Below are 57,671 nucleotides of genomic sequence, written 5' to 3' on the forward strand. Positions count from 1 at the left end.
TCAGACATCATGTAATCACGAGTCAAAAGGAAAACAGAATCGTTTTCAACCTCAAATTCCTGTTCGATGTAAATATCTTTTACCCAGTTAATATTGGCACTTTTCGTAACACCCATATTAATTTTCTTGATCGCAAAAGTGGTATCATTAACCCAAAAGTCTCCCTTAAAAGTTAATTCATTTTTACGTCTTGGGTAAAAAACAATATTATAACACCATTTTTTATCTACAAAAGCACTGTCTTTCAATACATAGTTATAAACATCAATCCCAGTTCGCGAAAGCGGACTAGTAAAACTTTTATCAAAAAACTTAAGGTGATTATCGTAAATATTGTAATCTGAATAAAGATCTTTTACGAAAGATAAAATCTGTTGGTTTCCATTAAAACCAGACATTTTATTTCCTGTAATATTTTCTTTTACTTTCTTTAATTTATTGTCTCCGTAAACATCATAAACCGATTCGTTGATAAAAATCGGCAGATAGGTTTTCCCCGTAACATCAGAAGTATCAACATGATTAAAGATAAATTCCATACCTTTAAAAAGTTTGTTTTTCATGAACGCACTATCAATAGTATTCATATCAAACTCTACTTTTTCGTACTTCTGCATTTGATATTGATTGAATTGGTACAATCCGTTTTTACGTTTTCTTGCCCAAATTTTTCTCAAAATATCCAACGCTGGATTGTTCTTCTTAGAAGTTTTTCCTGTGTAAATTACAACTTCGTTTAGCGCTTCGGCTTCGCCTAAAACAATTTTAAAATTATAATTTACTGCTTTTTCTAAAGGAACTTCTTTATCTGAAAATCCTGCAGAAGTAACTATTAATGCTGTATAAGTATTAGGTGATTCTAAGTAAAAACGCCCATCTTCATTAGAAACGATTCCCGTATTAGAACCTTTAAAGACAACATTTGCAAAAGGTATTGGCTGATTAGACTTGTCCAAAACAATTCCACTCACTTTCGTTTGTGCAGTAGCAATAGTCGCAAATGCGAATACAAAAAATAGGCTGAGTAAAATTATTCTTTTCATTGTCTGGGCAAAAAAAAACTTCATCAATTAACTATGAATGATGAAGTTTTGTGAGTATTTTAAATGTGTATTATTTGTATAATACTTTTTTAACTGCTTTTACTACATCACCTGCATTTGGCAACCAGTCTTTTAATAATACTGGAGAGTAAGGTGCAGGAGTATCAGCAGTTGTAATACGTTGAATTGGCGCATCAAGGAAATCGAATGCTTGTTCCTGAACGATATAAGAGATTTCAGAAGAAAGGCTGGCAACTGGCCAAGCTTCCTCAAGAATTACTAAACGATTTGTCTTTTTAACCGATTTTAAGATTGCATCTTTATCCATTGGACGAACTGTTCTTAAATCGATAATCTCACAAGAGATTCCTTCTTTAGCTAATTCATCAGCAGCGATAAAAGCTTCTTTGATGATTTTTCCGAATGAAACGATAGTTACATCTGTTCCTTCACGTTTAACATCAGCAACACCAAGTGGAATAGTATATTCTCCGTCTGGCACTTCACCTTTGTCACCGTACATTTGCTCAGACTCCATGAAAATTACTGGATCGTTATCACGAATAGCAGATTTTAAAAGTCCTTTTGCATCGTAAGGAGTTGAAGGAACAACAACTTTTAAACCTGGAGTATTAGCAAACCAGTTTTCTAAAGCTTGTGAGTGAGTAGCTCCTAATTGACCAGCAGAAGCTGTTGGTCCGCGGAAAACGATAGGCACATTAAATTGTCCTCCTGTCATTTGACGCATTTTAGCAGCATTATTTATAATTTGATCAATACCAACTAAACAGAAGTTGAATGTCATATATTCTACAATAGGACGGTTTCCGTTCATTGCAGAACCTACTGCAATTCCTGAAAAACCAAGTTCAGCAATTGGAGTATCAATTACTCTTTTTTCACCAAACTCAGCAAGCATTCCTTTAGAAGCTTTGTAAGCTCCGTTGTATTCTGCAACCTCTTCTCCCATTAAATATATGGATTCATCGCGACGCATTTCTTCGCTCATCGCTTCACAAATGGCCTCTCTAAATTGTATTGTTCTCATATTTTATATTGTATGTTGAATTTTCTGAAGAGCAAAAATAAATATTTTAAATAACTTAAAAGCAAAAATTGAATTTAAAATCGCATGAACTTCTATCTGTTCTCAGGTTTTAACTTTTTAATCTTTATTGTGATATTAACGAAATCGTTATAACACACCTTAAAACCACATTTATTTTATAAAAATATTTTTTAGACAAACTTTAATCTATTTGTTTAATTCTTATTTCTTCTAAAATCCATTCATCAGAACGTAAAAATCCAAAAATTAGTATTTATAAGACAAAAATTAGTTTATTTACAATCATACAGATATTGTAAAATTCCTAACAATCAGACAAAAGGAGTGTTTATTTGTTTTAAAATCTCAATGAAAACCATTCAAAACCAAGCAATCTGCGAAATCGTAATAGTTTTAAAAAATATTATGCATGCATAGTATAATTATTCCAAATTAAATTCTAAATTTGTAAAAGCATATTATAAATTCAAAATATATACTTATGAAAATACTAGTTTGCATCAGCCATGTGCCTGATACTACTTCAAAAATTAACTTTACCAATGGTGATTCAGAATTTGACACTAATGGCGTACAATATGTAATTAACCCTAACGACGAATTTGGACTTACACGTGCAATCTGGTTCCAAGAACAACAAGGTGCAACTGTAACTGTAGTAAATGTCGGAGGTCCTGATACTGAACCAACTTTACGTAAAGCTTTAGCAATTGGTGCTAACGAAGCAATTCGTGTAAACGCAAATCCAACTGACGGATTTTTCGTTGCAAAACAATTGGCAGAAGTAATTAAAAATGGTGGTTACGATTTAGTAATTGCTGGAAAAGAATCTTTAGATTATAATGGCGGAATGGTTCCTGGAATGATTGCTGGTATTTTAGGTTCAAACTTCTTAAATTCTTGTACAGGTTTAACTGTTGAAGGAAACAACGTAAAAGGAATTCGTGAAATCGACGGTGGAAAAGAAACTGTAAGCACCACTCTTCCATTAATCATTGGAGCACAAAAAGGTCTTGTTGAAGAAAAAGATTTACGTATCCCAAACATGAGAGGTATTATGACTGCAAGAACTAAAGCGCTTACTATTCTTGAGCCAGTTGATGCAGCTGTAAACACTAAAGCAGTGAAATTTGAAAAACCAGCTCCAAAATCGGCAGTGAAATTAGTTTCTGCAGATAATTTAGATGAGTTAATCAATTTATTACACAACGAAGCGAAGGTTATTTAAGATTGTAGAGTTTAGATTTTAGATTGCTGATTGAACACAGCTCTAACATCTTTTCCTCATTCAAATCCAAAATCATTAATCTGAAATAAGAATCATTTTTAGATTTCAATTTTCAAAAATCTGAAATCTAAAATCTAAAATCTAAAATTATTATGTCAATATTAATATATGCAGAATCTGCAGAAGGAAAATTTAAAAAAGTTGCTTTCGAATTAGCTTCTTACGCTAAAAAAGTAGCAGAATCATTAGGAACAACTGTTACAGCTTTAACTGTAAACATCAGCGATGTTAGCGAATTAGGCAAATACGGAGTTGATAAAGTTCTTAAAGTAAGCAACGATAAATTAACTGGTTTTAATGCAAAAGCTTATGCTGATGTAATTAAACAAGCAGCTGAAAAGGAAGGAACAAAATTAGTTTTGCTTTCTTCTACAACAGATAGTATTTATCTTTCTCCACTAGTTGCGGTAGCTTTAAATGCTGGTTTCGCATCAAATGTTGTTGGATTACCAGTTAGCACTTCTCCATTCCAAGTAAAAAGAAATGCTTTCTCAAATAAAGCTTTTAACATTACAGAAATCAGTACAGATGTAAAAGTTCTTGGTTTAGCTAAAAACTCTTACGGACTTTTTGAAAGCGCAGGAGCTGCTGCAGCAGAAGATTTTAATCCAACAATTGGAGACAATGATTTTGGTGTAAAAGTAGAATCTGTAGAAAAAGTATCTGGAAAAGTTTCTATCGCTGACGCGGATATCGTAGTTTCTGGCGGACGCGGATTAAAAGGTCCTGAAAACTGGGGATTAGTTGAAGATCTTGCTGCTGTTCTTGGCGCTGCAACTGCTTGTTCTAAACCAGTTTCAGATTTAGGTTGGAGACCTCACAGTGAGCACGTTGGACAAACAGGAAAACCAGTTGCAACAAACTTATATATTGCGATCGGTATTTCTGGAGCTATTCAGCATATTGCAGGTATCAACTCATCTAAAGTAAAAGTGGTAATCAATAATGATCCTGAAGCTCCTTTCTTTAAAGTGGCTGATTACGGTGTAGTTGGAGATGCTTTCGAAATTATACCACAACTAACAGAGAAATTAAAAGCTTTCAAAGCTCAGCATTCTTAATTTAAAATTCTCTCTAAAAATATAGCTGCCTAAAAACAAGATAATCGTATCTTTGTTTTAAGGCAGCTTTTTTGTTCCATATTTTTTGATTAAAATTGCACCTTTATTTTCCAATCAAAAAAAGTATTAAAATGCGGTGCTAAGTGCCCGTTTTACAAAGATATATGAGTCTAGTAAAATTATCCATAAAAGGAATTTCATACAGTCAAACTCAAAATGGCGCTTATGCCTTAATTTTGAACGAAGTTGATGGCGAAAGAAAATTACCTATTGTAATTGGTGCTTTTGAAGCGCAGTCAATCGCTATTGCCTTAGAAAAAGAAATAAAACCGCCACGTCCTTTAACTCACGATTTATTCAAAAATTTCGCCGAAAGATTTGATATCGTGGTAAAACAAGTAATTATACACAAACTTGTTGACGGTGTTTTTTACTCTAGCTTAATTTGCGAAAGAGATAAAATCGAAGAAATTATCGATGCTAGAACTTCTGATGCAATTGCACTTGCATTGAGATTCAACGCTCCAATTTTTACCTATAAAAACATTTTGGACAAGGCTGGTATTTATTTAAAATCAAATACTGCAGAAACAGATTCTGGTGCTCAAGAAATTGATGACGTTCTTTCAAATCCAGAAACTTTTGGACATGAAGAAGAAAGCAATCAATCTGGAGACGTTTATGCAAAACATTCTTTACAAGAATTAAATGAACTTTTAGATCAAGCCGTTTCTCAGGAAGATTACGAAAAAGCTGCAAAAATTAGAGACGAAATCTCTAGAAGATAAATATATGTTTAATCGTTAAACCGTTTATTCGTTGAGTCGATTAAACGATTAAAACAATTAACCGAATAAACAATCATGAAACAATACTTAGATTTAGTAAAACACGTTTTAGAAAACGGCAATCAAAAAGGAGACCGAACTGGAACAGGAACAAAAAGTGTTTTTGGTTACCAAATGCGTTTTGATTTAAGTGAAGGTTTCCCAATGGTTACGACCAAAAAATTACATTTAAAATCGATTATTTACGAATTGCTTTGGTTTTTAAAAGGCGATACGAATATAAAATACCTTCAAGAAAACGGAGTAAAAATCTGGGATGAATGGGCTGATTCTAATGGCGATTTAGGGCCAGTTTATGGACATCAATGGCGCAATTGGAACAGTGAAGAAATTGATCAGATTTCTGAATTAATTAAAGAATTAAAGACAAACCCAAATAGCAGAAGAATGCTGGTTTCAGCATGGAACCCTTCGGTTTTGCCAGATACTAAAAAGTCTTTTGAAGAAAATGTTGCTAACAACAAAGCAGCATTACCTCCATGTCATGCCTTTTTTCAATTTTATGTAGCAAGTCCAGATCTTGAAAAAGGAGAAACTAAAGGAAAATTATCTTGCCAATTGTATCAGCGAAGTGCAGATATCTTCTTAGGAGTTCCTTTTAATATTGCTTCTTATGCATTGCTAACTATGATGATTGCACAAGTATGTGATTTAGAACCTGGCGATTTTATTCACACTTTTGGTGATGCCCACATTTACAACAATCATTTTGAGCAATTAGAATTACAACTTTCTAGAGAACCAAAACCATTACCAAAAATGATTTTAAATCCAGAGATTAAAAACATTTTTGATTTTGATTATGGTGATTTCACACTTGTTGACTATGATCCGCATCCTGCTATAAAAGGAAGTGTTGCAGTATAAAAACAAAAAATCCGCTTAATATGAAGCGGATTTTTTTATACAACTAAAACACTGTTTTCACTTCCAGCAAAATCATTCCATTTATAAGAATCAGCTTCCGGGTCATTTACATAAGCCCCATCTACTAGATACTTAAATTCGTATATAGCATCTTTAACCAAGTCATAAGTAGCTTTAAAAGTGCCATTTTTCAATTTACTCAAAGCACCTTCTTCGGCATTCCAATTATTGAAATCTCCAACAACAGAAGCAGAACTTGCATCTTTGGCATCTATCGAAAACGTAACTTTACAAACTGGTTTCGTTTTCACAAATTGTTTCTTTAAAGACATAACTATTTCGTTTTTAGATTTATACACCCTAAAATTAATTAAATTCAACGAAACACTCACTACTCCTCTAGCCGATTTATCATAATAACAAAAAGAGGATATAATTTTCGTTTAATCTGCAATTTAATGCGGTTAAAATTTTGTAATTCAAATTCTTACAATTTTTTAAAGCAAATATTCCACATCCAAAATATTGACTTTCAAAAATAAATTTTAACTTTATAATCTCATTTTTATCTTATGGAAAAAGAAGTACACGAACAATACGAATACGCAAGGCGCCGATTAAGACAAAAAAAGGTTTTATATTTTCATTTTGTTCTTTTCCTTTTAGGAAGTTTATTTTTATTTATTGCCAATAAATTTTTTGGCTTTGGAGAAGGTACAACTCAAAATTGGTGCATCTGGGGTATTACAATCTGGCTTTTCCTTTTTATTCTGCATTTTATAAAAGTGTATATTACTGACCGTTTTATGAATAAAAAATGGGAAAGAGAACAAATTGATAGATTAGTAGCTTTACAGCAAAAAAGAATCAGTCAGCTTGAATCTTCTATTAATGAAGAGAATGAAAATAAAATTTAGTTTAAGCATACCATGATTATAATGATAGCGGCAGCAGCCGAAAATAATGCGCTTGGAAAAAACAATGAATTAGTATGGCATTTGCCAAATGATTTCAAAAGATTTAAATCGCTTACTACAGGTCATCATATTATTATGGGCAGAAAAACTTTCGAAAGTTTTCCGAAACCATTACCTGATCGAGTTCATATTGTAATTTCACGCCAAGAAAATTACAAACCTGAAGGATGTATTGTAGTAGATAGCATTGAAAAAGCAATTGCTATTTGCCCGGAAAATGATGACAGCTATGTTATAGGAGGCGGAGAAATCTACAATCTTGCCCTTCCATTTACTGATATTATTGAATTAACAAAAGTTCACCACACTTTTGATGCAGATGCTTTCTTTCCAAAAATTAATAAAAGTGAATGGCTGTTAGTAGAATCTGAAGAAAATTATAAAGACGAAAAACATCTTTATGATTATACGTATGAAACTTACATTAGAAAATAAATAAAAAACATCCTCTTATTAGGGAGGATGTTTTTAAAACGATTGATTTTTTTTAGACCTGACTCGCTCAAGAAAAAGTGTTTGTTTAAAAATCACAAATGTTAAGAACACTTGTAAAACTGAATAACATTTAATGTTATTTGAGACCTAAATCTCAAAAACGCCTCTAATAACAAATACCACTAAGATATTAAAGGCAGAAAATTAAAATTTCCAAAAACAAATTTAATCCTAAGAACGTACTTTGCACTTTAAAATAGTATTTCCCCCCAAGAACAATACTTTACAAAACTCTTTCATGAACAAATGAATTACCAGCGCAAAAAAAGTAATCATTTGCTTAAGTCATTGGCACTACCAATCATTAAAACTTTAATCATTTTTACTTTAGCAAAGTTGCTCATAAAAGACACGACAGACAATACCAACTTTTAGTGATTTTTACAAAATACCTAGATTTAGGGATGCTTAAAATACCCTCTTTTTTAACTTTAAAATAAATCTTTTAAAACATTTATTTTACAAATTAAAAAACTCAATTACAGTTAAACTAGATTGTTTATATTTGCCTAAATAAAAAAAATGTCTGAAAAAGTAACTCCGTATAAAGACTCTACCTTAGGTAAAAAAGAGCAAGTAACCCAAATGTTTGACACCATTTCTGGGAATTACGATAATTTGAATCGTGTAATTTCATTTGGAATTGACGTTAAATGGCGTAAAAAAGTATTGAAAATTGTATCAGACAAAAAACCAAAAGTTATTCTTGATATTGCAACAGGAACTGGAGATTTAGCAATTTTACTTTCTCAAACCAATGCTGAAAAAATTATTGGATTGGATATTTCAGCAGGAATGCTAGAAGTTGGAAAAAAGAAAGTAGAAGAAAAAAAGCTTTCAAATGTTATTGAGTTAGTTTTAGGCGATTCTGAAAATATGCCTTTCGAAGACAATTATTTTGACGCTATCACAGTTGGATTTGGTGTTAGAAATTTTGAAAATCTTGAAAAAGGTTTTGCAGAAATCTTGAGAGTTTTAAAGCCAAATGGTGTTTTTGTTATCTTAGAAACTTCTGTTCCAGATAAATTCCCTTACAAACAAGGTTATAATTTCTACAGCAAAAATATACTTCCTTTAATTGGTAAATTATTTTCTAAAGATAATGACGCGTACGGCTATTTATCTGAATCAGCGGCCGCTTTTCCTTATGGAGAGGCTCTGAACAATATTTTGAGAAAAACTGGGTTTATAGATGTTGTGGCAATGCCTCAAACTTTTGGTGTCGCAACGATTTATTCTGCATCTAAAAAATAGTATGAAAAAAGCTGTAATCTTATTTTTATTAGTCTTAGCGGCAAAAGGGCACGCACAATTTGCTAAAAATATGTTTAGTAAAGATCCTATTATTAACCTTGAAAACTGGCAAAAGCAGCGTATTTACTTTGGCTATTATCTTGGCTTTAATAGTTTTGACTTTAAATTTGATTACAAAACTCCTGTACAGCAAGATATTCAGGTAAAAAAAACTACGGGTTTTAATGTAGGTGTCGTAGCCGATTTAAGACTGCAGGAATATATTAACCTTCGTTTTGAACCAGGATTGTATTATACTAAACGTGATCTTTATTTTCCTGGCGTAGGAAGTTCAGAAACCGACTATCTAAGAGAAGTAAACAGTACTTATATCCACTTCCCTTTATTATTGAAATTTTCTGCCTTACGTACAGGAAACATCCGCCCTTACTTGGTTGGCGGTATGTCTACTACTTTGAATTTATCGAGCAATGCAAAATCTCAAGACGATAACTGGCAGCAAAAATTCAGGGTAAAACAATGGACTGCAGCTTATGAAGTAGGTTTTGGAATTGATATCTTTACTGAATATTTTATTTTTTCTCCTTCTGTTAGAGGTATGTTTGGTATTACAGATGAATTAATTCGTGATAACGTAACGCCAGAACACCCTGTTAGTCCTTATACAGACAACATTGATTCAATGAAATCAAGAGCTATTTTAATAAATTTCACTTTTCATTAAAACAAAATCTCAACTATTTCGTTTAAATTCACTAAGAATAATTGCTGTTGCGGTAGCTACATTTAAACTTTCGGTTTTTTGAAGCTCTCCAAATCTAGGAATTGTAAGACGGCTGGTTACAGTTTTTTCAATCTCTTCTGAAATACCATTGGCTTCATTACCCATAATAATGATACCATCGTTTGGTAATTTGGATTGATAAATATTTTCCCCGTCCATAAAAGTTCCAAAAACTGGCAGTTTAGTTTGAGCAAGGAAAAGTTTTAAATCAACATAACTTACATTTACTCTGGTAATTGAACCCATTGTCGCTTGTACCACTTTCGGGTTGTAAATATCTACTGTTTCTTTAGAACAGATTACCTGCTTTATACCAAACCAATCGCATAGACGTAAAATAGTCCCTAGATTTCCTGGGTCTCTAATATCGTCTAAAGCTAAAATTAAACCCGAATCGATTATTTTCTTTTCGGCTGGAATTTTAAAAACTGCCAAACAAGAATTTGGAGTCGACAAAGCACTTATTTTTTTCAGTTCTTGTTCATTAATAAGAGTTCGTTTTGAAGCGTGAACCACCTCGAAATCATTTAATGTAGTGTATAAATGTTCTAATTCAAAATTGGATTGCAGCAATTCTTGAATTACTTTTACTCCTTCAGCAAAAAATAATTGATTAGCAAAACGCTGCTTTTTTTGATGTAAACTTGAGATAAGCTTTATTTGGTTTTTACTAACCATAAAATAATGTACTTTTGAATTAAATATTAAAAAACACTTGAAAAATAATTCCACAAAAATAATAGCATTTCTTCTAATAGCAATATTAATTTGCGCTTGTAATGCCGTAAAAAGAGTTCCCGATGGAAAAAGTCTTCTTGTAAAAAATAATATTTTAGTTAACGGAAAATCAACAAATGATGAAACAGCTTCTAATCAAATGTACCAAAAACCAAATGGTAAATTATTAGGTTACAAGCTTCGTTTAAATTTATACAATTTAGCCAATTTAAATCCGGATTCTACTTATCAGGCAAAATTCAAAAATAATCCTGGAAAGTATGAACGAATGTCTAAAATATTTTCTGCAAAACAAGTAGATCGCCTTGGACAGTCTTTTTACTATAAAGGAATTCACGAATTTTTGAAAAATACTGGTGAACCGCCCGTAATTATTGACACTTCAAAAACCAGAAAATCATTGTTACGCTTAAAATACTATTATTTTAATAATGGCTATTTTAATGTTCAAACCGATTATACTATTGATACGGTTGGAAAAAAGAGAGCTGCAATTAATTATAATATCACCACAGGGCCAGCTTATAAAATAGATACTATTAGAACTAAAATAATGACTCCTGCATTAGATTCATTATATAGAACTAACAGCGAACCTTCTTTATTAAAATCTGGAAATCAATACAAAACTACTGATTTTGAAGAGGAAAAAAACCGTATTACAACTTATTTTAGAAATCACGGTGCTTATTATTTTCAGCCTACTTATGTAACTTTTGACATTGATACCATTGGCAAAAAGGCGAAAGCAGATGTTACTTTGATTATAAACAATAATACAATACAAGAAAGAGATTCTAGTCGCACAGAACCTTTTAAATTATATACGATCAGCGATGTAAATATTTACACCGATTATTCTGCAGCAAATTCTAAGAAAAAACCAACTGATAGTGTTTCGTACAACAACTTTAATTTATACAGTTACAAAACACTAAAATACAAGCCACGCGCTATAACCGATGCTATTTTTATTACTAAGGGAGGCACTTATGCCGATTTTAGAACAACTCTTTCTTCAAGATATTTAAATAATTTAAGAATCTTCAACTATCCTTCTATACAATATGAAGTAGACAAAAGAGATTCTACAGCGCAATCACTTATTGCGAATGTTTATTTAACGCCAAGAAAAAAATACAGTTTTGGAGCTACGCTTGACTTGACACATTCTAATATTCAGGATTTCGGAATTGGTGCCAGTGTTTCTGAAACCATTCGAAATGTATTTAACCGTGCTGAAACTCTCGAAATTTCAGCTCGTTTAAACGTGGGTTCTTCTAGAGATATGGCAAATCCAAATAATAATTTTTTCAATGTTTCTGAATATGGTTTAGATTTAAAACTGAATTTCCCAAGAATCTTGCTGCCTTTTGGAACAGAGAAAATTATTCCAAAAAGTATGATTCCTTATACCTCAATAACTTCAGGTTTTTCTAAACAGCGAAATATTGGTTTGGATAAAGAAAACTTTACAGGAGGTATTTCATATAACTGGACTCCAAAACGCCATAATACAGCGAAACTAGAACTATTAAATGCGCAATTTGTTCGTAACTTAAATCCAGACAATTACTTTAATGTCTATACATCTTCTTATGATGATTTAAATGGAATTGCACAAAATTACAACCAAGTACCTACGAACGTTGATGAGCATGGAAACTTAATTGTACCAACAGGAACAACAGGATTTACTAATAATGTTTTAACAGGTCAAACGGCTTTAACGCCTACTGATACACAATATCAAGAAGTTGAAAGTATTGAAGAGAGAAGGGTTCGTCTGACTGAAAATGATTTCATTTTAGCAACCAGCTATTCTTTTACCAAAACAACTAAAAAAGATTTGGCCGATAATAACTTCTACCAATTTAGAACAAAAATAGAATCGGCAGGTACATTATTATCTGTAGTTTCGGAACTCGGAAATCTTCAAAAAAATTCTAAAGGAAATTACGAAATCTTCAACCTAGAATATTCAGAATATGTTAAAACTGAATTTGATTATATCAAACACTGGGATTTTGGGAAAGAAAAAGTTTTAGCGGTTAGAAGCTTCTTTGGAATTGCAATTCCGTTTGGAAATTCAAATTATATTCCGTTTTCACGAAGTTATTATGGAGGAGGTTCCAACGATAATCGTGCTTGGCAACCTTATGCTTTAGGACCTGGAAGCACAAATGCGGTAAACGACTTTAATGAGGCCAATATGAAAATTGCTGCGAGTGCAGAATTTCGTTTCAAAGTTTTTGGAGATGTAAAAGGAGCTTTCTTTGCAGATGCCGGAAATATCTGGAATGTACTCGATAATGTCATCGATCCGAAAGCAAGATTTGACAACTTAAACGATTTAGGAGAAATTGCTTTGGGTACAGGATTTGGTTTAAGATACGATTTAAGCTTTTTTGTTGTTCGTTTAGATTTAGGCTTTAAGACCTATAATCCAGCGCATGAGAAAGGTGATCGATGGTTTAAAGAATACAATTTTGGACACTCTGTTTTAAATTTTGGTATAAATTATCCATTCTAATGCTAATTAATTCTTATTTTTGCAACCTAAAAACTAAAAACAACTATAAAAAAAATTACAATGGCACACAATATCAAACCCGGAGTAGCTACAGGAGATCAAGTTCAAGAGATTTTTAACTATGCGAAAGAAAAAGGATTTGCATTACCTGCAGTAAACGTTACAGGATCTAGCACAATCAATGGAGTTCTAGAAACTGCAGCTAAATTAAATGCACCGGTTATCATTCAATTTTCTAACGGAGGAGCACAATTCAACGCTGGAAAAGGATTATCAAATGCAGGTGAAAAAGCAGCAATCGCAGGAGGAATCGCGGGAGCAAAACACATTCATACATTAGCAGAAGCTTACGGAGCAACCGTAATTTTACATACAGACCACTGTGCAAAAAAACTTTTGCCTTGGATTGATGGTTTATTAGATGCATCTGAGAAACACTTCGCAGAAACAGGAAAACCATTATTCAGTTCTCACATGATCGATTTGTCTGAGGAGCCAATCGAAGAAAACATCGAGATCTGTAAAGAATATTTAGCTAGAATGAGCAAAATGGGTATGACATTAGAAATCGAACTTGGTATTACAGGTGGTGAAGAAGATGGTGTTGACAACTCTGATGTTGATAGCTCAAAATTATACACTCAACCAGAAGAAGTAGCTTACGCTTACGAAGAATTATCTAAAGTGAGCCCTAAATTTACAATTGCAGCTGCTTTTGGAAACGTTCACGGTGTTTACAAACCAGGAAACGTAAAATTAACTCCAAAAATCTTAAAAAATTCTCAGGATTTCGTACAAAACAAATTCAACACAGGACACAATCCAGTTGATTTCGTTTTCCACGGAGGTTCAGGTTCTACACTTGAAGAAATTAGAGAAGGAATTAGCTACGGAGTTATCAAAATGAATATCGATACAGATTTACAATTTGCATACACTGAAGGAATCCGTGATTATATGGTTAAAAACCTTGACTATTTAAAATCACAAATTGGTAATCCAGAAGGTGCTGATGCTCCAAACAAAAAATATTACGATCCAAGAAGATGGGTTCGTGAAAGCGAAGTAACATTCAATGCAAGACTTGAACAAGCTTTTGCAGATTTAAATAACGTAAACACACTTTAAATTTTAGATTTTTGAATTTAGATTTCAGATTTCTAATGAAGCCTGAAATTTAAATTTTGAATTCAGATTGAAAAATCTAAAATTTAAAATCTACATTCTAAAATTAAAAAAATGGCTTGGTTTAAAAGACAAGAAAAAGGGATTACGACCGCGACAGAAGATAAGATGGACGTTCCGAAAGGATTGTGGTACAAATCTCCTACTGGAAAAATTATTGATGCTGACGAATTAGCGAGAAATTTATTCGTAAGCCCTGAAGATGATTTTCACGTTCGAATTGGAAGCGCAACCTATTTTGAAATTTTATTCGACAACAACGAATTTGTTGAGTTAGATAAAAACATGACATCTAAAGATCCTTTGCATTTTGTGGATACAAAAAAATATGCAGAAAGATTAAAAGATGTAATGGAAAAAACTCATCTTAAAGACGCTGTACGTACGGGAGTAGGAAAATCTAAAGGAAGAGAACTTGTAATTTGCTGTATGGATTTTGCATTCATCGGTGGATCTATGGGAGCTGTAGTAGGTGAAAAAATTGCGAGAGGTATTGATCACGCTATTAAAAACAAACTTCCATTTGTAATGATTTCTAAATCTGGTGGAGCTCGTATGATGGAAGCTGCTTATTCTTTAATGCAATTAGCAAAAACTTCTGTAAAATTAGCTCAATTAGCTGAAGCTAAATTACCTTACATCTCTCTTTGTACAGATCCAACAACTGGAGGAACAACAGCATCATACGCTATGTTAGGAGACATCAACATCTCTGAGCCAGGCGCTTTGATTGGTTTTGCTGGTCCGCGTGTTGTACGTGACACTACAGGAAAAGATTTACCAGAAGGTTTCCAAACTGCTGAGTTCTTATTAGAACACGGTTTCTTAGACTTTATCACGCCTAGAAAAGAATTGAAAGATAAGATCAACTTATACATCGATTTGATTCAAAATAATGATATTAGATAGTTTTAAAACTACTTAAAATAGAAATCCCAAGAAATTGCTTCTTGGGATTTTTTATTTTAAACCATATAAGTTTTATAAGTACAATTAACAACTTGTCTGAAAAATTGTATTTTTGTTTTTGCATAAATGACAATGGCGTATCATACTAATGCAAACCTGTTTTTTACAGAAATCTATTTTTTCTAAAGTAATATAAATATCTTTGAATTATGAGCACAGCAACAAAACAAAACCATATAGGACGAAAAATCAGTCGTATTCGTGAACTTAAAGATATGAAGCAGGAAGCTCTTGCGCAGGCTTTGGGTACAAATCAACAGTCGATTTCTGCTATGGAGAACAGTGAAACCATAGACGATGCAAAACTTGCAGAAGTAGCAAAAGCGCTTGGAGTAACTGTTGAAGCAATTAAAAACTTTACCGAAGAAAATATGATAAATTATTTTAATAGTTTTTATGACAATAGTTTTGCACATGGAACAATGAGTCCATATTATTGTACATTCAACCCAATAGACAAAGTAGTAGAACTTTTAGAACGTATGCTTCAGGCAGAAAAAGAAAAAGTTGAGTATTTAGAAAAACTATTAAAAGAAAAATAATCTTTCTAAAAACATACAAATTCAATACAAAATCTCAAGAAATTGCTTCTTGAGATTTTTTTATATCTTTATTTTAAATCTTATTCTTTATGGCTAGAATTTTTGTTGGTTTTATGATTTGTTTTCTCTTTTTGAATTGTAGCAAAAAAGAAAATCAAGCAATTAAACAAAATTTTGCTTATATTATCTCCAATGAAAACAAGGAGTATTTAAAGGAATTAAAAATAAAAAAAATCCCACCTCCACCTCCAGGGTTTTATGGACATAACCAAATCTTAATAGACAAAGACAATAATTTCTATTTCTATCACATAGAAACTATAGGTTGGCGCTGCGTTCAATCGCCGTCAGATACAATTCCGGATTTCATTAATATTGAACCTAACGATATTGTTCAAATACCAAGCTACAGCTTAATTGATTTTATCAAACAAAACGTTGCTAGCAGAGATGAACGACACACAATGCTTGTATTTGCATCTCAAAACGACACAATCAAGAATAAAGATTTCAAAAAGACTTTAGATTTCTTAAACAGCCCATCGGCAAGCAAAATAAAGTATTTCACCATAAGAAGATCAACACAAGAAGAAGACACAGTTTTAAATTATAAGAAAATCAACAAGCACTATAATTCAGATTATATTAAGTGGGATAATACAAAAATTAAATTTCTAGAATTTGACATCCCTAAAAAACAATAAAAGTATATTACCCTGCTTTTTTCAAATCCTTTTTCAGTTCTTTTTCTGCAATTACAAAAGCTCGCTTTTCACGCCAAACAGCATAACGTTCTCTAAAAATCACTTTTATACCGCTGTCTACGGCTCCATGCATAAATAAACTCCAAACACTGGCAATTTTTCTAGACCACGATTTGTCCCATGCCCGAAGTGTGAGCGAAAAAGAACCATCAATGTAACGCATCCAATGCCACATTCCTGTTGGCATAAATAACGTATCTCCGTGTTCCAGAAAAACTTCATACCCTTCTACTCCTTTTAGAGCAGGGAATTTTTCAAAATCGGGATTAGCAACATCATAATCTTCTAAGGCATAAGTGGTATTAGGAATACAATAGAGTCTTTTCTTCCATTTATTATCAAACAATATGATATGTTTTCTTCCTCCAAAATGAGTGTGAAAAAGATGCGGTAAATCGATATCATAATGCAAAAAAGTAATCGCCTTAGAACCTCCAAAAAACATGGCAGGCATACTTTCTATAAAACCTCCCATTAGTTCTTTTGGAACTTTTACATCATTAATAAGTTCTGGTCTATGTTTAAAAAGATTGAAGAAAAAAATACGCAATTGCGTGGGTTCTCTTTTTATGAGATCTAAATATTCGCCAAACTTCATGCTGGCGATTGAAGCATTAATTACTTTTGAAGGATCTGCTTTAGAATTATCAACCAATTTTACCTCAATATCTCCGGCAATTTCCTTAAAATATTCTGTCGACCATTTCTCTTTTGCGGGCCAATCATTTGTGAGTCCTTTTATAATTAAGGGCTTCTTTTTGTCTAAATAATTTCTTTTGAAATCTTCTCTAGAAATAGACTCAACTGTATCGACAGATCTAAGATTAAAGCTCATTGGATTAATGGTTTAGGTTCTTGGTCTATCAAAAATATCTAATTATTTTGAGCCATCAAAATTTACAGTAAAATAACACAAAAACAATATTACATTCCTGTGCGAATTGCTTCAACCGGATCTAAATTTGCTGCCGAAACCGCTGGCAGAATTCCAGAAATCAAGCCAATAAGAGCCGCTAAACCAGTTCCTAAAAGAATATTCCCTAAACTTAAAACAAATTCAAAATCGAGGGCTTTTGTTAAGATTACAGCGATTCCCCAAACCATTAGCAGGCCAATGATTCCGCCAATAACAGAAAGAATAATAGCTTCAAACAAAAATTGGAATAAAATAAATTTATTTTTTGCTCCCAATGATTTTTGAATTCCGATAAGATTGGTTCTTTCTTTAACTGAAACAAACATAATATTCGCAATTCCGAAACCTCCAACCAGAAGAGAAAATCCGCTGATGATCCAGCCTACAACATTCATTTGACCTAGAATTCCATCAATAAAATCAGTAAATCCAGAAAGTACATTTATGAAGAAATTATCCATATCGCCTGCTTTCATTCCGCGAATTGCTCGTAGTTTTTGCGCCACTTCTGCTTTATACGCATCCATATCAACGCCTTTTTGAGGTTTTAAAACAATTACTGGCGTCATGGCGTCGCTGTCTCCGTACATTCTTCTTAAAAAGTTAGCAGGAAGATAAACTGAGGTATCATTGCTATCTCCAAAAAAACCAGCTCCTTGTTTGGCAATTACACCAATAACCGTGAATCGTTGTCCGTATAAACGAATATTTTTTCCAATAGGATCGCTTGACCCAAAAAGTCCTTCAGCGATATCGTAACCAAGCACAATAACAGCAGTTCCCGAATTAGATTCAGATTCATTGTAAAATCTTCCTTTATCAAAACTCAATCCGTCTATATCGACCATTTCGCTTGACGACGGAATAATATTTACATCACTTACAGTTTTAGAATCGTATTTTAAACTTTCTCTGTTTACAAAAAGCTGATATGCTACTTGATCAGTATTATTCATTGAGTTTTTCAGACCAACATATTCATCATATTTTACATTTGGAAACTGTTCTCTCTTCCATTGCGGAATTTCAGACGGCCCAAAGCAATATTTCATTAAATAAATCGTATTTTTATCTAAACTGCTCAAATCTTTAGAAATTTTTCTATCTAAGGAGTCAACGGCAGCCAAAACAGCAATAATTGAAAAAATACCGATTGTAACACCTAAAAGTGACAATAAAGTACGCAATTTATTATTTCGCAAAGCATTGATGGCGAAGCTTAGACTTTCTTTTAATAATCTTAGATAAACGATCATATTTTTGTATTTTTCAATAAAGTAAAATTCAATAATTTAAATTCAATAACCTAATAAAAGTTAACTTACTCATCAGTAGATTTTTTTAGCATTTTGTTACACTAATTTTTTTTAATATAATGTATAAAAAAACTACTTTTGCAGTCTCAAAATCATAACTACACAATGAGCACAACAAAAAAAATACAATCGGCATTAATTTCTGTTTTTTCTAAAGATGGATTAGAACCAATTGTTAGAAAATTACACGAACAAAATGTAACACTTTATTCAACTGGAGGAACTGAAGATTTCATCAAAAACCTTGGTATTCCAGTAGTTCCTGTTGAAGATATCACTTCTTTCCCTGAAATTCTTGGCGGAAGAGTAAAAACTTTACACCCAAAAATCTTTGGAGGTATTTTAAATCGTCAAGATAACGAAAGTGATGTTCAGCAAATGAAGGAATTTGACATTCCTCAAATTGATTTGGTAATTGTTGATTTATATCCTTTTGAAAAAACAGTTGCTTCTGGAGCAAGTGAACAAGATATTATTGAAAAAATTGACATCGGCGGTATTTCATTAATCCGTGCTGGTGCAAAAAATTTCAAAGACACTGTAATTGTTGCATCTGTAAATGAATACAGCTTGCTTTTAGATTTGATTACAGAGCAAGATGGAGCAACAACTTTGGAAAACAGAAGATTGTTTGCTACTAAAGCATTCCACGTTTCATCTCACTACGATGGAGCTATTTTTAATTATTTCAACACAGACGAGACTATTTACAAAGAAAGCATTGCAAACGGTCAAGTTTTAAGATACGGTGAAAACCCTCACCAAAAAGGATTCTTCTTTGGAGATTTTGACGCAATGTTCAATAAACTTCACGGAAAAGAATTATCATACAACAATTTACTAGATGTTGATGCTGCAGTTAATTTAATTGCTGAGTTTAAAACTGACGGACCAACATTCGCAATTTTAAAACACAACAATGCTTGCGGATTGGCTTCAAGAAAAACAATTAGTGAAGCTTATTTAGCAGCTTTAGCTTGTGATCCTACTTCTGCTTTTGGAGGAGTGTTAATTTCTAACACAAAAATTGATTTAGAAACTGCACAGGAAATCAACAAATTATTCTGCGAAGTAGTTATCGCTCCAGCTTATGATGCTGAGGCAGTTACCGTTTTACAAGAGAAGAAAAACAGAATTATATTAGTTCAAAATGAAGTTGAATTGCCATCTCGTCAAGTAAGAACTTGTCTTAATGGTTTGTTAATTCAGGACAGAAATAATATTACGGATAATAAAGAGCATTTAAAAACCGTTACAATTACAGAACCTACTGCTCAAGAGATCGAAGATTTGATCTTTGCTTCTAAAATCTGCAAGAATACAAAATCAAACACTATTGTATTTGCTAAGAACGGAACATTGATTTCATCAGGTACAGGTCAGACTTCAAGAGTTGACGCTTTAATTCAAGCTGTTGACAAAGCAAAAGCTTTTGGATTTGATTTAAATGGAGCTTCGATGGCAAGTGATGCATTTTTCCCATTTCCGGATTGTGTAGAATTAGCTAAAAAAGCAGGAATAACTGCTGTAATTCAGCCAGGAGGTTCGATTAAAGACGAATTAAGCATAAATTATTGCAATGAAAATAATCTTGCAATGGTATTTACAGGAACTCGTCATTTTAAACATTAATTTGTTTAACTTTGTTCGATAAATAATTTATAACATTTTAAACCCCAAAAAAAACTTATGGGATTTTTTGATTTCATGACCGAGGATATTGCGATAGACCTTGGAACCGCAAACACTTTAATCATTCATAATGATAAAGTTGTCATTGATAGTCCATCTATCGTTGCACGTGATAGAGTATCAGGCAAAATCATTGCTGTTGGTAAGGAAGCCAATATGATGCAAGGTAAAACACATGAAAACATCAAAACTATAAGGCCTTTGAAAGACGGTGTAATCGCTGATTTTGATGCTTCGGAAAAAATGATCAATATGTTCATTAAAAGTATTCCTGCATTGAAAAAAAGAATGTTTACTCCTGCTTTACGTATGGTTGTATGTATTCCTTCTGGTATTACTGAAGTGGAGATGAGAGCGGTGAAGGAATCTTGTGAGAGAGTAAACGGAAAAGAAGTTTATTTGATTCATGAACCAATGGCGGCGGCAATTGGTATTGGTATTGACATTATGCAACCAAAAGGAAACATGATTGTGGATATCGGAGGTGGTACAACAGAAATTGCTGTAATCGCTTTAGGCGGAATTGTATGTGACAAATCTGTAAAAATTGCAGGTGACGTTTTCACAAATGATATCGTTTATTACATGCGTACACAGCACAACTTATTTGTTGGAGAAAGTACTGCTGAAAAAATTAAAATTCAAATTGGAGCGGCGATTGAAGATTTAGATGGTCCGCCAGAAGATATGTCAGTTCAAGGTAGAGATTTACTTACTGGTAAACCAAAGCAAGTAGATGTTTCTTACCGTGAAATTGCAAAAGCTTTAGACAAATCTATTCAGCGTATTGAGGATGCAGTAATGGAAACATTATCTCAAACTCCTCCTGAGTTAGCAGCAGATATCTACAACACTGGTATCTATTTAGCTGGTGGAGGATCTATGTTGAGAGGACTTGACAAACGTATTTCTCAAAAAACAGATTTACCTGTTTACATTGCGGAAGATCCATTAAGAGCTGTTGTTCGTGGTACAGGAATGGCACTTAAAAACATTGCAAAATTTAAAAGTATCTTAATCAAATAAGATTCAAAATAACAATCAATTTACTTTTATAAGGGTCGAATTTCTAATATTTGACCCTTGTAAAAACTGAAACCTTCAAGCATATCCTGAAACAAAATAACCAGACAAGAAATGCAGCAAATATTTAATTTCATTATAAGAAACAGTAATCGATTACTGTTTTTGCTGCTTTTAGGTATTTCGTTGACGCTCACAATTCAATCGCATTCCTATCATAGAAGCAGAGTAATCAGTTCAGCTAATTTTTTAAGCGGAGGTGTTTATGAAAGAATTAATCGTGTAAACGAATATTTGAATTTAAGAGCCGAAAATGACGAACTTGTATTAGAGAATGCAAGGTTAAAAAGCCTTCTATTTAACAAAGAAGACACTACCAAAGCACCACTGCCAGATAGCATTAAAGGTGTAAAACCTGCTGATATAATTGTATCTAAAGTAATTCATAATACATACAACACACACGAAAACTATATCACTTTGAACTCTGGAAACAATGAAGGAGTAAAACAAGATATGGGAGTAATTAACAGTTTAGGAATTATCGGAGTTGTTGACAATACCTCTGCAAATTACTCAACTGTAGTTAGTATTTTGAATATGAAGTCTCGTATTAATGCCAAAATAAAGAAATCAAATCACTTTGGTTCTTTAACTTGGGATGGAAAAAGTACTGGATTTGTACAATTAGAAGACGTTCCTAGACTAGCTTCTATCAGAAAAGGAGATACTATTGTTACTGGTGGACAATCTTCTATTTTCCCTGAAGGAATAAATATCGGAACCGTTGAAAATATATACAAGAAAAACAACACCAGTTTTTATGTCATAAGAGTGAAACTATTTAATGACATGACCAATCTGGGTCACGTTTATATTATCAAAAGTAAAGACAGAGAAGAAATTATTAATCTAGAAAACCAAAGCAAGGAAAAGAATGAGTAGCGCTGTTTTAGTAAATATTTTTAGATTTATTATGCTGCTGGCAATTCAGATTGTTATTTTCAATAATATGAATTTCCTAGGATACATAAGTCCTTTTCCATATATCCTGTACATTATTTTGTATCCGGTAAATAGTAACAAAGCTGGTTTAATAATTTCAAGCTTTTTGCTTGGACTTACTATGGATATGTTTTGTAATTCGGGTGGTATACACGCAACAGCTTGTGTGATCCTAGCATATTACAGACCTTATATTTTCAAATTTTCTTTTGGACTGAGTTACGAATATCAAACGATAAAACTAAACGAGTCTTTAACTCCAGAACGATTTTCATTTATATTGGTTTCCGTTTTAATGCACCACATTGTATTGTTTGTTCTTGAAGCATTTCAATTCAAATTTGTCTGGGACATTTTACTCCGAACCTTGTTTAGTTCTATCTTTACTATAATTACCTCAATAATAATAATTTATCTTATTAAGCCCAATAAACGATGAGAAAAGTCTTGCTGCCCACTATAATTATTATTGCAGCGTCTTTGCTAGTGATCAGGATCTTTTATCTGCAGATTATCGATGATTCATTCAAATTGAAGTCAGAAAACAATGCGATTAAGAAAGTTTATGACTATCCTGAAAGAGGCTACATCTATGATCGTAACGGAAAACTTCTTGTTGCTAATCAGGCTTCTTACGATATTATGGTTATTCCTAGAGAGGTAAAAGAAGATTTAAATATTGCAGAATTCTGTACACTTCTGAACATCACACAAGAAGAATATCATAAACGTATTGAAAAAGCAAAAGTATATAGCCCAAGGCTTCCTTCTGTTTTTTTATCTCAGTTAAATAAAAATGAGTTTGCTGCCTTTCAGGAAAAAATCAGAAAATACGATGGTTTCTATTTCCAGAAAAGATCTCTGCGTGATTACGAAGTAGATTACGGTGCAAATATATTTGGTTTTATTACTCAGGTAAATGAAAAACAAATTGCGAAGAATCCATACTACAATAGTGGAGATTTAATTGGAAAACAAGGTGTTGAGCAAAGTTATGAAGAAATTTTACGCGGAATAAAAGGGGTAAAATACATTCAAAAAGACAAATATAACCGAGAAATTGGCCCTTATAAAGAAGGAAAATACGATACCATTGCTGTAGCTGGAGAAGATATTAATTTAACTATTGATGCTGAGCTTCAAAAATATGGCGAGGAATTGATGATTAATAAAAGAGGTGGTATTGTGGCAATTGAACCTAAGTCAGGTGAAATTCTTGCTTTAGTTACTGCTCCTTCTTATGATCCAGGTATTTTGGTAGGACGCCAAAGATCTAAAAATTATACACTTTTATATAACGATTCGATTTCAAAACCTTTATATGACAGAGGACTTTTGGCAGAATACCCTCCAGGTTCTCCATTCAAAATCCTAACTGGTTTAGTTGCACTCCAAGAAGGCGTAATAAATGAACAGACTACTTTTATGTGCCATCACGGATTTAGTTATGGTGGAGGCCGATTCATGAAATGTCACGGTTTTGGTCCGCATCAGTTACATAACGGAATTTATAATTCTTGCAACACTTATTTTGGACAAGCCTATATGCTTACAATCAATAAGTATAAAGACCCTGGTCAGGCTGTTGATGTTTGGAGCAGCCACGTAAAAAGTTTCGGTTTAGGACAATTTATGGGATATGATTTACCTATTGGAAAACGAGGAAATATCCCAACTTCTAAAACCTATAAAAGAATTTACCCTAACGGAGGATGGAGAAGTTCAACTATTGTATCGAATGCAATTGGACAAGGAGAGGTTTTAATGACACCTATTCAATTGGCCAATATGATGGCGACTGTTGCAAATCAAGGTTATTATTATACTCCTCATATCATTAAAAAAATTGAGGGAGAAAAAATAGACGAAAAGTTTACGACAAAACACGTAACTACAATTGATCAAAAATATTATCCGCCTGTTATAAGCGGACTCTTTGATGTATATAACAAAGGTACAGCTTACGCTCTTAGAGTAGAAGGAATTGACATTTGCGGAAAAACTGGAACAGCTGAAAACTATGCCAAAATAAACGGTAAAAGAGAAAAGCTTAAAGACCACTCTATTTTTGTGGCTTTTGCACCAAAAGACAATCCAAAAATTGCTATTGCCGTTATGATTGAAAACGGAGGTTTTGGAGCAACAGTTGCGGGACCAATTGCCAGTTTGATGATTGAAAAATATCTAAGAAAGAAGATTACAAGAACAGATCTAGAAGTGAGAGTATTAAACAAAAGCTTACTTTCGGAATATGCTAAATTAGGAGGAATAAGCGAGGCTCTTAAAATCGAATCTGTTCCAAAAGACTCTGTTTTACAAGCTAAAATTGTAAAACCAAAAGCTCCTGTTACAGCAACAACAAAAACTGAAGTTAAAAAAACAGCGGTAGACACTACTAAAGAAAATTAAGAAAGATTATTTCAAATGAAAAATCAAAGTGTAAAAAATAATATCGATTGGATAAGTGTTTTTATCTACATTTCGCTGGTAACTTTAGGTTGGCTGAATATCTATTCGTCGTCTTTATTGTCAACTGATGGCACATATCAAAAACAGTTTATTTTTATTTGCTGTACAATTCCTTTGATATTTGTTGTGCTTTTTGTTGATGGTAAATTTTACGAAAAATATGCCAGTATCATCTTTGGAGTTTCCTTATTATCTCTTGCAGGATTATTTCTATTTGGAAAAACAATTGCTGGACAACGATGCTGGTATGCGATTGGAAGTTTTACTTTACAGCCTTCTGAGTTTGCAAAAGCTGCGACCTCATTAGCTTTAGCAAAATATTTAAGTGATACGCAAATCAATCTAAAAGAAACAAATAGGCAAATTCAGGCTTTGGCCATTATGCTGTTGCCTGTAATGTTGATTTTACCACAGCCAGACCCTGGAAGTGCTTTAATTTACAGTGTTTTCATCCTTGTTTTGTATAGAGAAGGTTTGCCTTCTTGGTACGTATGGACTGCTTTTATAACCATTGCCCTTTTCGTTCTAACATTAGTTTTAGAGCCGTATGTGGTTATAGGAATATCGTTTATTGTTCTGGCAATTATATATTTTAAAGGTAGGGTTGTTGATCGAAATATTATTCAGAGCGGTATTTTATTGCTCTTAATTGCGGGATTTGTTTTTTCTGTTGATTACGTTTTTGATAACGTTTTTAAACAGCACCACAGGGACCGTTTCAACATTTTATTAGGTAAAACTGTTGATATGAAAGGTATTGGATACAATACCAACCAATCTGAAATTGCAATTGGATCTGGAGGATGGATTGGAAAAGGTTTTCTTGAAGGAACACAAACTAAAGGAGGATTCGTTCCTGAACAGCATACCGATTATATCTTTACAACTGTTGGTGAAGAATGGGGATTTGCTGGTTCTTTAGTAGTGATTTTGCTTTTTGTAAGCTTACTGCTTAGAATTATTTATTTAGCCGAAAGGCAAAAAACAAAATTCAGCCGGGTTTATGGCTATTGTGTTGCAGGAATTCTCTTTATACACTTCTTTGTAAACATTGCAATGGTAATTGGAATTTTCCCAACAATTGGAGTACCTCTTCCATTCTTTTCATACGGAGGTTCCGGACTCTGGGGATTCACTATTTTATTGTTTATTTTCCTTAAAATGGACGCGAATAAAGTGAATGAATGGTAATATTTAATTGTTAATTGTTAATTGTTATCTGAAATTTTTCTAAGATTATTTCGTCACTCTCATATTTGACAACTTACATTTTTGAGTTTAGTTAAATACTACGAAACTTATTTCTACAAATTAAATTCTACTGAATATAAAATATAAAAAAATCCGAAGTTTAGGCTTCGGATTTTTTTTATGCTTTTATTAGATTATATCTGTTCGTTTGGTCTCTTTTTCAATAGTTTTAATAAAACTGGGAATGTTGAAATAACGATGATAATTATGATAATATATTCTATGTGTTTTTTCAAATCTATTCCTTGTTTTAAGAAGACGCCATATAAATAATGTCCTGCAAAAATTAAGATAAATGACCAAAGGAAAGAACTCAAGATATTATAAAACATAAATTTCTTTTTGTCCATTGAAACGATTCCTGCAACGATTGGAGCAAATGTTCTAAAAATAGGTAGGAAACGTGCATAAATGATTGCTTTACCTCCATACTTCTCAAAGAAATCTTTTGACTGAAGAAGATATTTTTTCTTAAACCAAAATGTATCTTCTTTTTTGAATAAATAATAACCACTTTTCGCACCAAACCAGTAACCCGTCATATTTCCTAAAACTCCCATTATAGCGACTGCAGTTGCAAGCAGAAATACGTTTAAGAAATCATTTGGAATAAATAAAACATTCTCTATTAAGTCACGGCTGTAAATCCCTGCCAAAAAAAGCAAACTGTCTCCAGGTAGAAAAAAACCTGCAAAAAGTCCTGTTTCAGCAAAAACTATAAACAGCACAATAAATAACCCAATCTGAAAACCTCCGACGCTTAAAGTAATATAAAATTCAGGGTTTAGTAACTGGGTCCATTCAAAATTATTCATAAAACGAGATTGGTTATCTTTATAGTTCGTGAAAGTAACAATAATTTACCTTAACCGCAATAAAATGCAGTATTTTAAACATAAATTAACTATTAAAAAAAGCCCAAACTAGTCGTTTGGGCCTTCCTATTATTCTTCTCTCACATATTTACAACAGCTGTGAAGGTTGTCATAATCTGCTGCTGCAGCTTTAACTTCCTTAGTATCATGACCTGCCTTTGCAATTGCTTTATTCAAATCTGAAGGAGAACATTTCTCTTCATTTAAAATCACAGAAAGTTGGTGTGAGCTAACATCCCAAGTTGCTGTTTTTACTCCTGGAACACCATAAGCTGCTTTTTCAATTCGTTTCTTGCATTGTTCACAGTTCCCATTTACTTCAGTTGTATATTTTAAGTTTTTATTTTTTTTGGTTTGAGCCTGAACTGAAAAACCTAAAAATATCATTATTGCGATTAAAACTATTTTATTCATTGTATTTAATTTATTGTTATTGAAATTCTTATTTAATTTTAAATCTTAAACCTGCATAATACATTTGCCCAAAAATTGGAGCGTATGCAATTGATGCATCAAAATTAGGTCCAAAAGGATCATTTGCTCCTAAAATTGCTTTTTGCTGTTTGTAGTTTCCAATGTTTTCTCCGCCTACGTATACTTCCAAAACTGAAGAAAAAACACGAGTTACTTGTGCATTCATTACAGCATAAGCTGGTGAAAAATCAGGAAACTGATCATCTGTAGGGTTTGTAGCTGTATATGGCAATTGTTGTTTCCCTGACCAATTATAGGTAAAATCAAACTTCCATTGCTTATCATCATTCATTGTTGTCTCATACTCTAAATTTCCCAAGAAACGATGTTTTGCCTGAAGCGGACGCTGGAATGTTCCTCTTAAATAATCAGTTTGAATATCATAATATTTGTAAGCTGTTCTCAAATTTAAGTTATGAACCAATTCATAATTAAATTCAACTTGAAGGCTGTTCGCAAATGAACTTCCTTTTAAATCATAAAATAAAACCTGTTGCGGACTCTGCATCACATCTACTACTGCCTGATTTTGAAAATCGGTGCGGTATAAATCGAAACCAGCATCGCCGTTTCTGTTGAATAGACGGAATTTCTGCGAAAAACTTACACCATAATTCCAAGCAATTTCTGGGTTTAATCCGTAGACTTTTCCATTAGAATCTAAAATTGAAAACGTTCTTGAACTAGCAAAAAGCTGCTGATTCTCTGCAAAAATATTAGCAGAACGTTTTCCTCTTCCAGCAGAAAAACGAATTACCCCATTTTTCCAAGGATTATATCGCATGTGTAATCTTGGCGTAACAAAGAATCCTAATCGGTTATGATTATCTATCCTTCCTCCTAAAATTAAACTGAAATTATCTGTATTGTCATAGGTATATTCAAAGAAAGCTCCAACTGAATTATCGATTCTGCTTACATCTGTTAGATTCACAAATTCCTGATATTGATCGTGAGTAAAATTCAAACCAGTTGTAAACTTGTTCATAGTATTATTAATGATCGAATTGAAAATCAAATTAGAATAAAAACTATTCTGCTTGATATCGTATTGATTCAAACCATAATAAGAATCTTGTTTGTGGCTATTAAAAGCATTTTGAAATCCGATACTTTGATATGGCATATCCTTGAACACATATCCAATTTTTGTTGAAACATCAAAGCGTTCTGTATTGATTTCTGAACCCCAATAGTTTGTCGTACCGCGATCACGATCTTTGTCGAAATCAACTTCTCCAGTTTGTTTCTTATCATTCATATATCTGAAATTGATAAAACTAACCAAACCGCTTTCTGGATTATAATATTGGTAACGATTTAAAACATTGATTTGTTTTCCTAACGGATTATCTAAAAATCCGTCATTGTTCATGTCGTTCTTTGCTACACGCGCATTTCCGTGAACAAATAAACTTGTAGCCCATTTATCTGATAATTTTTTATTGAAATGGGTATTTAATTCAAAACGAGAATCAGTTGAACCGTAAGCATTCAGAAAGAACGGAATATCGCTTAAAGGCTTTAAAAGTTCTGTATTAATTTGGCCCGAAATACTTTCGTAACCATTTATAACACTCCCCGCTCCTTTTGTAATTTGAACACTTTCAATCCAAGTTCCAGGAGTAAATGACAATCCATAAGCTTGTGAAGCTCCTCGTACAGAAGGAATATTCTCTTCTGTAATCATTAAATACGGACTAGTCAGTCCAAGCATTTTGATCTGTTTTGTTCCTGTTAAGGCATCAGAAAAATTGACATCGATTGATGGGTTTGTTTCAAAACTTTCGGCTAAATTACAACAAGCCGCTTTAAGCAATTCTTTGCTGGTAATAACAGAAGTATTGGCCGTTAACGTATAGGATTTTTTAATTCCTTTTTGCTTTTTAGTGATTTTTACTTCCTCTAAATCTTCTTGCGAAAACATAGAAACAGAAAGCAAAAACGCAGCAAAAAGCATTATATTTTTTTGCATAAAAAATGATTTTAATGTTGAATAGAATTACATTTTTGATGTTTGTTCAAAGCGAAAACAATCAAAATGTAAATACAAAGTCTTAATCAAGACTTGCATTGCATCTTAACATTAAAATCAGGAATAGAAGATATACTGATGATATAACTTAAATAAGGGGGGCGCATTCGCATCAGCATAATACGAAAGAACTTCTTTCTTTTTAAAATTTGGAAGTTCTAAAAAGACAAGAGGTTTGTAATCCTGTATAACTGCTGGGAAAGCAAATTGGAAAAAGAAGAATTTGATCGTTGCATCGTCTGATTTCTTTTCGAAATGAACAACTTTATCTTTGCAGCAAGAGTTCTTTTTCTCTTTAGAACCACAGCATTTTTTTTCAACGACAGGTTCTGCAGTAGTTTTTAAAGAAACCGAAGCAATTTTTCCGCCACAATAATGTACGTCAAAAGCAAACCCAATATTGGAAACCAATAGTAGGAGCGCTAAAAAGAGACCTGTACACTTTTTCAAATTCATATTGCAAAGCTATTCAAAAACCAGCGATAAAAAACTAAAACAAATGTTATTTTTTAGAATTTTGAAGCTGATAGTAAAATCCTGGAATAAATAATAGCACCAAAACAGGCTGAATTATAAATCTTCTAACGTAGAAAAGAAGCCAGCTTCCGTCTGGAAAAAATTCGAGAATTATAAAAAATGCTCCCAAAAGTATTACCAGAAAAAAGATATACATAAACAAGCTGACTTTCAAAATATCTCGATCTCGAAATAATGCATAAATCAACAAAAGAGATAAAGCTGAATTTAAAAAGTAACGAGAAAATAATCCGAAGAAAAGCTTGAGATTTTCAACTGGAGGATAAGGAATAGAAAGAAAATCGGCGCTAAAATAAGTCACAAAAGGATCATAAAACAACTTCCTTTCAAACATCCTGATTACAGCAAAACATATTACAACAATTACAGCTGTAAGGATTTTAAACTTATTATGTTTTAATTTATTTAGCATATTTTGAAAATCTATTGATCCAGAAAATCCATAAAATAAAAACATATCCGTAAATAATCAATGGAAACAAAACACCGTGAAGAAACTTATTCTTTTCTGGAAAATAATACATTAGCACAATCAAAAGTGCAATTCTAATAATATTAAGAATATAAAGAGACACAAGTCCTAAAGCTATAAACAGTAAAGTCTTTTTTATATTTCCAGAAAAAGCAGCCACAAACGACACAAAGAGAATCATTACGCTAACAGCATTGCAACCTTCAGTGATTCGGGCAATATATCTGTTATTCAAAAGAATATCCAGCCACGGATTTTGAGAGCTTTTTTGAATTATTATATCATAATTAAAAAGCTCTAACAATTGTTCTGTATTTCTTCCAGCAATTACAGTTATGCCATCAAGATCTTCGGCTTGATAACTATTCAAATAAAATTTGTAAAGCAAAGTAAGGACAATATATGTCAGGAAAAAGATGCTAACAAAAATCAAAAATGGCTTAAACTGAACTAAATATTTTTTCAAGAGATTTTTTTTTCAAATTTATATATTTTTTGAGTTCAGCTTTAAATACTTTTGTATAAAATTTTATATCATGACATTTCAAGAATTACAACCAAAGATAAGTACAATTGTCGCTGACAATGAAACAAATAGAGACGAAAAATTATTAGCAATCTGCCAGCTTTTAAACAAAAATGTAGAGTATTACAATTGGGTAGGCTTTTATTTTGCCAATCATGATGCCAAAACTTTACACTTAGGACCGTATGTTGGTGCAGAAACAGATCATACTGTTATTCCGTTTGGAAAAGGTATTTGCGGTCAAGTAGCAGAAAGCAATGCAAATTTTGTTGTGCCAGACGTTAAGGCGCAAGACAATTATATTGCTTGCAGTTTGACTGTTAAATCAGAAATCGTAGTGCCTCTTTTTGTGAACGGAGTAAATATTGGCCAAATTGATATTGACAGCCACGTTATCGATCCATTTACAGAAGCAGACGAAAGATTTTTAGAATTTGTAAATCAAGAAGTTGCTAAATTATTCTAAAAACTTTATATTTAGAATAAAAAATAGAACTGAATGAAAAGAAACATCTTCATCTTTTTGCTTCTGATAATTTCAGTTAATCTGCCTGCGCAAATTAATATGGTTTCTAAAAAAATCTTTTTAGATTCTTTAAATCGTGAATGCACGCCAGACAATTATGCTTACACAAGAGTAATTACCAATTATTCTCAAAAAAGCGTACGTTATGTTGTGACGGACTTTTATAAAAATGGCAGAAAGAAAATGACCGGCTCAACTTTAGATCGTGATGTTCTAAAAAAAGACGGAGAGTTTATTTGCTACTATAAAAATGGAGGGAAAGAGTCTGTCATAAATTATTCTGAAGATCATAAAACCGGAAAAGAAATTACTTGGTATGAAAATCAGAGTAAAAAGTGTGAAAAGCAGAATGTTTGGGACCCGAAGACAAAAAAACTGCAAACTCTAATTCTTAACTGCTGGGATGAAAATAAAAGTCAAACCGTAGTTGATGGAAATGGAGATTATGAAGAATCAGATAAATTTGGAACCCAAAAAGGAACCCTTAAAGACGGTTTAAAACAAGGTGTTTGGGAAGGAAATGATATTTTGCGAAAAATTACATTTGTTGACAACTATAATAAAGGAATGCTAATTTCTGGCGTAAGCACGGATGAAAACAATGTCAAATTTTCTTATTCGTCTTTAAGTGAAAAGCAATCAGGAAAAAAAGCTCAGAAAGTAAAGTAAAGAACAACTGGAATCAGACAGAAAAAAGCTAATTTAAATTGTTAAAAATAAATTTCTTAGCCCTAATTTTTAGATTCTTTTATTTTTTTTTGATTTTTCTGATTTTTTAATCTAATTTTGCACCCGTCTTACAAAAGTTGTATTGACATACATAAAAATCATTAAAATAATATTGGAATGTATTTAAGCAAAGAAAAGAAAGAAGAGATTTTCGCACAACACGGTGGTGCAACAAACACTGGAAGCGCAGAAGGTCAAATTGCATTGTTCACTTATAGAATTTCTCACTTAACTGAACACTTGAAAAAAAATCGTCACGATTACAACACTGAGCGTTCTCTTGTCCTATTAGTAGGTAAAAGAAGAGCTTTGTTGGACTACTTGAAAAAGAAAGATATCAACAGATATCGTGAGATTATCAAAGTATTGAATATCAGAAAATAATCAATATAGAAAAGAGGTGCGAAAGTGCCTCTTTTTGTTTTTACATTATAGCTATTTATAATAAGCATATTACAAGAAAAAAAGTTTGGTTTTTCATTGGGTTTTAGATAACAACAACTACACACAACAACACTACAACACAACTAAAACCCATTGTATAATCAATAAGGAAAAAATTTATGATTCCACAATTATTTGTAGAAAAGATCGATTTAGGTGATGGCAGAAGCATCACAATCGAGACAGGACGTTTAGCTAAACAAGCTGACGGTTCTGTAGTAGTAAGAATGGGCGACACTATGATTCTTGCAACAGCAGTTTCAGCTCGCACATCAAACCCAGGCGTTGATTTTTTACCGTTAACGGTAGATTACCGCGAAAAATTCGCAGCAGCAGGTCGTTTCCCAGGAGGTTTCTTTAAGAGAGAAGCACGTCCAAGCGACAGCGAAGTATTGACAATGAGATTAGTTGACCGTGTATTGCGTCCGCTTTTCCCAGACGATTACCATGCTGAAACACAAGTTATGATTCAGTTAATGTCTCATGACGAAACTGTTATGCCAGACGCTTTAGCTGGTTTAGCTGCTTCTGCAGCATTAGCAGTTTCAGATATTCCATTTTACAACTTAATTTCTGAAGTACGTGTAGCACGTATCGACGGAAAATTAGTAATCAACCCAAACAGAGAAGAATTAGAAAAATCTGATATCGATATGATGATTGGAGCTTCTATGGATTCTGTAGCAATGGTTGAAGGTGAGATGAAAGAAATCTCAGAAGCTGAAATGATCGAAGCTATTAAGTTTGCTCACGAAGCTATCAAAGTTCAAATTCAAGCTCAATATCGTTTACAGGAAGCTTTTGGTAAAAAAGAAATCCGCACTTACGAAGGAGAGAGAGAAAACGAAGAAATTTACGCAAAAGTAAAAGCTGCAGCATATGATAAAATCTATGCTATTGCAAAAGTTGGTTCTGCAAAACACGAAAGAGGCGCTGCATTTGCTGAAGTTAAAGAAGAAGTAAAAGCTTTATTTACAGAAGAAGAATTAGCTGCTGATGGGGATTTAGTTTCTAAATATTTCTACAAAACAAACAAAGAAGCTGTTCGTAATGTAGTATTAGAATTAGGCGTTCGTTTAGATGGTAGAAAAACTACAGACATCAGACCAATCTGGTGTGAAACTGATTATTTACCAAGAGTTCACGGTTCTTCTTTATTCACACGTGGAGAAACTCAAGCTTTGGCAACTGTAACTTTAGGAACTTCTAGAGAAGCAAACCAAATCGACTCGCCTAGCGAGCAAGGTGAAGAGAAATTCTACTTACACTATAACTTCCCTCCTTTCTCAACTGGTGAAGCAAAACCATTAAGAGGAACTTCAAGAAGAGAAGTTGGTCACGGTAACTTAGCTCAAAGAGCTTTAAAAAATATGATTCCTGCAGATTGTCCTTATACAATTCGTGTTGTTTCTGAAGTATTAGAATCTAACGGTTCTTCTTCTATGGCAACAGTTTGTGCTGGAACAATGGCTTTGATGGATGCTGGAGTTCAAATGGTGAAACCAGTTTCTGGAATTGCTATGGGATTAATTACTGACGGTGAGAAATTTGCTGTATTGTCTGATATCTTAGGTGACGAAGATCACTTAGGAGATATGGACTTTAAAGTAACTGGAACTGCTGACGGTATTACAGCTTGCCAAATGGACATCAAAATTGATGGTCTACGTTATGACATTATGGAGCAAGCTTTGGCTCAGGCTCGTGATGGACGTTTACACATTTTAGGAAAGTTAACTGAAACTATCGCTGCGCCAAGAGCTGACGTAAAAGCTCACGCACCAAAAATCATTACCAGAACTATTCCTGGAAACTTTATTGGAGCATTAATTGGACCTGGTGGAAAAGTAATTCAGGAATTACAAAAAGCTACTGGAACAACTATCGTTATTAATGAAGTTGACGAACAAGGTGTTATCGAAATCTTAGGTACAGATCCTGCTGGAATTGAAGCGGTATTAGCAAAAATTGCTTCTATTACTTTCAAACCAGTATTAGGAGAAGCTTACGAAGTAAAAGTAATCAAAATGCTAGATTTTGGAGCTGTAGTAGAATATACTGCTGCACCAGGAAACGAAGTATTGCTTCACGTATCTGAACTGGCTTGGGAACGTACTGAAAACGTTGCTGATGTAGTTAAAATGGGAGATGTTTTCCAAGTGAAATACTTAGGAGTTGACCCTAAAACTAAAAAAGAAAAAGTGTCTAAAAAAGCACTTGTTCCAAGACCTCCACGTGAGGATAAAAAAGAGTAATCAGATCTTAGTTTACTAAAGGTTTATTCATAGAAAACCCCAATTCTTAATCGAATTGGGGTTTTTCAGTTTAGTTAAAAAGCTTATTTTTTTTGAATGGAATACCTTTTCGAATCAAATAGGCATGATAACAACTTGGCACATCAAATGTCCATTTGGGCAGAATTAAAATAATTAATAAAACATCAATATGCCCTATAATTCCAAAAATAACTGCCAATGAAAAAGTTATTCCTGAATACCCAAAGCCAATCATTCCGACAAATGCCAACAGTAAAGTTATACCCCAAAATTTAGAAAGAAGAGCATGCGTACAGGTTTCTTTTCCAAATTTCAGAAAACTAAAAAAATAAGTCATTGCCTCCATTATAAAAATTACAGCGATTGCAACTGCATTTTCTTTTATTATTTCAGGATTCAACAGCCAAGAACACCAAGCCACACAAAGCCAAAACACCAAATCGGTCTGACTATCCATTCGACGAAGCTTCTCAGACGAAATACTTAATCGACGTGCAACTATTCCATCAAAAATATCAGATAATAATCCAAGAAAGATTAAAACAACTAATTCTTTTCTGAGTTCACTGCCAAAATTATAAGTCAATAGTATTAAAACTGGCCCAAGCAAAAGTCTAAAGCCAATAAGTAAAATAGGTAGGTTTTTCATAATTACGTTTTTTAAATTTCACGAACAAACTTATTGCAGTTATCGCATTTAATTTTGCAGTAATCAATAAAACAAATTCATATATTTGTGATTATCGCAAATATGAAACACCAAGAATCATTTTTAAAAGCTATTCGGAATAAAATTCCACAATCAGTTTCTATAATAGAAGAAGTAGCTTCTGTTTTAGAAATTAGTTACGATGCTTCTCATCGCAGAATATCTCAAAAAAGTAAATTTTCAATAGATGAAACCGTCAGACTAGCTGATCATTTCAATATTTCTTTAGATAAATTATTTTCAAAGAAAGAAAAAGTAATTGTAGAGAAAACAATTGAAATTACAACGATGAAAGATATGTTGGAATATTTCAAATCATCGGCAGAACAAATTGAAATATTAACCAAAAATCCCAAAACAACTCTTTATTATTCTGCAAAAGACATTCCTTTATTTTATTTTATGGAAGGAACGATTCTTTCAAAATTCAAAGCTTTTGTTTGGATTAATCTTTTAAATAATAATCAAAAAAAAGTCTCATTTGAAAACTTCGTAATCGAGGAATCTTTTTCTGAATATATGCAGAAGCTAAAAAAGGTTTACGAAAAGACAATTGTCAACGAAATTTGGAATGACACAACTATAAACAGCAGTTTACAACAGATTTTATATTTCTATGAAGCTGGCCTGCTTAGTTTAAATAGTGCAAATGCATTATGCAAAGACTTAAAACGAATTGTGAATTTAATACAAGAAAAATGTAACAACTCACAAGATAACTTTTCGATTTATTACAACGAACTCATATTATTAAACAATAATATGCTTATCGTAACAGATCAAAAACTAACCATGTTTATTCCATATACATTGTTAGGGTATTTTATTACCGATAATGAAGAAAGCTGCAAAAACGTTCATCAGTTTTTTAAACAACAAATTCAAAACTCAATACCGCTTAAGAAGTCTGGCATAAAAGAGCAAAATTTATTTTTTAATCGAACGATTCGAAAAATTGAATACTACATCGAAAAAATAAACTCGCAAGTGGATTTGCATTTTTAACGTAAAATATACTTTAAGTATAATTTTCACCCAATTCAACCTAATAAAATAAAATTTTTATTACATTTTAACACTATAAAGTGATTTTTATAACATATTTTTAATACTTTTGGAACCAATCAATCCAAAAACAAAAAATCACATTTCCTTTGAAAAATCACCAAAAAAAAGCGATTTATATATCGCTATTTGCAAGCCTATTAAATATATCGTATCTGTACTCACAATCTGCTGAAAAATCTTCATTATACGATTACTTCGACCAAACAGTCGGAAAAGACAATTTAAATATTAACAACGGAATAGTTCATAGCGAACCTTTTCGCCCAATTGCTGGTAAAAGCAGGTATTATACTGAAGAGTTTAATATTGGCGACATCAGTTTTGAAGGTCAGATTTATTCTAATGTTAATCTTAAATACGACATTTTAACTGACCAAGTTGTTTACAAACAAACTGGATCTTCAGAAAACTTACCGATTAATCTAATCAGTGAAAAAGTTGATTATTTTTTCATTAAAAACAAAAAGTTTGTCAACATAAAATCTGACCTAAATAAAGTTAATGATATTGCTCCAGGTTTTTATGAAGAAAACTACGCCGGCGACAACGTCTCTCTTTATATTAAACATTATAAAGAAAAGGTAAAAGTCTTCCAGTCTGACGGTGTTTACTACAATTTCATCTATAAAATCAATTACTTCCTAAAGTACAACAACCATTTCTACAAAGTAGAATCGGAGAAAGATTTCAAGAAAATTTTCCCTGACTATAAAAAAGATATCAGCACTATTTATAATACTGATAAAAAATTAGAGCGTTCCGATAAGATGAAATTCATGGAAAATCTAACAAAACAAATCAATGGTCTTTTAAAAAAAAGTTCTAATTAAATGAAAAAAATTACTCTTATTCTATTTTTAATTGCCTTTCAACAAATAATTTATTCTCAAGTAATCAGCGACAAAATAACGGTTGAATTTAAAAATGCAAATATAAAAACTGCCATTCAAGACATCGAAAAAGTATCTTATTTCAAATTCTATTTTGATGAAAAATGGCTAGAAAACGACAGCACTTCAATATCTAAACAATATAAAGAAGTTAGAATTGGTGAAGTTTTGGAAGATGTTTTTCAGAACACAAGCTTCAACTTTTACGTTTCAGAAAACAAAGTTATAGTTACAAATAACAGTATCATCTACAGTCAATTGCCTGATGATTATTTCGGAATTCCTCTTGAAAGAGACGAAAACGGAATGATCAGCCCAATTTTCTATCAACAATATGATTCGATCAAAAAGACCAATTCAAGAAACCCAAATAAAAATATTAGGGATATTGTTTTAATTGGTAAAGAAGTAAAAAATCAGAAAAAGAAAACTTATACCTTATCTGGTATTATTAGAGGCGGAAAAAACAATGCTGGAATTGCTAATGTTTTAGTAAAAATACCAAACACAGAATATTCTGCCACAACTGATAAAAAAGGATATTATAGTCTACAAGTTCCAGGAGGCTTAAATGTTGTTGAAACGGAGACATTCTCGTATAACAAAGTGACTAAAAATATCATGGTTTATAACGATGGATCGTTGAACTTTTCGTTAACCGAAGATATAAATCAGCTTGATGAAGTTTTAATTAAAACAAACAAAAGTAAAACTGCAAAATCAGCAATTACTGGTGTAACTACGATTGATGCTGAAGGAATTAAAAATGTTCCTTTGGTGCTAGGCGAGCGTGACATTCTTAAAGTGGCTTTGACAATGCCTGGAATAAAAACTGCTGGTGAAGGTTCTGCTGGATATAATGTTCGAGGTGGTAAAGAAGATCAAAACTTATTCTTGCTTGACAATGCTACGTTGTACAATCCGTCACATTTCTTCGGCTTTTTTACAGCTTTAAACCCTTATACAACTAAAAAAGTTGACATTTATAAAGGTAGTATTCCAGCTGAATTTGGAGGAAGATTATCTTCTGTTTTTGACATTACTTCTAAAACTGGAAGTTTCGATGAGTTTCAAGGTGAAGGCGGTATTGGGCCAGTAACCAGCAATTTAATGCTTTCTACTCCTGTTGTAAAAGGAAAATCTAGTTTGGTTGTAGGAGGAAGAGCAACTTATTCTGATTGGATTTTAAAAAGCTTAGACGACGAAAACTTGAAAAACAGTCAAGCTTCTTTTTATGATTTCATTCTAAAATACAATCATAAAATAAATGCCAACAATGATATCGAATCTACGCTTTACTATAGCCATGATAAATTTAGTGTATCATCAGATTCATTGTATAAATACAGCAATAGATTAGCGACTTTAAAATGGAATCATACTTTCAACGAGAAAAACAAAGGTTCTTTGGTTATTACTAATAGCGAATACAAATTCAACATTGACTACGAATCTGAAGGGGTTAATAATTTTGATTTTGGCTATAAAATCAATGAAACTCAGGCGATGCTGAAAATGAATTATTTATATAACGAAAAGCATAAATTCAGCTATGGTCTTTCGACAAAATTATATTCTGTTGACCCAGGATATTTGAATCCTAAAAATCCTGAATCGACATTAGTTCCTGTTGATGTTGAAACAGAAAAAGGATTAGAATCTGCGGCATATATTGGCGACAATTTTAAAATAAGCGACAAATTTTTGCTTGATTTTGGTTTACGATATTCCACTTTTGCTGCTTTAGGGAAATCTACTCAAAGAATTTACGAAGACAATGTTCCTATTAGTGATGCAACTGTTATTGATACAAAAACGTATGGTAATAATGAAGTAATTAAAAGATACGGAGGTTTAGAGCCTAGAATTGCCGCTAGATATTTCCTTACAGATGATTTCTCGGTCAGAGCGAGTTATGATAAAACTTATCAATACATTCATTTATTATCAAATAATACAACGCAATCTCCAACAGACATTTGGAAACTTTCAGATTTAAATGTTAAGCCAGAAAGTGCGCAACAAGTTTCTTTAGGTTTCTACAAAAATTTAAAAGATGGCGATATTGAACTTAGCTTAGAAGGATATTATAAGAGATCTAAAAATATCTTAGACTACAAAGTTGGCGCTGAATTATTATTGAATGATAATATCGAAACGGAACTTTTACAAGGCGAAGGAAAAGCTTATGGAGTCGAAGTATTAGTAAAAAAACAAGTTGGTAAATTAAATGGATGGCTTGGATATACGTATTCAAGATCTTTAATAAAACTTGACAGTCAGTTTAACGAAGAAAAAGTAAACAACGGCAAATATTTTGCTTCTAATTTTGATAAACCACATGATTTTAGCGCTGTTTTAAACTACAAGTTTACAAAACGTTATAGTTTTTCAAGTAACTTTACTTATCAAACAGGAAGGCCTATTACCTATCCAATCGGTAAATACGATTATGGAAACGAGCAATATACGGTTTATAGTGATCGTAATAAATACAGAATTCCTGATTATTTCAGACTTGATATTGGCTTGAACATCGAAGGAAATCATAAAATCAAAAAGTTAGCGCATAGTTTTTGGAATATTTCAGTTTATAATGTTTTAGGGCGCAATAATCCTTATTCTGTGTTCTTTGTTACAAAAGAAGGACAAATTAAAGCCTATAAAACATCTATTTTCTCTATTCCAATACCAAGTATTACTTATAATTTCAAGTTTTAAAGTCATGAAAAATTTTACATATAAAATTACTCTCTTGTTAACTCTTGTATTTGCTGCAAGTAGTTGTACTGAACAGTATGTTTTTCAGAATAATGATTTTGAAAGTGCACTTGTAGTGGAAGGAACTATTACAAATGAGCTTAAAAATCAAACTATAAGACTTTCTCAGGTTTATCAACTTGAAGAAAGCGGTCCTAAACTTGAAAAAGGAGCAAATGTTTTTATCTCTGATGATCAAGGCAATGAATATCAATTTGAAGAAAAAGATACTACCTATGCATCTATAACTCCTTTTAAAGCAGAACCTGGAAGAAAATATCAATTAAAAATCAAGACTAGTGCAGGTAAAAACTATACTTCAGATGAACAAGTTTTAACTACAGAAACCAAAATTGATAATATTACAGCAACCGCAACAACCTTTAATGGACAAAGAGGCGCCCAGATTAATGTAAACAGTTTTGATCCAAGTAATACTTCTAAATATTACAGATATGAATATGTAGAAACTTATAAGATTGAAGCCCCTTTATGGAGTCCTTTTGAAACAAATGTTATCGATGTACCGGCAGTTCCAGCAAATCCAGATGAAGATTTCCCTGGTTCTCCTGCGAGGGAAGATATTATTATAAGCCTGAGAAAATATGAAACCCAGACATGCTATTCTACTAAAAAATCGAATGAAATAATTCTAAACAACACAAATAGTCTTAGCGAAGACAGAGTGAATTTCCCTGTACGTTTTATTAGCAATCAAAACTATATAATCACACACCGCTACACCATTTTTGTAAAACAATATGTTCAAAATTTAGCGGCATACACTTATTATAAAACTTTAAAAGATTTATCAAGTTCAGGAGGTGTTCTCTCTCCAAAACAACCAGGTTTTTTTTATGGAAATATAAAATCTGTTGATAATCCAGATGAAAAAGTAATTGGCTTTTTTGAAGTTTCTTCTGTCTCTTCAGAAAGGATTTTCTTTAATTACTCAGATTTATTCCCTAATGAACCATTACCTCCCTATTATGAAAGCGATTGTGATATCCGAGAATATACCGACTGCTTAGGTGATCCGCCATGTAGTGGCACACAATTACGTTCAGCAATTAGAGGTCGTGGCATAGTGTATTTATCTTCTAGCGGGCTTAAGTATTTTATGGTTAAAGCTCCGTGTGGAGATTGTACAACATTTTCATCTAATATTGTTCCTCCTTTTTGGGTAGAATAAATTCTATTAAAAACATGAAATATTATATTAAATATAAAATGATAACCATATTTTTTCTGGCACTTGTTTTAAACAGCTGTACAGAACAGTATGCTTTTAAAAATGGTGATTTTGAAAGCGCACTTGTTGTTGAGGGAACGATTACAAATGAATTTAAAAATCAAGTTATCAGGCTCTCTCAAGTGTTTCAACTCGAAGAAACAGGCCCAAAATTTGAATCAGGAGCAAACGTTTATCTTTTAGATGACCAAGGAACAGAATATCAATTTGAAGAACAAGACACTGTTTATACTTCTATAACTCCATTTAAAGCTGAGCCAGGAAAAAAATATCAATTAAAAATCACAACAAAAGAGGGTAAAAGTTATTCTTCTGACCAACAAACATTAACCACGGAAACTAAAATAGATAATGTAACCGCAACTGTAGAAACAGTTAATGGTCAAAGAGGCGTTCAAATAAATGTAAATGGTTACGATCCTACTAACACTTCTAAGTATTACAGATATGAATATACTGAGACGTATAAAATCATAGCTCCAATGTGGGATTTTAGACAAACAACAACAAACGGCACCAGTATTTTTATAAGCCCGAGAACGAAAGAAACTAAAACTTGTTATTCTACTAAAAAATCGGACGAAATTATAGTGAATAGCACAAATAGTCTCAGTGAAGATAGAGTTCATTTTCCAGTTCGCTTTATTAGTGACCAAAACTATATTATATCTCACCGATATACAATTTTCGTAAAGCAATATATCCAAAATCTGGCTGCTTATACCTTTTATAAAACATTAAGAGATTTATCCTCTTCTGGAGGTGTTCTTTCTCCAAAGCAACCAGGTTTCTTTTATGGAAATATCAAATCTGATGAAAATCCAGACGAAAAAGTTATTGGTTTTTTTGAAGTTTCGGCAGTTTCTTCTGAAAGAATTTATTTTAATTATGCTGATTTATTCCCAAATGAACCTCTACCTCCATATTATGAAAGCAATTGTGATATACAGGAATTTAAAAATTGTGATGATTCAGAGAATCCGGAATGCAAAGGAGCAATTCTGCGTTCACGAATTAACACTTACACTCTAGCTCACTATTCCGCAAATGAGGCACAAAGCCTTTACTATATGGTAAATACTCCTTGTGGAGACTGCACTACATTTTCTTCTAATATCGTTCCTTCTTTTTGGATAGATTAATATACTTTTTAAATCTCATGAAACACTTTTCAATATATAATCAGACTAATATTCTAGGCAGAATTAAACATTTGATGCTTTTGATGTTTTTATTAATTCAAAACGGATTTATCTATGCTCAGAATTCACAAAACAAAAACGATATACCAACCACTTCAACGCAAGAAACTATTTTTCTTCATTCGAACACAAGTAGCTTTTTGACTGGAGAAACAATGTATTTCAAACTATATTGTTTAAATCCTTTAAACAATAAACCCAGCCAAATAAGTAAAATTGCTTATGTTGAATTAATTGACAGTGAGAAAAAATCACTTCAAAAAAATAAAATATACCTTGATAACGGAATTGGAACTGGCGAATACTTTATTCCAACGACTTTAAAAACTGGAAATTACAAAGTCATTGCTTATACAAAATGGATGTTGAATAATCCAAATTCACAAAAGCATGAAATAGATATTTTCATTATCAATCCGTTTCAAACTCAAGAGCCAAATAATAATATCACATTTGATCTTATTAACCCGCAAAATACTGTAACGGCAATTCAAACCATAAATTCAAATACAGGAAATGACAAAAGAATTGATTTTGAATTTGACAAAGAAAGTTATTACACGAGAGAAAAAGTCAATTTAAAACTGAAGTCTTTAACTGAAACCATTGAAAAAGGAAATTATTCTGTTTCTATTAGAAAAACAGATCAAATTCCAACTTTAAAACAGCTTACGCCAGCAGAATTTGCTAAGAAATCTGCAGAAAGCTATGTTAATTTTACGGCAGGTTCGTTTACTTATATTCCAGAAGTAAGGTCTGAACTTATTACAGGCTACATTACATCAAGCAGTAATCAAAATGTTGGTGACAAATCGATTGCTTTATCATTGCCAGGAAAAGAATATGTTTTAAAAATTGTAAAGACAAATTCTCAAGGAAAATTTGCATTTTTATTAGATCAATTTCCTAATTTCTCTAATGCGATTTTACAAGTAATAGACGAGAAAAGAGGTGATTATACGGTTAATTTAGATGCTTTTCCAAAATTTGATGCGTCTTCATTACAGTTCACTTCAAAACTTAATTTATCACCAGAACTTAAAAAAGATATTGAAGAAAGATCTACGGCTAGCCAAATTCAAAACGCTTACTATCAAATTAAAAAAGATAGTTTAGTTACTGAAGCAGTTATGAATCCATTCTTCAGTACAATTGAAAAAACCTATATTTTAGACGATTACACAAGATTTCCTACTTTAAAAGAAAATATTGTAGAAGTTCTTATTGAACTGTATTACAGAAGAAATAACGGAAAATATGAACTTCACATTAGAAATGACCATAAAGACCTAGAAATGTACGGCCCGCCAATGGTGCTTGTTGACGGATTATTAATTCAAGATCCAAGTGATCTTTTTGAATACAATATGGGGAACGTAAACAAAGTCAGTTTAATTTCTGAACCTTACGTTTATGGTCCAAATCTATATGGAGGTTTGATTAGTTTTGAAACTAAAAACAATGAATTTTCAGAGAATTATGCAAAGAAATATTTGAAAACAATGGAAATTCAGCGTCCAAATCCTCAGAAAGTATACAACAATCCAGATTATGCTGCCGGAAATAAATTGCAGCGTATTCCAGATTACAGATATCAATTGTTATGGAAACCTGATGTGAAATTACAAACTAAAGAAGATCAATTATCTTTTTACACTTCAGACATTAAAGGAAATTTTGAAGTTGTTTTAGAAGGTTTTACCGAAAACGGACAGCCAATTTATGTTTCTAAAAACATTACTGTAAAATAGCAATTCTACTCTTTAAAGATCACAAAAAAGCCTTAATCAGAAATGAGAACAAGGCTTTTTTTATTTAATTTACCAGCATAAATTTACTCATTTACAAATAATTACGATTTATTTAAAAAAAAATAAATAATTATTGTAACTTTTTTGATACTCCTTACGTATAACCATTTGTACACTTTAAAAATAGGGAGACAACAACATGAGACAACTTAAAATCACCAAGCAGGTAACTAATCGTGAAACTGCATCGTTAGATAAATATCTACAAGAAATTGGAAAAGTTGACCTAATTACCGCTGATGAAGAGGTAGAATTAGCACAAAGAATAAAGGCTGGTGATCAAAGAGCTTTAGAAAAACTAACAAAAGCCAACCTACGTTTCGTAGTATCTGTGGCTAAACAATATCAAAATCAAGGATTAACTCTTCCAGATTTAATTAATGAAGGAAACTTAGGTTTAATTAAAGCGGCTCAACGTTTTGATGAAACTCGTGGTTTCAAATTCATTTCTTACGCTGTATGGTGGATTCGTCAATCGATTCTTCAAGCTTTAGCTGAACAATCTCGTATTGTACGTTTACCATTAAATAAAATTGGTTCTATCAATAAAATCAACAAAATGTATGCGTTATTAGAGCAATCTAACGAGCGTCCGCCTTCTGCTGAGGAAATTGCAAAAGAACTTGACATGACTGTAAATGACGTAAAAGAGTCTATGAAAAACTCTGGACGTCACCTATCTATGGATGCTCCTCTTGTTGAAGGAGAAGATTCTAACCTTTATGACGTATTACGTTCTGGCGAATCTCCAAATCCAGATAGAGAATTAATTCACGAATCTCTTCGTACTGAAATCGAACGTTCTTTAGAAACATTAACTCCAAGAGAGGCAGATGTTGTTCGTTTGTATTTTGGTCTTGGCGATCAGCACCCAATGACTCTTGAAGAAATTGGAGAAACTTTCGACCTTACTCGTGAGCGTGTTCGTCAGATTAAAGAAAAAGCAATCCGTAGATTGAAACACACTTCTAGAAGTAAAATCCTTAAAACTTATTTAGGATAAACAATATTTGTTTCAGGTTTAAAGTTTCAGGTTGCTTCGTGTAACTTGAAACATGAAACATGAAACCTTTGTAAAGCAAACAACAGTTTGATTGACTGTTCGTTTTTTGATTGATGATTGAAACTCCGGCTGATTACCGGAGTTTTTTATTTTTATTCTTTTTTTTAACGCAAAGTGCACAAAGGTTTTTCGCAAAGTCCACAAAGCTATTTTAACTGTTAATCCAAAAGCTTTCAAAGAACACAAAGTTTTGTGAACTTTATTTTCTTAAACAATTACAAACAAAAAACTTTGCGAACTTTGCGTAAATCTTAGCGAACTTTGCGGTTAAACTTTATCTTTGCTACAAAACAACACACAATGAAAAATACATTTATTGCTCCTTCTGTTCTTGCTGCAGATTTTGGTAATTTACAGCGTGATGTCGAAATGATCAACAACAGTCAAGCTGATTGGTTCCATATCGATATTATGGATGGAGTTTTCGTTCCGAATATTTCTTTTGGAATGCCAGTTTTAGAAGCTATTTCAAAGCATGCAAAAAAATATATCGATGTACATTTAATGATTATTGATCCAGATCGTTACATTAAGACTTTTGCCGGTTTAGGAGCAAATGGACTAACTGTACATTATGAAGCTTGCACACATTTACACAGAACACTTCAAGCAATAAAAGCAGAAGGAATGAGAGCTGGAGTAGCAATGAATCCGCATACAAATGTTGACTTACTAGAAGACGTCATAAATGATATCGACGTAGTTTGCATCATGAGTGTAAATCCTGGTTTTGGTGGACAATCATTCATTGAAAACACTTATGACAAAGTTCGAAAACTAAAAGCTTTGATCACACGCAAAAATGCTTCAACATTAATTGAAATTGACGGTGGTGTGACTAGCAAAAATGCAAAACAATTAGTAGAAGCTGGTGCAGATATTTTAGTTGCTGGAAGCTTTGTTTTTAAAGCTGAAAACCCAACAGAAACAATCGCAGATTTAAAAATCCTTACTACTTTTTAAATTCTTAAGATTTGGAAAAAAGTCAATTCCGGTCATTTTTTCTACAGTCTCAATCGGAACAACAAAATCGTAAATAGATTTATCACTTTCTTCATTTGGAACCAAAAAAGCAATTGCTTTGTGTTCTTTACCAGTTTTAGCTAAAATGATTTTATAGAAATATTTAGGAACAGCAACTTTTTCTGTTCCTATTTTTTTATCTGAATCTTTCGGAATCCCGCCAGTAACGACATAAATATCATTGTATTTTCCTGCCCAATAACGTGTCTTCTGCTCTAGTCTATTCCAAATTCCAGCATTAAATTCTTTCTTTTGTGGAGAAATATTTGAAGTATAAAAAGTATCATTATAAGCATCTTTATTAAACTCCATATCACCCGCAGGACAAAGATGTCCTTTATCATAACCTGATTTTTTATAGTTTCTCCAATCTGCAGAACCTGTCGTTACTTTTGGATCTTCTATAAAATAAGGTCTTTTATAATCGTGATTCTTTAGATATTCTTTTTTCAATTCGTAAGCAACCCATTCTGCTTGTTCAAACTTTTCACTATAAGATAAAGTATAATATTGATGTTTTACAACCTGATTTGTTGTCGAAGTAGGAAGATAAGCAATCGTATATAAAGAATCTGTGCTGTTTGATTTTCCTGCAAAGGAAACCGCTTCTGCATTACTTATATTTTCTTTGCTTTCAACATTCTCTTTTTTACAAGACAACAACGCAAAACTCATCAAAACCAGACTTAGAAAACCTTTCATAAATAATAATTTTAGCCGATAAACTTACAAAAAAACGCTCCATAAATTCAAAATTTATAGAGCGTTTTTAAACAAATTAAATTCATTTAGAACTTAAGACTTCACTAGTTTATCCTTTTTCATTTTAGGATTAACTGTACTTTTTACCACACTTTTAGTTTGTAAATCATCTAACACATTTAAAGCTTCTTCTACATAAACATCTTTAGATAATGCTTGATGCCATGCTTCTCTTTTTTCTTTTAAAGTAGCATCATTTGCCATTTCAACTTGTTCATAAGGAAGAGATTCAAAAATTAAACTGTTTTTATAATCTAAAATTGGTTTATATTTTTTTCCTTCATTTTCTACCTGCTCTTGAGTTTCTTTAAAACTCTTAATGTTTAAGCTATATGTATTCTCTTTGTTTTTAACATCGATCCATTTAGCGTTATCATCAATTAATTTAAATTGAGCATTTTGAGCAATTCTGTTTTTACTATTAATGATTGCTCTAGTAAAATTCTCATTAGAATTCCAAGTGCTGTAATCAGCTGGATCGATTTTATCCCAAGGCATTGCATTGTCAATATCTCTCTCACCCATTTTTAGGTAAGCATAACGATCTGGCATAACAACATCACTATGAACACCTTCTAATTGAGTAGAACCTCCATTGATTCTATAGAATTTTTGTCCTGTAATTTTCAATGCACCAAGATCTCCATAGTTTGCATTTCGCACAAACTGATTTAAATCTAATACATTTTGTACTGTTCCTTTACCGTAAGTTTGTTTACTTCCGATAATTACACCACGTTTGTAATCCTGAATTGCAGCTGCTAAAATCTCAGATGCAGAAGCAGAAAAACTGTTTACCATGATAACCAATGGACCATCCCATTCGATTTTCTTGTCTTTATCGTATAAAACTTCTTTCTTTTTACCAGCAGATTTTACCTGAACAATTGGACCTTGTTCGATAAATAATCCAGCAATATCAACAACTGTAGAAAGAGATCCTCCACCATCATCACGAACGTCTAAAACAATACCGTTAATGTTTTCTTGTTTCAATCTTTCTACTTCACGAGCAATATCTTTTCCTGCATCGCGTCCGTCTTTATTTTCAAAATCGATGTAAAATTTAGGAAGATAAATAACTCCATATTTTAAACCGTTTTTCTCCACAATACTAGACTTAGCATACGTTTCTTCAATTTCAACAACATCTCTAATGATTGAAATTACTTTGATAGAACCGTCAACTTTTTTAACTGTCAATTTTACTTCAGTTCCTTTGTGACCTTTAATTTTCTTCACAACATCATCCAAACGCATTCCAACAACATCAACTGGTTCCTCATTTCCTTGAGCAACTTTCAAGATTAAATCTCCTGCTTCTAATTGTTTTCCTTTCCAAGCTGGACCTCCAGAAATTAATTCATCGATTTGAGTGAAATCATTTTTCTTAGTCAAACGAGCTCCAATACCCTCCAATTTACCACTGATATTTACATCAAAACGGTCTTTTTCTTCTGGTGCAAAATAACTTGTATGCGGATCAAAACGAGCCATAATAGAATTCAAATACACTGAAAACCAGTATTCTCTATTTAAATCTTTAATTACACTAAAGTTATCATCTAAAGATTTTAAAGAGCTTTCGCGAGTTTCTTTTTCTAAAGTCTCAAAAGATTTTTCTTTGTAAGCAGGATCTTTTTTCTTCTTTTCTTCCTCGATTTTTTGTTTTGTTACCAAAGAAGAAAGAGTAGATAATTTAATTTGCTTTCTCCATCTTTCGTTGATTTCAGTTAGGTTTTTAGCATACGGAATGTGCTCATAATCTGCATTAAAAGTCTCATCAACATTATAATTAAAAGGCTGAGCTAAAATCGTTTTGTAACGTTTTTTACTTTCTTCCATACGTTTCATTAACCTTGTATAAGTAAGGTTAAAGAAAGTAATATCTTTATTCAGGAATTGATCATCAAGCATTAATTCATATTGCTTAAACTCATCAATATCAGACTGTAGAAAAAATCTTTTTGATGGATCTAACGCATCAATATAATCTTTAAAAATACCTTTCGAAAATTCATCATTTATTTCTGCTGGGCTATAATGTCCTTTATCAATAACAAATGCTAATAATTCTAAAAGTGTCTTGTCTCTATTTGGATCTGGGTCGATTGTCCTATCGGCATTCATCTTAAATGCAAACAAGGTAAGCGATAAGCACAATACGGCTATGAGTATCTTATAATTTCTTTTCATAAACTTTATAATAGCATTCATCAATTTTTTAATCTAAGTTACGTTAAAAACCATGCCACGAGAGCTAACGTCACGATAATTTTTTGTTAAAGATATAAAAATGTTTAATTCGCAAAAAAGTTCTTTACCTTAGTTGACAAATTTTACAATATTTGTGACTTATCTCGAAAAATCTGTCACTACATTTGTTTTTAAAATCTTACAATTGTTAAAATTACACATAATATTTATAAAATGAAAGCTGAGAAACCGCTAATATTGGTAACTAACGATGATGGTATTTTGGCTCCTGGAATTAGAGCTCTTATTAGTGTCATGGAAACAATCGGCGAAGTAATTGTCGTTGCTCCAGACAAACCGCAAAGCGCAATGGGACACGCTATAACAGTCAATAATACTTTATTTATTGATAAAATCTCTAAAGATAATGACACAATTGCAGAATACAGTTGCTCTGGAACTCCTGTTGATTGTGTAAAACTGGCAGTAAACGAAATACTTAAACGCAAACCAGACCTTTGTGTTTCAGGCATTAACCACGGATCAAATTCGTCGATCAATGTTATTTATTCTGGAACAATGAGCGCTGCAGTTGAAGCTGGAATAGAAGGAATTCAAGCAATTGGTTTTTCTCTTTTAGATTTTGACTGGAATGCCGATTTTGAGCCTGTAAAGTCTTTTGTCAAAAAAATCACCTTAGAAACTTTAGCCAATAAATTGCCGCCTGGAGTAGTTTTAAATGTGAACTTTCCAAAATTGAAGGAATCAGAAATTAAAGGAATTAAAGTTTGTCGTCAAGCGAAAGCATATTATGCGCAGAAATTTGACAAAAGACAAACTCCTTTCGGGAAAGATTATTACTGGCTTGCCGGAAAATTTGTAAACGAAGATAAAGGCGAAGACACTGATGAATGGGCTTTGGCAAACGGCTATATTTCAGTAGTTCCTGTTCAATTTGATTTGACTGCCCACCACTCTATTCAACAACTTAATACTTGGAAATTAAATGACTAAAGAAATACTAATCGGTTTTTTAATCGGAATTTTTACAGCGCTTTTAGGAAGTTATCTGTTTATCACTTTTTTCACAACATTCGATATTTCAGCAGGATTTCAAATGATAAGAGAACAAGGATATATGGGAAAAATAATCACTTTAGGAACACTTTTAGATCTTGCCGTATTTGCTGTTCTTTTAAAAAGAAATAAAGAATTAATGGCTCAAGGTGTAATTTTAGCGGTGATTGTACTAGCAATTTCTACATTAGTTATTTAAATCTTATCTTTGCTAAGTCACCGTTATTACGGACTTACAACTTTAGCATATTTTCAAAAAAACCAACATGAAATATTACATCATTGCAGGAGAAGCCTCTGGAGATTTACATGGTTCTAATTTAATGAAAGCTTTATACGTTGAGGATCCTCAGGCAGAAATTAGATTTTGGGGTGGAGACTTAATGCAAAAAGTAGGCGGAACTCTAGTAAAACACTACCGCGAACTGGCTTTTATGGGCTTTATTGAAGTAGTTTTTAACTTAAAGACTATTTTAAACAACATTAAAATATGCAAAAAAGACATTACAGAATTTCAACCTGATGTAATTATTTTTATTGATTATCCTGGTTTTAATATGCGAATTGCAAAGTGGGCAAAAGCATTAAACTATAAAACCCATTATTATATTTCTCCTCAAATTTGGGCTTGGAAAGAAAATAGAATTAATGCCATAAAGCAAGACGTCGATAAAATGTTTGTAATTCTGCCTTTCGAAAAAGGCTTTTACGAAGACAAACATCATTTCCCTGTAGATTTTGTGGGGCATCCGTTGATTGATGCAATCCAAAATCAGCCTGATTTTGACGAAACTTTATTTAGAAAAGAGAATCAGTTAGGAGAAAAGCCAATCATTGCCGTTCTTCCAGGAAGCCGTAAACAAGAAATTACCAAAATGTTGAGCGTAATGCTAAGTGTTGTTGATGATTTTCAGGATTACGAATTTGTTATTGCTGGCGCACCAAGTCAAGATTACGAGTTTTATCAGCAATTTATAAAAAACAAAAACATAGCATTTGTTTCGAATAAAACTTACGATTTGCTTCGTTCGTCAACAGCTGCTTTAGTGACTTCTGGAACAGCAACTCTCGAAACAGCACTCTTTAAAGTGCCTGAAGTAGTTTGTTACAAAGGAAGCGAAGTTTCATACCAAATTGCAAAACGTATCATTACTTTAAAATACATTTCTCTTGTAAATTTAATTATGGATCAAGAAGTTGTAACCGAATTGATTCAAGGAGAATGCAATAAAAAGCGAATTAAAGAGGAGCTTCAAAAGTTATTAGATCCTGAATATCGTAGTAAAGTACTTCAAAACTATGATACTTTGGAGCAAAAACTTGGAGGAGTTGGCGCAAGCAAAAACACCGCAAAACTTATTGTTACAGATTTAAAACAAAATTAATTTTGAAAAGAATAATCATTTTTCTGCTTTTGACAGTTGCTTTTACTTCATGTAAATCGACTTCTTCGGTTGCAAACAAAAGCGAATCGAAAAAGGAAAACAGATCACTGGTTAATAATCTTGTAGAAAAAGCAACTGATAATATTGGAGTTCGTTACAAAGCTGGCGGAACTACAAAAAGCGGATTTGACTGTTCTGGATTAGTTTACACTACTTTTGAAAGCGAAAACATAAAACTTCCTAGAAGTTCTTACGATCAAGCTAAAGTTGGAAAAGTGATTCCGTTAAATGATGCTAAAAAGGGCGATTTAATTTTCTTTAAAACCAATAAAAGCAGGCAAATCAATCACGTCGGATTAATTACAGAAGTTAATTCTGATGAAATAAAATTTGTTCATTCTTCTACATCCAAAGGCGTAATCATTTCATCGACAAAAGAACCATACTATAAAAATTCTTTTGAACAGGTAAATCGAGTTATTCCTTAAATTACTTTTTTATTATTTTTCTTACAAAATATTTAATACTTTTAGGCCATGAAAGTATTAGATTTTCCGTTAGTAAAAATTACAATCGCCTTTATATTGGGCGTTATCGCTTCCTATTATTTGCATTTCCCTATTTCAACGATACTTTTTTCGTTATCATTCTGCTTTATATTATTTTGCATAGCATATTTTCTCAATTTAAAGCATAATAATAAATCTATTCTTTTCGGACTTTCTGCTTATTTTTTATCCTTCTGCATTGGCGCACTAACTCTTCTGAGCCATACCGAGAATCTTCAGAAGAACCATTATTTTAATTGTAAAATTGCTTTTGAAAAACCACAAATTGTTACTTTAATTTTAAGAGAAAAATTAAAAAGCAACGATTATGCTGATCGCTATATTGGTCTAATAAAAACAATTTCTGGAAAGACTTATTCTGGAAAAATAATTGTAAACGTCCAAAAAGACAGTAGTATAAATCATTTAATCATTGGAAATACTATTAAAGTCAAAAACACTTTACAGCGAAACAAATCAAATAAAAATCCGAATCAATTTGACTACAGCAAATACTTGGCAGACAAACAGATTTATGCTCAAATCTATTGTCAAAAAAATGAAATTCTAGTAAATAAAACTATTCAAAAAGACATTTGGTATTACTGCGCCAAACTGCATTCAAGAATAATTTCAAATCTCGAAAAATCAAAATTCAGCACATCTGAAATGAATGTTGCTTTGGCTTTAATTTTAGGTCAACAACAGGAAATTTCGCAAGATATAATCCAAGATTATCAATATTCTGGAGCTACACATATCTTATCTGTTTCGGGGTTGCACGTGGGCTTTATAATGCTTTTTATCACTTTTATTCTTAAGCCAATTCCAAATACGAAGAAAGGATCTTTTTTTAAACTTGCTTCAATTCTAATATCATTAGCAGGATTTGCTATTATTTCTGGTTTATCACCTTCAGTTCTAAGATCTGTTGTTATGTTTTCTTTTGTTGCAATTGGAAATCATTTGCGCAGAAACGGCAATATCTATCACACTTTATTAGTTTCTATTTTATTGATATTACTCTTTGAACCTTATTTTTTATTTGATGTTGGTTTTCAATTGAGTTACATCGCCCTATTTTTTATTCTTTGGCTACAGCCAATTCTAAAAAACATCTACAAACCAAAAAATAAATTAACGGTTTACATTTGGGAAGCATTGACAGTTTCTTTCGCGGCGCAAATTGGCACTTTACCGTTATGTTTATATTATTTCCATCAATTTCCAGGTTTATTTTTCGTGACGAATATTATCATACTTCCTGTTCTATCGTTTATAATGATTGCTGGAATTGTGGTTATGCTTATTGCAATTTTCACCAGTCCTCCACTGTTTATAACCATGATTTTTGAGAAAAGCATTTACCTCCTAAATCTAATGATTCACGCAGTTGCTTCAATCGATTCTTTTGTAATACGAGATATCAGCTTTAATTTTTATCATTTAATAGCCATTTCATTCTTTATAATATTCTCTATTATTTGGGTTAAAAAGCCAAACTATAACAAACTAATATTTCTGTTTACTTCCATCATTACTGTTCAACTTGCTTTTATTTTAACTAAAATACAAGTCGAAAATGAAGAAGAATTGATTGTTTATAATGAGAAAAAGAACACGCTCATTTCTGAACGTATCGGGAGAAACTTGACACTTTTTACCCGAGATACTGTTATCAATAAAAAAGAAAACAATAGAAATGTGAATTCATACCTTGTAGGCAACTCAATTACTTTGGACCAAGTAAAAGGACTTAAAAATTTACTCTATTTCAAGAAATCAAGAATTTTAATCATTGACAGCACTAAAATTTATTCAAGCAAACTAAAGCCAGACATATTAATTCTTACTCAAGATCCTAAAATAAATTTGGATAGATTACTAAAAGATATACAGCCAAAAATTGTTATTGCCGATGGTTCTAATTCAAAAACAATTCAGAAAAATTGGAAAATTAGCTGTTCCAAAAAAAATATCCCTTTTCATGCAACGAATGAAAAGGGATATTATAGATTATAATTTTATTCTGGATTTAAGATCGAATTTGATTCGGAGATCCAGGCTTTGACACCTGATGACACATAAGCAATGAGTCCTAATTTATTAAAATTGGTTTTCCCTTTTCTAACTGTAACTTCGGAAAAACACACTTGCGGAATTTCTTCAATACCTAAAGCATTCTTTAACATTAAGTTTTGTTCTTTGGTTGCATCCGGAATTGAAGGATCTGATAAGTCTAGTTTTACCAAAATAACATTTTTACGAGACCACTCCTCAAAATCTTGAGTAGAAAAAATCTCATTTTGCAGTTGCGGACTAACGCCTTGACCAGTGAAAAAGATCAATAATGGCATTCTTTTTTCTGCACTTACAGCAACAGCATCATTAATATCTGTTCTCCAAGTTACAGTCTGCGCATTGATAAAAAAAGGACTTAATAATAGTAGTAGGATAAGTAGATTTTTAGGCATATAATTTTGGTTTTGGTTATGTTAATAAGGTCTAAAATAATACAAAAACAGCATCCGATGAACTTTTTAATCAATTAAAAACCAATATTTAAGCATTAAAATTAAATTGACAATAAATTGACGTTTTTTTAATAAATGTGAAATAAACACTAATAAAAATAATCAAATTTTCGATAGTGTTTAAAAAAAATCCCTTTCTATTAAAACAGAAAGGGATTAAAAAAATTAAAATAAAAGTCAAATGAAATCCTTAACTATTCTGCCGGATGCAAAATCGCGTTCGATTCTGCAATCCAAGCTTTTGCTCCGCCAGGTTTATAGGCAATTTTGCCTAAAGCACTGAACGTTGTTTTATTTTTTCTGATAGAAGCCATTGCGTAGCAAACTTCTGGAAGATCTTGAACTCCAAATGCGTTTTTCAATTTTGCATTTTGTTCGCGGTCACTATCTGAAGCATTCATGTCAGATAAATCTAATTTTACTAAGACCACGTTATCACGCGACCAAACAGCAAAATCAGGCGTTTTAAAGATTTCGTTTTGGAGATTTTCTGGTACACCTGAGGCAGTGAATAAAATCAACATTGGCTTTTTCTGTTCATTACTTATAGCAATAGCATCTGTCATGTTTGTTCTCCATGCTAGATTTTGTGCTTGCATCATAAATGAACCTAAAAAAAACAGTAGGATAAGTAATTTTTTAGTCATATAAATTTGGTTTTGGTTAGATTAGCAAGACGAAATTAACATTATATTTTAATTATCCAATTTTTATTGACACAAAAAATACATTATGTGTTTTTTTATCTATAATAAAATACAAAATACGCAAACACCCCCCACAAACCAAAGAATTTTTCTTACTAAACAACAAAAAAGCCTCTTACAATTCGTAAGAGGCTTTTCTTATTTTTATTTAAATTTTAAACTTATGATTTCTTTGGATGAACTATTCCTTCGGCAACAGTCAACCAAGCAGATGGCCCACCTGCAACATATCCTGTTTTACCAAGACCTTTAAAATTAACTCTTCCATCTTTAGTTTCTGCACTTGTGAAGAAAATAGTTGGAAATCCTTGAATTGCAAAAGCTTGCTGCAATTCGTTATTCTGACTTTTAAGTTCTGGAGTTTGAGGAACAGATCTTGGATAATCTAATTCTACTAAAACTACATTATCTGTTGCCCATTTTTTAAACTCAGCAGTTTTTAAAACTTCATTTTGCAAACGAATACACCAACCACACCAATCGCTTCCTGTAAAGAACATCAACATAGGTTTTTGTTCTTTATTACTTACAGCAATCGCTTCTCTTACATCTGTGTACCATTTTAATTCTTGCGCTTGTAGATTAGCTGCGCCAATTAAAAACAAAGCAATAAGTACTATTTTTTTCATAATGAGAAATTTTCCACAAATTTACATAAAATCAGATTGCAAAATACACTGCTATTTTACTTCTTGCATTAATTTTTTAATTACAGGCGAAAGTGCAATTAAAACAACTCCTGCAACAAGAGAATAAATAGCCAGTTGATAGTAACCTTCTGTATAAGATTGCAATTTAGACAATAAAGTATCTCCTGTATTTGATCTTGAAATTTCAGCTCCTAGTTTCCCAGCAAACAATTGTCCGAATGCTGCAGCTAAGAACCACAATCCCATCATCATTCCAAATAATCTTTTTGGAGATAATTTTGTAATAATAGACATTCCAATTGGCCCTAAACAAAGCTCACCAATTGTTGTAACTAGATAAGCAAACGTAAATACATTCAAAGAAGCAATTCCTTTGGCATTAGCAAAAAATCTAGTTAAATAGAAAATGTAAAATGAAGCTGCTAAAAACAAAAATCCAATTCCGAATTTGATCAATGTATTTGGCTCAATTTTCCTTTTCCCCATCCAAATCCACAATAAACCAATCAGCGGACTTAATACAACAACAAAGAAAGTATTAGAACTGTTGTTAATTATATTTGGATCGATTGTAAAAAACAATAATTTACTATCTAAATTATCTTTAGCAAAAAGAGATAAAGATCCTCCACTTTGTTCGTAAATCGCGTTAAATAATAAATAGAAAAAGACAAATAAGAAAGCTGCAAAAAGCTTTTTCTGAAGTTTAATGTCTCCTAATTTTATTAATTCATACGAAAAATACGTAACTGCAATTATACCAATCGTATACATGAAATAATCCGTATAGTCGGTATTTTTAACCATTATGAAGATAAACGGAATACTTAAAAGCGAAAGGACATATACAGCAATTTCACGGATTCTTCTTGTAGATGGTTTTAAATCTAATAATGGAGAATCTCCAATTGGACCTAAATATTTTTTAGTAAACAAGAATGTGATCAATCCCAATAACATTACCAAAGCTGCCGATAAAAAACACAATTGCCATGAATAATATTTTCCTAAATAAACACATAAAGCACCTCCAAAAAGACCTCCAACATTG

The 57,671-nt window shown here is 32.2% G+C and carries 55 protein-coding genes (2 of these 55 only partly in view); 36 read left to right on the plus strand and 19 right to left on the minus strand.

Features of this window, described 5'->3' with window-relative positions; genetic code table 11:
- On the minus strand, positions 1-1,043 hold the 5' end (the start) of the coding sequence (locus DM444_RS15635) for a DUF5686 and carboxypeptidase-like regulatory domain-containing protein (RefSeq protein ID WP_111288280.1). It extends 1,459 nt beyond the left edge of the window; 1,043 of the gene's 2,502 nt are visible here — the first part of the coding sequence; its start codon is at positions 1,041-1,043; its stop codon lies beyond the left edge, outside the window.
- A gap of 70 nt (positions 1,044-1,113) precedes the next feature.
- Positions 1,114-2,091: a pyruvate dehydrogenase complex E1 component subunit beta gene (locus tag DM444_RS15640; RefSeq protein WP_008466560.1), complete on the minus strand. Its 978-nt coding sequence runs from the start codon at positions 2,089-2,091 to the stop codon at positions 1,114-1,116.
- Positions 2,092-2,593: 502 nt separating this feature from the next.
- Between DM444_RS15640 and DM444_RS15645 the strand changes: the two genes are divergently transcribed.
- The 4 genes from DM444_RS15645 (at position 2,594) to DM444_RS15660 (ending at position 6,176) form a co-directional block, all read left to right on the plus strand.
- On the plus strand, positions 2,594-3,340 hold the full coding sequence (locus DM444_RS15645; RefSeq protein WP_111288282.1) for an electron transfer flavoprotein subunit beta/FixA family protein: 747 nt from the start codon (positions 2,594-2,596) through the stop codon (positions 3,338-3,340).
- 152 nt (positions 3,341-3,492) lie between these two features.
- Complete coding sequence (locus DM444_RS15650) at positions 3,493-4,461, plus strand: electron transfer flavoprotein subunit alpha/FixB family protein (RefSeq protein ID WP_111288284.1); 969 nt, start codon at positions 3,493-3,495, stop codon at positions 4,459-4,461.
- 164 nt (positions 4,462-4,625) lie between these two features.
- Complete coding sequence (locus DM444_RS15655; RefSeq protein WP_008466556.1) at positions 4,626-5,249, plus strand: bifunctional nuclease family protein; 624 nt, start codon at positions 4,626-4,628, stop codon at positions 5,247-5,249.
- 75 nt (positions 5,250-5,324) lie between these two features.
- A complete protein-coding gene (locus tag DM444_RS15660) occupies positions 5,325-6,176 on the plus strand; it encodes a thymidylate synthase (protein ID WP_111288286.1) in 852 nt (283 codons plus the stop codon).
- A 35-nt stretch (positions 6,177-6,211) separates the two neighbouring features.
- On the opposite strand, the gene DM444_RS15665 is transcribed toward DM444_RS15660, so the two are convergent.
- Complete coding sequence (locus DM444_RS15665) at positions 6,212-6,508, minus strand: isoamylase early set domain-containing protein (protein WP_111288288.1); 297 nt, start codon at positions 6,506-6,508, stop codon at positions 6,212-6,214.
- Between the two features lie 240 nt (positions 6,509-6,748).
- Between DM444_RS15665 and DM444_RS15670 the strand changes: the two genes are divergently transcribed.
- The 4 genes from DM444_RS15670 (at position 6,749) to porT (ending at position 9,626) form a co-directional block, all read left to right on the plus strand.
- Positions 6,749-7,093, plus strand: a complete 345-nt coding sequence (locus DM444_RS15670; RefSeq protein ID WP_111288290.1) for a 2TM domain-containing protein — start codon at positions 6,749-6,751, stop codon at positions 7,091-7,093.
- 12 nt (positions 7,094-7,105) lie between these two features.
- Positions 7,106-7,588, plus strand: coding sequence for a dihydrofolate reductase (locus tag DM444_RS15675; RefSeq protein WP_111288292.1), 483 nt, complete (start codon positions 7,106-7,108; stop codon positions 7,586-7,588).
- A 582-nt stretch (positions 7,589-8,170) separates the two neighbouring features.
- Positions 8,171-8,902: a bifunctional demethylmenaquinone methyltransferase/2-methoxy-6-polyprenyl-1,4-benzoquinol methylase UbiE gene (gene ubiE / locus DM444_RS15680; protein ID WP_111288294.1), complete on the plus strand. Its 732-nt coding sequence runs from the start codon at positions 8,171-8,173 to the stop codon at positions 8,900-8,902.
- A gap of 1 nt (position 8,903) precedes the next feature.
- Positions 8,904-9,626 (plus strand): type IX secretion/gliding motility protein PorT/SprT, encoded by a 723-nt coding sequence (porT, locus tag DM444_RS15685; RefSeq protein WP_111288296.1) that lies wholly within the window; start codon positions 8,904-8,906, stop codon positions 9,624-9,626.
- A gap of 9 nt (positions 9,627-9,635) precedes the next feature.
- On the opposite strand, the gene DM444_RS15690 is transcribed toward porT, so the two are convergent.
- Positions 9,636-10,364 carry a TrmH family RNA methyltransferase gene (locus DM444_RS15690; protein WP_111288298.1) on the minus strand — a complete coding sequence of 243 codons (729 nt, stop codon included), beginning with the start codon at positions 10,362-10,364 and terminating at the stop codon, positions 9,636-9,638.
- 37 nt (positions 10,365-10,401) lie between these two features.
- On the opposite strand from DM444_RS15690, the gene tamL reads away from it, so the two are divergent.
- The 5 genes from tamL (at position 10,402) to DM444_RS15715 (ending at position 16,357) form a co-directional block, all read left to right on the plus strand.
- Positions 10,402-12,957: a translocation and assembly module lipoprotein TamL gene (gene tamL, locus DM444_RS15695; protein ID WP_111288300.1), complete on the plus strand. Its 2,556-nt coding sequence runs from the start codon at positions 10,402-10,404 to the stop codon at positions 12,955-12,957.
- Between the two features lie 60 nt (positions 12,958-13,017).
- The gene (gene fbaA, locus DM444_RS15700) at positions 13,018-14,085 is read left to right on the plus strand and encodes a class II fructose-bisphosphate aldolase (RefSeq protein ID WP_035645669.1); all 1,068 of its coding nucleotides are present in this window, start codon (positions 13,018-13,020) and stop codon (positions 14,083-14,085) included.
- A gap of 111 nt (positions 14,086-14,196) precedes the next feature.
- Positions 14,197-15,051 carry an acetyl-CoA carboxylase, carboxyltransferase subunit beta gene (gene accD / locus DM444_RS15705; RefSeq protein WP_026728501.1) on the plus strand — a complete coding sequence of 285 codons (855 nt, stop codon included), beginning with the start codon at positions 14,197-14,199 and terminating at the stop codon, positions 15,049-15,051.
- A 209-nt stretch (positions 15,052-15,260) separates the two neighbouring features.
- Positions 15,261-15,653 carry a helix-turn-helix domain-containing protein gene (locus DM444_RS15710; protein ID WP_111288302.1) on the plus strand — a complete coding sequence of 131 codons (393 nt, stop codon included), beginning with the start codon at positions 15,261-15,263 and terminating at the stop codon, positions 15,651-15,653.
- Between the two features lie 89 nt (positions 15,654-15,742).
- Positions 15,743-16,357, plus strand: coding sequence for a hypothetical protein (locus DM444_RS15715; RefSeq protein ID WP_111288304.1), 615 nt, complete (start codon positions 15,743-15,745; stop codon positions 16,355-16,357).
- 7 nt (positions 16,358-16,364) lie between these two features.
- On the opposite strand, the gene DM444_RS15720 is transcribed toward DM444_RS15715, so the two are convergent.
- Positions 16,365-17,252, minus strand: coding sequence for a cupin-like domain-containing protein (locus DM444_RS15720; RefSeq protein WP_111288306.1), 888 nt, complete (start codon positions 17,250-17,252; stop codon positions 16,365-16,367).
- An 89-nt stretch (positions 17,253-17,341) separates the two neighbouring features.
- Positions 17,342-18,589, minus strand: coding sequence for an ABC transporter permease (locus DM444_RS15725; RefSeq protein ID WP_111288308.1), 1,248 nt, complete (start codon positions 18,587-18,589; stop codon positions 17,342-17,344).
- Positions 18,590-18,754: 165 nt separating this feature from the next.
- Between DM444_RS15725 and purH the strand changes: the two genes are divergently transcribed.
- From purH to rodA, 6 genes are all read left to right on the plus strand, one after another.
- Positions 18,755-20,281 (plus strand): bifunctional phosphoribosylaminoimidazolecarboxamide formyltransferase/IMP cyclohydrolase, encoded by a 1,527-nt coding sequence (purH, locus tag DM444_RS15730; RefSeq protein ID WP_111288310.1) that lies wholly within the window; start codon positions 18,755-18,757, stop codon positions 20,279-20,281.
- A gap of 57 nt (positions 20,282-20,338) precedes the next feature.
- Positions 20,339-21,367 (plus strand): rod shape-determining protein, encoded by a 1,029-nt coding sequence (locus DM444_RS15735; protein WP_008466528.1) that lies wholly within the window; start codon positions 20,339-20,341, stop codon positions 21,365-21,367.
- 111 nt (positions 21,368-21,478) lie between these two features.
- Positions 21,479-22,309 (plus strand): rod shape-determining protein MreC, encoded by an 831-nt coding sequence (mreC, locus tag DM444_RS15740; RefSeq protein WP_111288312.1) that lies wholly within the window; start codon positions 21,479-21,481, stop codon positions 22,307-22,309.
- Complete coding sequence (locus tag DM444_RS23885; protein WP_111288314.1) at positions 22,302-22,808, plus strand: rod shape-determining protein MreD; 507 nt, start codon at positions 22,302-22,304, stop codon at positions 22,806-22,808. The genes mreC and DM444_RS23885 overlap by 8 nt, the downstream gene beginning before the upstream one ends.
- Positions 22,805-24,778, plus strand: a complete 1,974-nt coding sequence (gene mrdA / locus DM444_RS15750; RefSeq protein ID WP_111288316.1) for a penicillin-binding protein 2 — start codon at positions 22,805-22,807, stop codon at positions 24,776-24,778. The genes DM444_RS23885 and mrdA overlap by 4 nt, the downstream gene beginning before the upstream one ends.
- A gap of 15 nt (positions 24,779-24,793) precedes the next feature.
- Positions 24,794-26,029, plus strand: coding sequence for a rod shape-determining protein RodA (gene rodA, locus DM444_RS15755; protein WP_111288318.1), 1,236 nt, complete (start codon positions 24,794-24,796; stop codon positions 26,027-26,029).
- Between the two features lie 194 nt (positions 26,030-26,223).
- Here rodA and DM444_RS15760 read toward each other — a convergent pair whose 3' ends face one another.
- The 6 genes from DM444_RS15760 to xrtF form a co-directional block, all read right to left on the minus strand.
- Entirely contained in the window at positions 26,224-26,904 is a 681-nt protein-coding gene (locus DM444_RS15760) for a DedA family protein (protein WP_111288320.1), read from the minus strand.
- 129 nt (positions 26,905-27,033) lie between these two features.
- Positions 27,034-27,378 carry a heavy-metal-associated domain-containing protein gene (locus tag DM444_RS15765; protein ID WP_111288322.1) on the minus strand — a complete coding sequence of 115 codons (345 nt, stop codon included), beginning with the start codon at positions 27,376-27,378 and terminating at the stop codon, positions 27,034-27,036.
- A gap of 28 nt (positions 27,379-27,406) precedes the next feature.
- The gene (locus DM444_RS15770) at positions 27,407-29,413 is read right to left on the minus strand and encodes a TonB-dependent receptor plug domain-containing protein (protein WP_111288324.1); all 2,007 of its coding nucleotides are present in this window, start codon (positions 29,411-29,413) and stop codon (positions 27,407-27,409) included.
- Between the two features lie 117 nt (positions 29,414-29,530).
- On the minus strand, positions 29,531-29,929 hold the full coding sequence (locus DM444_RS15775) for an HYC_CC_PP family protein (protein ID WP_111288326.1): 399 nt from the start codon (positions 29,927-29,929) through the stop codon (positions 29,531-29,533).
- A gap of 46 nt (positions 29,930-29,975) precedes the next feature.
- A complete protein-coding gene (locus DM444_RS15780; RefSeq protein WP_111288538.1) occupies positions 29,976-30,422 on the minus strand; it encodes an exosortase F system-associated membrane protein in 447 nt (148 codons plus the stop codon).
- The gene (gene xrtF, locus DM444_RS15785) at positions 30,412-30,948 is read right to left on the minus strand and encodes an exosortase family protein XrtF (protein WP_111288328.1); all 537 of its coding nucleotides are present in this window, start codon (positions 30,946-30,948) and stop codon (positions 30,412-30,414) included. The genes DM444_RS15780 and xrtF overlap by 11 nt, the downstream gene beginning before the upstream one ends.
- 70 nt (positions 30,949-31,018) lie before the next feature.
- Here xrtF and DM444_RS15790 point away from each other — a divergent pair, with 70 nt between their 5' ends.
- From DM444_RS15790 to DM444_RS15805, 4 genes are all read left to right on the plus strand, one after another.
- Complete coding sequence (locus DM444_RS15790; RefSeq protein WP_111288330.1) at positions 31,019-31,474, plus strand: GAF domain-containing protein; 456 nt, start codon at positions 31,019-31,021, stop codon at positions 31,472-31,474.
- A 33-nt stretch (positions 31,475-31,507) separates the two neighbouring features.
- Positions 31,508-32,203, plus strand: coding sequence for a toxin-antitoxin system YwqK family antitoxin (locus DM444_RS15795; RefSeq protein WP_111288332.1), 696 nt, complete (start codon positions 31,508-31,510; stop codon positions 32,201-32,203).
- A 177-nt stretch (positions 32,204-32,380) separates the two neighbouring features.
- A complete protein-coding gene (gene rpsO, locus DM444_RS15800; RefSeq protein ID WP_111288334.1) occupies positions 32,381-32,647 on the plus strand; it encodes a 30S ribosomal protein S15 in 267 nt (88 codons plus the stop codon).
- Positions 32,648-32,826: 179 nt separating this feature from the next.
- Positions 32,827-34,962: a polyribonucleotide nucleotidyltransferase gene (locus DM444_RS15805; protein ID WP_111288336.1), complete on the plus strand. Its 2,136-nt coding sequence runs from the start codon at positions 32,827-32,829 to the stop codon at positions 34,960-34,962.
- A gap of 70 nt (positions 34,963-35,032) precedes the next feature.
- On the opposite strand, the gene DM444_RS15810 is transcribed toward DM444_RS15805, so the two are convergent.
- On the minus strand, positions 35,033-35,632 hold the full coding sequence (locus DM444_RS15810; RefSeq protein ID WP_111288338.1) for a CDP-alcohol phosphatidyltransferase family protein: 600 nt from the start codon (positions 35,630-35,632) through the stop codon (positions 35,033-35,035).
- A gap of 102 nt (positions 35,633-35,734) precedes the next feature.
- On the opposite strand from DM444_RS15810, the gene DM444_RS15815 reads away from it, so the two are divergent.
- From DM444_RS15815 to rpe, 8 genes are all read left to right on the plus strand, one after another.
- Positions 35,735-36,697 carry a hypothetical protein gene (locus DM444_RS15815; protein ID WP_111288340.1) on the plus strand — a complete coding sequence of 321 codons (963 nt, stop codon included), beginning with the start codon at positions 35,735-35,737 and terminating at the stop codon, positions 36,695-36,697.
- A 149-nt stretch (positions 36,698-36,846) separates the two neighbouring features.
- Positions 36,847-37,590: a hypothetical protein gene (locus DM444_RS15820; protein WP_111288342.1), complete on the plus strand. Its 744-nt coding sequence runs from the start codon at positions 36,847-36,849 to the stop codon at positions 37,588-37,590.
- Positions 37,591-40,371, plus strand: coding sequence for a TonB-dependent receptor (locus DM444_RS15825; protein WP_111288344.1), 2,781 nt, complete (start codon positions 37,591-37,593; stop codon positions 40,369-40,371).
- A 4-nt stretch (positions 40,372-40,375) separates the two neighbouring features.
- Positions 40,376-41,602: a DUF4249 domain-containing protein gene (locus tag DM444_RS15830; protein WP_111288346.1), complete on the plus strand. Its 1,227-nt coding sequence runs from the start codon at positions 40,376-40,378 to the stop codon at positions 41,600-41,602.
- Between the two features lie 38 nt (positions 41,603-41,640).
- Positions 41,641-42,804 carry a DUF4249 domain-containing protein gene (locus tag DM444_RS15835; protein WP_162614984.1) on the plus strand — a complete coding sequence of 388 codons (1,164 nt, stop codon included), beginning with the start codon at positions 41,641-41,643 and terminating at the stop codon, positions 42,802-42,804.
- Between the two features lie 17 nt (positions 42,805-42,821).
- Positions 42,822-44,615, plus strand: coding sequence for a hypothetical protein (locus DM444_RS15840; protein WP_162614985.1), 1,794 nt, complete (start codon positions 42,822-42,824; stop codon positions 44,613-44,615).
- Between the two features lie 199 nt (positions 44,616-44,814).
- Entirely contained in the window at positions 44,815-45,678 is an 864-nt protein-coding gene (locus tag DM444_RS15845) for a sigma-70 family RNA polymerase sigma factor (protein WP_007804760.1), read from the plus strand.
- A gap of 360 nt (positions 45,679-46,038) precedes the next feature.
- Entirely contained in the window at positions 46,039-46,701 is a 663-nt protein-coding gene (gene rpe, locus DM444_RS15850) for a ribulose-phosphate 3-epimerase (protein ID WP_111288352.1), read from the plus strand.
- Here rpe and DM444_RS15855 read toward each other — a convergent pair.
- On the minus strand, positions 46,678-47,463 hold the full coding sequence (locus tag DM444_RS15855) for a DNA/RNA non-specific endonuclease (RefSeq protein ID WP_111288354.1): 786 nt from the start codon (positions 47,461-47,463) through the stop codon (positions 46,678-46,680). The genes rpe and DM444_RS15855 overlap by 24 nt on opposite strands.
- A 93-nt stretch (positions 47,464-47,556) precedes the next feature.
- A complete protein-coding gene (locus DM444_RS15860; RefSeq protein ID WP_111288356.1) occupies positions 47,557-49,740 on the minus strand; it encodes a carboxy terminal-processing peptidase in 2,184 nt (727 codons plus the stop codon).
- Between the two features lie 213 nt (positions 49,741-49,953).
- On the opposite strand from DM444_RS15860, the gene surE reads away from it, so the two are divergent.
- The 5 genes from surE to DM444_RS15885 all read left to right on the plus strand — a co-directional run bounded on the left by surE (position 49,954) and on the right by DM444_RS15885 (position 54,751).
- Positions 49,954-50,733, plus strand: coding sequence for a 5'/3'-nucleotidase SurE (gene surE, locus DM444_RS15865; RefSeq protein ID WP_111288358.1), 780 nt, complete (start codon positions 49,954-49,956; stop codon positions 50,731-50,733).
- Positions 50,726-50,995, plus strand: coding sequence for a hypothetical protein (locus tag DM444_RS15870; RefSeq protein ID WP_111288360.1), 270 nt, complete (start codon positions 50,726-50,728; stop codon positions 50,993-50,995). The genes surE and DM444_RS15870 overlap by 8 nt, the downstream gene beginning before the upstream one ends.
- Positions 50,996-51,062: 67 nt before the next feature.
- A complete protein-coding gene (lpxB, locus tag DM444_RS15875; RefSeq protein WP_111288362.1) occupies positions 51,063-52,181 on the plus strand; it encodes a lipid-A-disaccharide synthase in 1,119 nt (372 codons plus the stop codon).
- 2 nt (positions 52,182-52,183) lie between these two features.
- Positions 52,184-52,669 (plus strand): C40 family peptidase, encoded by a 486-nt coding sequence (locus tag DM444_RS15880; protein ID WP_111288364.1) that lies wholly within the window; start codon positions 52,184-52,186, stop codon positions 52,667-52,669.
- 48 nt (positions 52,670-52,717) lie between these two features.
- Positions 52,718-54,751, plus strand: coding sequence for a ComEC/Rec2 family competence protein (locus DM444_RS15885; protein ID WP_111288366.1), 2,034 nt, complete (start codon positions 52,718-52,720; stop codon positions 54,749-54,751).
- Positions 54,752-54,753: 2 nt separating this feature from the next.
- On the opposite strand, the gene DM444_RS15890 is transcribed toward DM444_RS15885, so the two are convergent.
- The 4 genes from DM444_RS15890 to DM444_RS15905 form a co-directional block, all read right to left on the minus strand.
- Positions 54,754-55,203, minus strand: coding sequence for a thioredoxin domain-containing protein (locus tag DM444_RS15890; protein ID WP_204251691.1), 450 nt, complete (start codon positions 55,201-55,203; stop codon positions 54,754-54,756).
- Positions 55,204-55,457: 254 nt separating this feature from the next.
- Complete coding sequence (locus DM444_RS15895) at positions 55,458-55,910, minus strand: thioredoxin domain-containing protein (protein WP_111288368.1); 453 nt, start codon at positions 55,908-55,910, stop codon at positions 55,458-55,460.
- A 221-nt stretch (positions 55,911-56,131) separates the two neighbouring features.
- Positions 56,132-56,599 (minus strand): thioredoxin family protein, encoded by a 468-nt coding sequence (locus DM444_RS15900; RefSeq protein ID WP_111288370.1) that lies wholly within the window; start codon positions 56,597-56,599, stop codon positions 56,132-56,134.
- Positions 56,600-56,650: 51 nt separating this feature from the next.
- On the minus strand, positions 56,651-57,671 hold the 3' portion of the coding sequence (locus tag DM444_RS15905; RefSeq protein WP_111288542.1) for a peptide MFS transporter. Its footprint extends 464 nt past the window's final position; 1,021 of the gene's 1,485 nt are visible here — the last part of the coding sequence; the start codon falls outside the window, past its right edge; the stop codon is at positions 56,651-56,653.

Source organism: Flavobacterium ginsenosidimutans (assembly GCF_003254625.1).
Lineage (GTDB): Bacteria > Bacteroidota > Bacteroidia > Flavobacteriales > Flavobacteriaceae > Flavobacterium > Flavobacterium ginsenosidimutans.

Excerpts from the sequence above, each read along its gene's own strand:
- DM444_RS15640 (WP_008466560.1), bottom strand. The coding sequence starts at position 2,091 with ATGAGAACAATACAATTTAGAGAGGCCATTTGTGAAGCGATGAGCGAA.
- DM444_RS15645 (WP_111288282.1), top strand. The coding sequence starts at position 2,594 with ATGAAAATACTAGTTTGCATCAGCCATGTGCCTGATACTACTTCAAAA.
- DM444_RS15650 (WP_111288284.1), top strand. The coding sequence starts at position 3,493 with ATGTCAATATTAATATATGCAGAATCTGCAGAAGGAAAATTTAAAAAA.
- DM444_RS15655 (WP_008466556.1), top strand. The coding sequence starts at position 4,626 with ATGAGTCTAGTAAAATTATCCATAAAAGGAATTTCATACAGTCAAACT.
- DM444_RS15660 (WP_111288286.1), top strand. The coding sequence starts at position 5,325 with ATGAAACAATACTTAGATTTAGTAAAACACGTTTTAGAAAACGGCAAT.
- DM444_RS15665 (WP_111288288.1), bottom strand. The coding sequence starts at position 6,508 with ATGTCTTTAAAGAAACAATTTGTGAAAACGAAACCAGTTTGTAAAGTT.
- DM444_RS15670 (WP_111288290.1), top strand. The coding sequence starts at position 6,749 with ATGGAAAAAGAAGTACACGAACAATACGAATACGCAAGGCGCCGATTA.
- DM444_RS15675 (WP_111288292.1), top strand. The coding sequence starts at position 7,106 with ATGATTATAATGATAGCGGCAGCAGCCGAAAATAATGCGCTTGGAAAA.
- ubiE (WP_111288294.1), top strand. The coding sequence starts at position 8,171 with ATGTCTGAAAAAGTAACTCCGTATAAAGACTCTACCTTAGGTAAAAAA.
- porT (WP_111288296.1), top strand. The coding sequence starts at position 8,904 with ATGAAAAAAGCTGTAATCTTATTTTTATTAGTCTTAGCGGCAAAAGGG.
- DM444_RS15690 (WP_111288298.1), bottom strand. The coding sequence starts at position 10,364 with ATGGTTAGTAAAAACCAAATAAAGCTTATCTCAAGTTTACATCAAAAA.
- fbaA (WP_035645669.1), top strand. The coding sequence starts at position 13,018 with ATGGCACACAATATCAAACCCGGAGTAGCTACAGGAGATCAAGTTCAA.
- accD (WP_026728501.1), top strand. The coding sequence starts at position 14,197 with ATGGCTTGGTTTAAAAGACAAGAAAAAGGGATTACGACCGCGACAGAA.
- DM444_RS15710 (WP_111288302.1), top strand. The coding sequence starts at position 15,261 with ATGAGCACAGCAACAAAACAAAACCATATAGGACGAAAAATCAGTCGT.
- DM444_RS15715 (WP_111288304.1), top strand. The coding sequence starts at position 15,743 with ATGGCTAGAATTTTTGTTGGTTTTATGATTTGTTTTCTCTTTTTGAAT.
- DM444_RS15720 (WP_111288306.1), bottom strand. The coding sequence starts at position 17,252 with ATGAGCTTTAATCTTAGATCTGTCGATACAGTTGAGTCTATTTCTAGA.
- DM444_RS15725 (WP_111288308.1), bottom strand. The coding sequence starts at position 18,589 with ATGATCGTTTATCTAAGATTATTAAAAGAAAGTCTAAGCTTCGCCATC.
- purH (WP_111288310.1), top strand. The coding sequence starts at position 18,755 with ATGAGCACAACAAAAAAAATACAATCGGCATTAATTTCTGTTTTTTCT.
- DM444_RS15735 (WP_008466528.1), top strand. The coding sequence starts at position 20,339 with ATGGGATTTTTTGATTTCATGACCGAGGATATTGCGATAGACCTTGGA.
- mreC (WP_111288312.1), top strand. The coding sequence starts at position 21,479 with ATGCAGCAAATATTTAATTTCATTATAAGAAACAGTAATCGATTACTG.
- DM444_RS23885 (WP_111288314.1), top strand. The coding sequence starts at position 22,302 with ATGAGTAGCGCTGTTTTAGTAAATATTTTTAGATTTATTATGCTGCTG.
- mrdA (WP_111288316.1), top strand. The coding sequence starts at position 22,805 with ATGAGAAAAGTCTTGCTGCCCACTATAATTATTATTGCAGCGTCTTTG.
- rodA (WP_111288318.1), top strand. The coding sequence starts at position 24,794 with ATGAAAAATCAAAGTGTAAAAAATAATATCGATTGGATAAGTGTTTTT.
- DM444_RS15760 (WP_111288320.1), bottom strand. The coding sequence starts at position 26,904 with ATGAATAATTTTGAATGGACCCAGTTACTAAACCCTGAATTTTATATT.
- DM444_RS15765 (WP_111288322.1), bottom strand. The coding sequence starts at position 27,378 with ATGAATAAAATAGTTTTAATCGCAATAATGATATTTTTAGGTTTTTCA.
- DM444_RS15770 (WP_111288324.1), bottom strand. The coding sequence starts at position 29,413 with ATGCAAAAAAATATAATGCTTTTTGCTGCGTTTTTGCTTTCTGTTTCT.
- DM444_RS15775 (WP_111288326.1), bottom strand. The coding sequence starts at position 29,929 with ATGAATTTGAAAAAGTGTACAGGTCTCTTTTTAGCGCTCCTACTATTG.
- DM444_RS15780 (WP_111288538.1), bottom strand. The coding sequence starts at position 30,422 with ATGCTAAATAAATTAAAACATAATAAGTTTAAAATCCTTACAGCTGTA.
- DM444_RS15790 (WP_111288330.1), top strand. The coding sequence starts at position 31,019 with ATGACATTTCAAGAATTACAACCAAAGATAAGTACAATTGTCGCTGAC.
- DM444_RS15795 (WP_111288332.1), top strand. The coding sequence starts at position 31,508 with ATGAAAAGAAACATCTTCATCTTTTTGCTTCTGATAATTTCAGTTAAT.
- rpsO (WP_111288334.1), top strand. The coding sequence starts at position 32,381 with ATGTATTTAAGCAAAGAAAAGAAAGAAGAGATTTTCGCACAACACGGT.
- DM444_RS15805 (WP_111288336.1), top strand. The coding sequence starts at position 32,827 with ATGATTCCACAATTATTTGTAGAAAAGATCGATTTAGGTGATGGCAGA.
- DM444_RS15810 (WP_111288338.1), bottom strand. The coding sequence starts at position 35,632 with ATGAAAAACCTACCTATTTTACTTATTGGCTTTAGACTTTTGCTTGGG.
- DM444_RS15815 (WP_111288340.1), top strand. The coding sequence starts at position 35,735 with ATGAAACACCAAGAATCATTTTTAAAAGCTATTCGGAATAAAATTCCA.
- DM444_RS15825 (WP_111288344.1), top strand. The coding sequence starts at position 37,591 with ATGAAAAAAATTACTCTTATTCTATTTTTAATTGCCTTTCAACAAATA.
- DM444_RS15830 (WP_111288346.1), top strand. The coding sequence starts at position 40,376 with ATGAAAAATTTTACATATAAAATTACTCTCTTGTTAACTCTTGTATTT.
- DM444_RS15835 (WP_162614984.1), top strand. The coding sequence starts at position 41,641 with ATGATAACCATATTTTTTCTGGCACTTGTTTTAAACAGCTGTACAGAA.
- DM444_RS15840 (WP_162614985.1), top strand. The coding sequence starts at position 42,822 with ATGAAACACTTTTCAATATATAATCAGACTAATATTCTAGGCAGAATT.
- DM444_RS15845 (WP_007804760.1), top strand. The coding sequence starts at position 44,815 with ATGAGACAACTTAAAATCACCAAGCAGGTAACTAATCGTGAAACTGCA.
- rpe (WP_111288352.1), top strand. The coding sequence starts at position 46,039 with ATGAAAAATACATTTATTGCTCCTTCTGTTCTTGCTGCAGATTTTGGT.
- DM444_RS15855 (WP_111288354.1), bottom strand. The coding sequence starts at position 47,463 with ATGAAAGGTTTTCTAAGTCTGGTTTTGATGAGTTTTGCGTTGTTGTCT.
- DM444_RS15860 (WP_111288356.1), bottom strand. The coding sequence starts at position 49,740 with ATGAATGCTATTATAAAGTTTATGAAAAGAAATTATAAGATACTCATA.
- surE (WP_111288358.1), top strand. The coding sequence starts at position 49,954 with ATGAAAGCTGAGAAACCGCTAATATTGGTAACTAACGATGATGGTATT.
- DM444_RS15870 (WP_111288360.1), top strand. The coding sequence starts at position 50,726 with ATGACTAAAGAAATACTAATCGGTTTTTTAATCGGAATTTTTACAGCG.
- lpxB (WP_111288362.1), top strand. The coding sequence starts at position 51,063 with ATGAAATATTACATCATTGCAGGAGAAGCCTCTGGAGATTTACATGGT.
- DM444_RS15885 (WP_111288366.1), top strand. The coding sequence starts at position 52,718 with ATGAAAGTATTAGATTTTCCGTTAGTAAAAATTACAATCGCCTTTATA.
- DM444_RS15890 (WP_204251691.1), bottom strand. The coding sequence starts at position 55,203 with ATGCCTAAAAATCTACTTATCCTACTACTATTATTAAGTCCTTTTTTT.
- DM444_RS15895 (WP_111288368.1), bottom strand. The coding sequence starts at position 55,910 with ATGACTAAAAAATTACTTATCCTACTGTTTTTTTTAGGTTCATTTATG.
- DM444_RS15900 (WP_111288370.1), bottom strand. The coding sequence starts at position 56,599 with ATGAAAAAAATAGTACTTATTGCTTTGTTTTTAATTGGCGCAGCTAAT.